This is a genomic window from Streptomyces roseochromogenus subsp. oscitans DS 12.976, from assembly GCF_000497445.1.
Classification (GTDB): Bacteria; Actinomycetota; Actinomycetes; order Streptomycetales; family Streptomycetaceae; genus Streptomyces; species Streptomyces oscitans.
Genome location: NZ_CM002285.1, coordinates 4,858,250 through 4,913,359, shown reverse-complemented (window position 1 = coordinate 4,913,359; position 55,110 = coordinate 4,858,250). Strand labels below are relative to the sequence as shown.

Genomic DNA, 55,110 nt, shown 5'->3' with positions numbered 1-55,110 from the left:
GGCCTGGGCGGCGGGGGCCGCCGGGGTGGCCGCTGCCGGGGCCGGGGCCTGATCGGGCGCCGACGGAGCTGTGGGAGCCACCGGGGCCGTAGGTGCAGGGGCTGCCGGAGCCGGACCACCGCCGACACCGGAACCACCGACACCAGGTCCGCCGGCAGCGGGACCGCCCGCACCCGGACCACCCGCACCCGCACCACTGACATCAGGGGCACCTGCCCCCTGGGCACCGGCCCCTCCCGGGCCGTTGGACGTACGCACGGCCGCCCGAGCTGCCGCCGGGCCGCCGCCGGGGTGGGCCTCGGGGCCGGGGACGTACCCCATGGCCGGGGTGCCGGCGCCGCCCGAGAAGTTGACGCCGCGCTCGAGGCGGTCCAGGCGGGCCATCACCGAGCGCTCGTCGCCGTAGGCGGCGGGGAGCAGCACGCGGGCGCAGATCAGTTCCAGCTGGAGGCGGGGCGAGGTGGCGCCGCGCATCTCCGTCAGGCCCTCGTTGACGAGGTCGGCGGCCCGGCTCAGCTCGGCGGCGCCGAAGGTGGAGGCCTGGGCCTGCATGCGCTCCAGGACGTCGGCCGGGGCGTCGATGAGCCCCTTCTCCACGGCGTCCGGCACGGCGGCGAGGATCACCAGGTCGCGCAGCCGCTCCAGCAGGTCGGCGACGAAGCGGCGCGGGTCGTTTCCCCCCTCGATGATGCGGTCGACCACCTCGAAGGCCGCGGCACCGTCACCGGTGGCGAAGGCCTCGACGACGGAGTCGAGAAGAGAGCCGTCGGTGTAGCCGAGGAGGGCGGTGGCCATGGCATACGTCACACCCTCCGCGCCCGCACCGGCGAGGAGCTGGTCCATGACGGACATGGAGTCACGCACGGAGCCGGCGCCGGCGCGCACGACGAGCGGGAGCACGCCCTCCTCGACCGGGATGTTCTCCCGCCCGCACACCTCGGCGAGGTAGTCCCGCAGGGTGCCCGGTGGCACGAGCCGGAAGGGGTAGTGATGCGTACGCGACCGGATGGTCCCGATGACCTTCTCGGGCTCGGTCGTGGCGAAGATGAACTTGAGGTGCTCCGGCGGCTCCTCGACGACCTTCAGCAGCGCGTTGAAGCCGGCCGACGTGACCATGTGGGCCTCGTCGATGATGTAGATCTTGTACCGGCTGCCTGCGGGACCGAAGAAGGCCTTCTCGCGCAGCTCACGGGCGTCGTCCACGCCACCGTGCGAGGCCGCGTCGATCTCGATGACGTCGATGGACCCCGGGCCGTTCCTGGCCAGGTCCCGGCAGGACTGGCACTCGCCGCACGGGGTCGGAGTGGGACCTTGCTCACAGTTCAGACAGCGGGCGAGGATGCGCGCGCTGGTCGTCTTGCCGCAGCCGCGCGGACCGCTGAACAGGTACGCGTGATTGACCCGGTTGTTCCGCAGCGCCTGCTGCAGCGGGTCGGTGACATGCTCCTGCCCGATGACCTCGGCAAAGGTCTCCGGGCGATAGCGGCGGTACAGCGCGAGAGACGACACGCATACGAGGTTATAGGCGCCCACTGACAACCGGTCCCGGCCACGGACACCAGAAACGCAAGGGCCCCCCACGCACCCGCCAGAGCCGACCTACCCTTGCTGCCTTCCGGCCCTGGGGGAGTTCAGTCAGATAGCGCCGCGTGAGGGGCTGCGCCCCACAGTACCCGATCGCGGCCCTCGGTCAGTACCCGATCACCGGCCACGACCACACCCGATCCGGGCCTGCGGGAACGGGTTCGCGAGCACTCCCCTCGGTCATGTAATGTTTCCGGCGGAGGATTCGCCTAGAGGCCTAGGGCGCACGCTTGGAAAGCGTGTTGGGGGCAACCCCTCACGAGTTCGAATCTCGTATCCTCCGCAGCCGCCTGAACAGGCGAAACGAAGGGCCCCGCTGGTCACCAGCGGGGCCCTTCGGCTTTGTCCTCAGCCCTCGTTGTCCTAGTTTTTGTCCACAGGGGGTGTTTCCGGGGTCCCCAGATGGCATCCACGATCTTCCTGGCCACGTCCTTGAGCATGGCGTCGGGCACGTGGAGGTACCTCGCCCGCATGCTGGCCGAGGTACCCGGTTCCCAGCCCATGATCTGGTCGATGACGCGGGCCGGGACACCGAGCAGCATCATGAGCACGGTGGCGCCGTGTGCCGGGCATCGTGCAGCCGACCGCCCCGAACCTTCGCGTCTTCCAGCAGCCGCTTCCAGTCGTAGTAGTCCGTGTTCGGACTCAGGAGACCACCCAGAAGCTTGGGGAAGACGTAGTCCGACTCTGTCCACAGGTCGCCGCCCGCCTTACGCTCGCGCTCTTGCGTCGCGGCGTGTGCGCGGAGCATGGCGACCAGCGGACCGTGCAGGGTCACGGCGCGCCGGCCAGCTCTCATGGTGTTCTTGGTCTCCCGCCGGACCGGCACCTTGTCCGGGCAGTACCCCGCCTTCGCCCGGCCGCACGGTGAGGCGTCCGTCCACCCATGCTTGCACCTGGGGCGCAGACGGGTCCGGCGCAGTCTCAGGTACTCGTTGTCGAGGTCGACGTCAGACCAGCGCAATCCGAGCGCCAACGCCAGCATCCACGGCGCCGTTCCATCGTTGCGGTTGTCATGGCAGCCCCGCTGATCGCCTTGCAGCACGGCAGGTGTGACTGCTGTCGCCTTGGTTCACGGCCAGGTCCTGACCGGCGGCTCTCGCGTCGGGACGGAGAAGGCGGAGCCGGGTGAGAAGCCTGACCGTTCAGCCGCGCGGGCGGATGCGAATATCCAGCCTGCTCCTCACTGGCATCTGCACCAGCTGTGAAGAACCTGCTGCGCCCCGCCCGTACTCCCACTTCGCCGCCGCGAACCTCTCCCTCGGTACGTCGACCGAGTCGTACACCACGAACGGATCGAGCAGCGTCACGCCGGTGAACCAAAACAGGTCGTGCTGGAGCGGGTGAAGCACATCTGCCAGCCACTCGTGAATGCCACGGGGCTCACCATGCGCAGTCGCTCGGCCGCCAAGCCAACCAGAGAAACGTTGAGCACGGGCTCGGGGTGGGTCATGACGATGTGAGGCAAGTGCTGACGCCCAGGTCATGATATGTCAGGAGATGCCACCCCAAACGCCCGGCACGTCGGCCTGAGTGGAGAGCTCAGCACCCGTCAGGCATACGGCGGTTCCGCGGCTCTAGTCGTCGTCAGGCACTGCCGGCGCAGGTCGTCAGTCACCACCCTAGAACTCAAATCGTCGCGCAAAAATAGTCAAATAAATATCACCATCGATCCCAATTACCAATTAGTTGGTCACTCATGCCTGCAATACAACAATCAGATGCAACTCGAAGAACCACCCCTCTACCATCTCTAGCGAGTGATCGAGACGCAGTCGCGCCACCCTCGACCCCGAAGACGTCGACACAAAGCGAGGAGAAGGCAGAACGTGACCGAGAAAGACAGCGAAAATCCGCGCACATATACCGAGATCACCGAAGTGACGCCCGGCAAGTGTTCGAGTTGGATGGAAAAGAGGACATGTAACCGTGTCCCCTTGAAGCGCTCCAATGTAGACAAGTTTAAGAGCATTCTGCGAAATGGGCAGTTTCGCACTACTCACCAAGGCTTCGCTCTGGACTGGCATGGCTGTCTCATCGACGGACAGCACCGAGCCGCCGCCATTATCGAGACCGGCGTTACAGTGACCGCACAGGTCACGTACAACCTCAGCCCGGACACCTTTGCTGCGATTGACGGCGGTCGCGTCCGTGCAGCCGGCGACTTCGTCGCACAGATCACGGAGATGAGGCAGAGCAACTCCAACGTCTATGCAGCCGCGCTTAAGATCCTCGCAAACCGCGCTGCGGGCCTGCACTGGATGAGGTGGACCAGCGGACGGCTGACCGCCGAACAAGTACAGGATTTGGTCCCAAGATGGCCGGTCGACGAGGAGCGCATCGTCCGCCTGGTCAGCAAGGGAAAGCAATGCCACTCCAGCGCAACGGGATTGATTGTCGCGCGCACGATCATTGCAGAAGTATGGCCTGAGAGTATCGCCGACCTGTTCTTCGACGGCATCGGCGAGACCAGCCGTGAATTTGTCGGGCGAGACCCTCGATCCCTGTACACGAACACCATGATCAATGTGAACCGCGGGGTCGTGAGCAGGGACAGTGTTCAGCAGTCGGCTCAAGCTATCAAAGCATTCAACGCCCTCGTATCGGGTGACTCTATTGGCACCCTGAAGAAAATGAAGGCGGCCGGCGTAAAGATCATCAAGGATCGGCGAACCGGCAAGGAGATTCAGCAGGAGTACCCTCCGGACCGTTATCCGGAAGTCATTCAGCCGGCCATCAACATCAGTGACAAGTGGCTTGGGAATGACGACACAAGGTCAATCGGGTAAAGGAACAGGTCAGGGCTGCCGCCTGAGCAAGCGCATCTAGTCGTGAGGGACAAGGCGCCGAGCCCTACCGGCTTGGGCAGCAAGCGCGAGTGCAGGTCCCTCGATGCCGCGGCGGAGCCGCATGACATCGGCAGCCTTGCCACGTACCGGTGATACGAAGTTGTCGGCGCCCTGGGCTCCTGGCAGCCGAGGTATATGGGGTGAGTGCCAAGGTGTGGCGTCGTTCACCGTCGGCCCCCTTGGCGAGTTCCCGGAGTTTGGTCGGGCTCTGGCGCGGCGCTCGGAACTGGTCACGGACGGCCTGCGTTCGGCTGGCGCGACCTGCGATTCCGGCAAGCAGCGGGATGACATGCTTGAGGCAGCCTCGTCGCACTGCCGGGGGCGCGTGGCGGGAACACCACTCGACCGGTTGCGGTTTCGGTTGTGTTCATCCTGGTCCAGCACAGTCCACAACCGGCCGAGCGAACCACATCGCCGCAGGTGAGGAACGTTTGTGACTATCTCTGAACAGCCAGACGAACATTTGGAAAGCGTGTTGGGGGCAACCCCTCACGAGTTCGAATCTCGTATCCTCCGCCAGTGGCTCACCGGGCACGATGTCGAAGGGCCTCACCGTTCGCGGTGGGGCCCTTCTTCGGTTCCGTTGGCCTCCACCATGACCCGTCTGTCAGCAGCCGGCCTGGACCGCCCGGATCCATCTTTCGTCGCCTTACGCTCCTTCGCGCAGTTGGCAGGCCGCATCGTCACATCTTCGAGCACCGCCTGGCACCAACGACGCTCTGCGTCGACTGCCTTCGCTCGGCAAGCGCGGCAGCCACAAGCTTCTGCACGAGTAGTGCTTCAACAGGTGTGGCGTCAGCCTCGAAGGCCGACTACGTGCCAGCCACGCCCTGGCAGTACGAGCCGTGGAACTCGTCGCCGGTGTTCACCGCAGCGCAGGCAGTGGCCAGCCTTGGGCCCGTAGCGGTCAACTCATCCGTGCGCGAAGCGGGGCAGCAGTCGGTTCAGGTGGACCGAGCCGGTTCTGCCGCCGCAGGTCGAGCGCCACCTGTCGACCGCCGCTACGCAGGCCCCGCATATTGCCGTGCCGCCAAACATAGTTCACTCGATGTGGCTGGATCCCCGCAGAAACCCTCGAAGTGCAACTTCCGAGCCTCATGATTATTCATAGTCTCGATCTGGCGGCGCGAGAGGAAAAACATGCGCGATGTCTTCACCCTCATCACGGAACGAGTTCTGCGGGACAGTGGCGGGGAGCCCATCTGTGCGCATGTCGGCGATGTTCAAGCATGTGCAATCAAGAGCCATCCCATGTATCAGGCATTGCGCGAGAAAGTTCGACTTGGCCGATCAAAATCGGTGGCTAGCTTGCGCCTATGGGAGTCGGTTTGCACTTTGGCAAGAGAAGGCGGCCACCAGCAGCGGGAGAAATGGTTGATGATCCTATTGGATCTACTGACCCCCTACTTTGGCGGATGGTCGAAAGAGTTGGCGAGAAAATGGCATTACGAGGTCTCTGACATCAGGTCTGCGATGGTAGAGAGCGTTCTGGAGGAATGGTTTTCCATGACAGGCGGCATGCCTGCCAAGAAGCTCCTGGACACTATGATGAATCGCGCGTTCGCCAAGGCTCGCTGCCTGGTAGAAGCCGGAAGCTCGGAAACGTGTACGACAAGTACGGAGCATTTGATTTCCGATGCCGCACATGAGGAATATTCTACGCTGGTCGCATCGTCGATCATTGATGCCAGCACGGTGCAGAATCCGGACGCCGACGAGAGGATTCGAGGCGAGCGCATAGGAGCCCTACTACAACGGATGGGAGCCATAGAGTGGGCCAAGACCTATCACGACAAAGTCCGCAATGGTTTCCGCGACGAGGCAGACGCCCCCTCCATTACTCCCACACAGGTGGGGCGATCCTGGGTGGACGGGAGGAATCTTTACTATCGGATTTCCGATCTCCTGCCGCAGTATATTGGTTTCAGTGAGGCAGCCAATGTTGTCTGCCTTTCAGAATCACAAGCATCAAGGATGGCCAAGAAAGGAACCCTCCCCTTTAGGGTACTCTGGATTGGAAATAGCCGGGTCGTGTTGGTCAGGTCGCTTATGCACGTCTTGAGCATCCCGGATTCCATCGTGCATCCCGATGACGTGGAGAATGGAGCCTCTCACGTCGGCAGAGAATAGGAAATCGACGAACTCTTTCGTTGCCGAGGGGACCAGTCCTCTGCTGCTACTTGGCCAGGCTCAACGAACGAGCCAGGGCGGCGCCTGACACAGGAGATCGCGGCTCAGCTTCGTCATGGCAGATCTTCTACTGCCGACTCACTCGTCGGGCACGGCCCAGGGCGGGGCGGGGGATGCTCCGGGATCCGCCTTCGTGGGGCAACCGTAGATCATGGAACTGCACCGGCCCCTGACACGTTCCGTGTCCGGCGGAGCGAACTCGACGATTCCCGCCTGGCACGCGTACTCGCCAATCGGGAGGACGCCGCCTCCTCTCCAGAACCGCGCTCGATGTGGGGAACTGGCGGACCGTCTCCAACACTCAGGGTCCAGTGCGCCTTTCCCGCCACACTTTCCCCTGCCATGGCGGCCCCTGCCGCAGCTCGCCCTGCAGTAGTTCACCTGCAGCGGCCCACTGCACTGCGCGCAGCGGGCTACGGCTCCCATCGCCGAGTCCGCGCCTAGGGGATGGTGTGCATCGTAAAGATCCTGCCGCCCAAGGGCTACAGTCCCTCCCCCGCGAAGGAACGTCGAACGACGCGGCCCACGGACCACCGTCACCCGCGCCGCGGACAAGTCCGCCAACGCCGGCCTTTACGTGCTGGCCGACCGGCTGCTCACAGCCCTGTCTACCGCACCGGAACCCGACCCCTCTTCGGCCGCGGCGTGCCGTTCGCGACGGACGCCGAGGAGGTCGTCGCCGAGTACGCGAGGCATGCGTTGCGCACCGACGTCCACCACATCGCCCACGCCTTCGATACCGGGCCCGGCGGCCAGGCCAAGGTACCCGATGACACCCCACAAGGCACCTCATGAGATATACTTGATCTCACATTTGATATCAGGAGGCGTACATGAGTCGGACGGTTATCGACCTGGACGACGACCTGGTCGCGGACGTGGCCAAAGCGCTCGGAACGAGCACCAAGAAAGAGACGGTCAACACCGCTCTTCGCGAGGTGCTGGAGAGTCGGCGTCGCGCCCTGGCCCTCGCCCGGCTGCGTGCCGCGGCCGGGGACGGCGCATTTGATCTGGAGCTGTTCGAGAACAAAGAGAACTACCGTCGGTGAACGCGGCCCAGTTCCTGATCGACACCAGCGCGCTCGCGCGGTTCATGTACAGGGAAGCGGAGCAGTACGGCTGGGACCAGGCCGCCGCGGCCGGACTCATCGCGACCTGCCCGATCACCGAACTCGAGTTCTTCTACAGCGCACGGTCAGCTGCCGACCGGGCGAGCGGCATCGAGGACCTGCGGCTGATCTTCGGCTGGGTTCCCGTCGACGACCGCGCCTACGACCGCGCCTGGCAGGTCCAGGAAGCCCTCACCAAGCAGGGGAAACACCGAAGTGCCGGAGCTGTCGACTTGGTTGTCGCCGCGACCGCTGAACTGCAGGGGCTCACCCTGCTCCATCGCGATCACGACTTCGAGTGCATCGCCGCAGTGACCGGGCAAGCCCTCCAGTGGTATGGCCCGGAGCACGGCAAGTAGGTCAGGAAGTTACAGTTCTGGTTGCGTTCACCACCGTACGACATCGTTCAGAAGCCCACCCGAGCCGGCTGCGCCGCAGGTCAGAACGCTCCCGCACATCCCCGTATCCCCAGACGAACATTTGGAAAGCGTGTTGGGGGCAACCCCTCACGAGTTCGAATCTCGTATCCTCCGCCAGCTCAGAGGGCCGGACCATGAAAGTGGTCCGGCCCTCTGGCGTTTGTCCGTCTCAGTTTCCGTCTCAGTTGGCTTCCTGGCCCGCTCCGGGCGCCGCCCACAGGGCGTCTCCGACTTGCTGAGCGACTTTGCGGAGCATGACGCCGGTCACATGCATGTAGCGGGCGCGCATCCGTGCCGCTCCCCCAGGCTCCCCTGGCCGCGGAAGCCGAGCATGTGAGCCCAGGCTCGAAGCCGGAGATCCGCCAGCTCGGAGCGTGCGCCGAGGGTCCATGCGGTACGGATCACGCGCCGGGCATGTTCGGTGATCCGGTCCTGGGCCAGCTCGGCGAGGAACCTGATCGGCCGGTCCAGGGTGCCCGTCGCCGTCTCGGCGCCCTTGGTGGCGTACTTGGCGATGTACGCCGCCACGGCCCGCTCGGTCAGCTCCTGGCCGTCGTTGAAGTCGGCGGAACGGATCGGGCGGACGTCGAGCTGACGGCCGAAGACGAAGGTGTGCGACCAGCCGTCGATCTCCGGTCCGTCGATGCGTGCCGCACTGGTAGCCGCACGGATGGCGTCTGTCAGCAGCTCGGTGGTGGCCCAGGCCGTCGAGGCGGATGACCGCGTGGAAGTGGACAGCACCACGCTTCCAGTACTCGGCGACCTTGGCGAACGAGACGCGCGCGTGGTCGCGGAAGGCTCGCTGCGTGAGCCCAGCCCTCTTGGCGACCTCCCGGCGGAGGCAGATCGAGAAGCGCCGCCAGAGGACCCCGGCGTGCGCGTTCATGGCTGAGCATGGCCTCGATCAGCTCGCCCAGTTCGTCCTGCACCTTCACCGGCCGCCGCCCGCCGCCCGCCAACCCGTGGCGTAGATGACGATCAGCGGCGCCGTGGCCAGTCGGAACAGAGCGTTCTCCCCAGGCGGATCAGCTCAACGCCTCTGTCATCGAGCCCGGCAGCCCGGCACGCGGCACTCACCAGACTGATCACTTGATCACGGAAGGGGTCACTTTTCATCGACCGGTAGGGGTCACGGTTCACGGAACGGCGACAGGCCCGATCCGTTTGAGGAATCCAGCACTAGCTGTTCCCTCACGGGAGTGCGTCAGCTGCTCACGCAGGAGCACGACACCGTCTTTACTCCCCGGATTGTTCGACCTTTCCTCATGACGCGCGCGTCGCCGGCTCCTCAGCGGCCCGGGGTATGCCCGGGTTCAGGTCCAAATATCCCGGTATGGAACAGCGGTTCGTTTGGATATGCCGACGGCCTCTTGGGACAGCAGGTCGTTGCCTCAAGACTGGGGCCGCGGGGAGAAGAGGAGGAACCGTGTCTCGACGCCATACGCTGCTCGGTCTGCTGGTAGCGGTCATCTGGGGTGCCAACTTCGTGATCATCGACGCCGGCCTGGACCAGTTTCCTCCGCTGTTGTTCGCGGCCCTCCGCTTCACCTTCGTGGCGTTCCCCGCGGTGTTGTTCATCAAGGGCCCGGGGGCACGGTGGACCCATGTCGCCGCCATCGGTCTGCTTCAGGGCGTCGGGCAGTTCGGACTGCTGTTCACGGGAATGCACCTCGGGGTGCCGCCCGGACTCGCCTCACTGGTGCTTCAGGGGCAGGCGGCGTTCACCGTGCTCTTCGCCTTCCTCTTCCTCCGGGACAGACCGCGTCCGGCGGCTCTCGTGGGGGTCATGCTGGGTGTGCTGGGTCTGGTCATCATCGCCGCGGACGCCGGAAAGGCTCCGCTTGGCGCACTGCTGATCGTGGTGTCCGCCGGGGCCTGCTGGGCCGCGGCGAACGTCGCCACCAGGATCGCCCGGCCGACCAGCGGCTTTCGGCTGACCGTGTGGTCCGCCCTTGCTGCTCCCGTGCCGTTGTTCCTGCTCTCTCTCTTCCTCGAAGGGCCACAACGCGACTGGAAGGCGGTCGCCCATGTCAACGGGACCGGACTCGGCGCGCTGGTGTTCACGGTCGTCCTGTCGAGCCTTGTCGCGTTCGGTATCTGGGCTTCCCTGCTGAAGAGCAATTCAGCCGCGTCCGTCGGCTCCTTTTCCCTTCTGGTCCCGGTCGTGGGCGTCATCACCGCCTGGCTGGTCCGACACGAGGTGCCCAGTACCACCGAGCTGGCCGGCGGCCTGCTCATCCTCGCCGGGGTCACGGTCGTGATCCGGCCCGATCTGCTGCACGGCCTGCGGCGTTCGCCGGGCCGGGCGGGCAGCATCGCAGAACCGTCCGCCGCGCAGGACGACGGTCTTGCGCGCACCTCCTCAGAATCCGCCACATCCCCCGGCATCGACATCTCCACGAAGTAAAGGGTGGGCAATGAACAGCCACATCACACAGGACCGACCGATTGCGCAGGAGCTGCGCGACCTCGGCTACGCCGCCGGGCAGATCGACACGGTCCTGGGCCGGTCACTCACCGCGTCGCCCGAGTGGCAGACCTTCCTGTCGTCCTGGGACCGGCTGGTGCTGGACCCGTTCATGGCGGACGGCGGCGACTACCGGGTACGGCGCTATTCGGAGTTCGACTGCACTGCCGAGTCCGTCGAGTTGCTGCCGCACCGCGCTTATCACCAGACCAAGCGCATCAACCAGCTCAACGGTGGCGTGGAGCGCCTTTTCGAGCCGTTCGAGGACGAGGTCGCACGCGGCCCGGTCGTCCACTCGCTGCTGGCATGGTGCGCCCGGCAACTGGACGAGGCCGAGAAGAGCCCCGGCACCTGGTACGCCCAATGCTTCCAGAACCGCATCTTGGCACGTCCGCAAAGCCAGGGGAAGCCGACCCCTGAGGGCATCCACCGCGACGGTGTGGACTACGTGTTCACCGTGGTCGTGGGCCGCAACGCAGCCGATGGTGGCGCGAGTTCGCTGTACGCCGCAGAACCCGGCGGCGGCCACGGGCGGGAGTTGGTGAGCGTGGTTCTCCAGCCTCCCGGCGACTTCCTGCTCAACGATGACGAGCGGACTTTGCACGGTGTCACGCCCATCGTGTCGACCGTTGAGGGCGGCACCGGCCACCGGGACACGTTCATCGCGGTCCTCACCCGCCGTACCTGACAGGCACGTTCGTCGCAGCCGCGCACGGATACTCCAGCGCGGATGAAACAGGTCGGCCCGGTCCCTCTGCGCAGGGCCGGGCCGCACGCGTGTCGCCGTCCGGCAGGAAACCGCCGCGTCGGCGGCGAGATCACACCTTTGGAGAGGACACGCATGTCTGCCGACCCTTCGGTCAGCAGTAGGATCCAGCGACCGCTCAGCGAGGCGGACAGCACAGCGGCCACCAGGCTCGGCGCGAAGCGGGATGACGGACTGCCCGCGCCTGCCGGGGCCAGGCCGGCCGACGACTTCTACCACGACGGCAGCCGGCAGTTGCAGCGCCGGCTCGGCACCGAGCGCCTGGCCCAGCACATTGCCCGCCATTACGTGCATGACTCTCTCGCTGACGAGCACATCGGCTGGATCAGGAGTGCCGATGCTGTCTTTCTCGCCACGACCGATCCGCACGGGCGGCCCGAGTGCTCCTACAAGGGTGGCCTGCCCGGGTTCGTCCGCGTGCCGGATCCCCGGACCCTGGAGATCCCGAGCTACGACGGCAACGGAATGTTCCGGTCGTTCGGCAACGCACTGGCGTGCCCGAACGTCGGACTGCTGTTCCTCTTCCCCGAACACCGGGCCAAGCTGCGGGTCAACGGCGTGTGTGAGGTGCTCACCGACACTGCCGACGTGGCCGCGCATATCGGAGCGGATGCGGTGCTACGGGTGACAGTCCGCGAAGTGTTCGAAAACTGCCCGCGCTACCTCCACGACCGGTCGACCGGCGAACGCTCGGCGGACTGCCCCAGAACCGACTACATACCGCCCGACCCGGACTGGAAGCTCAAGCCCGAGTACGACGGCATCGTGAGCCGGAGGGAAACATCACTCGTGCGTGACGGAGAGTAACCAACCATTTCCGAGCAGGCCCCGTCCTGATCGCCCCCTCGCTACCGTCGCCTGGGCAACATCCCAGGTCGGAGGGTTGATTCAAGATTGACTGGTGCACCCGGCTGCTACCATCCCGGCTTAACGAAACGTCATAAGCGGGGGCAGCCGTGGTCAGCATGTCGACTCTCCAAACACTGGGCGAGCTGCGTCGCCAGGGCTCTGTGCATGCGGCTGCCAAAGTGATGCACCTGGCGCCCTCCTCCGTCTCCGGGCGGATCAAGGCTCTGTCCGAAGAATGCGGGATGACGCTCTTTGAGCGCCAGGGCCGGGGTGGCCGGCTCACCGAAGAAGGGTTGGCCGCGGCGGAACTCGCCGACAAGATCGTCCTTATGTGGGAGCGCGGCCTGCTCAACATAAGGAGCGGCGCCCGTCCTTCAACCCGCCGCACCATCCGCATCGGCGCCTTCCCGTCCGCACTCGCCGCGTGTGTGCTCCCCGCTGCCGCACGGCTGCGCAGCCAGCAACAGTTTCACGTCGAACTACTGGAAGTGGATCCGCTGGAGGCCGCGAGCCTTGTCGAGCACGCCCAGCTCGACGCCGCGCTGACACTGGGCGAGATCCTGGACGGCGACCTGACCATGGACCCGCGGCTGACACACCGCGTGCTCTGGCGAGAGCCATTTGCCCTGGTCCTGCCCAAGGCGTACGCCGGGAGGGGCTCCTGTCCCACCTCCATACGCGGTTATTCGGGGCTGCCCTGGGTGCTCCCGCGGCGGGGCTCCGCCTGCGACCAGTTGCTGGGACGACATCTGGCGCGGATGGGTGTCCGGCCGCGCACCGTGGCACGCTCCGACGACTGGTCACTCCTGCAACGGATGGCTGACACCCACGATGCGGTGGCGCTGATACCCGTCTCCTGCCTGCAACTGGACAGCAACGGACTGGAGGTCGCCGCGGTCTTGGCGGAGGAACTCCCGCAGCGCACCGTGGTGCTCCTGGAGTCGGTGGAGACCGCCGGCTCGCGCCTGCTACCGGTGGTGCGCAACGAACTCACCCGGGCTGCCGAGGACCTGATGGCCTTGTTGTCCACATACAGGCTGCCGTAGCCGGCTGACCACACGTCCGGACAGGCCGCAGGGCGGCGAGTCAACAAGAAACCTTGATCGTTCGACTATGCCGTTGGATGATCATGCGCACCGCGGCATTCTTCACCTGACGTCCGGTTTGACGGACCCGCCGCGCCGTGTCACCGGCGAACCGCGCTTTGTGTCTGCGGTTCTGCTGAACATGTCTGGTCCTGCCTCTGGACCCGAAACAAAATGGCGAATGCAGTCCTCGCTGCGCCAGGAATGAATCCCTGAGTCTCAGACGGACCTGCCCTCACGACGGAAATATCACCATCGTGATCTCCGTCGCAAAACCAGACGACGGTTCAGGTTTCGATCCCAGAACATCGAATAGGAGTAACCATGGCGCTCACCCCTGCCCATAGCAGCAGCACGATATCGGCTGATGCTCCCTTTGACTCCGAGCTGGCTGCGGCCTTCCCATCGCAGGGCACCTCGGACCGAGCGGTCCGGCTGCGGATGCTACGCCGCCTGCATGCGCACTATGTCAGTTACATGGCAGGTCCGGAAGAATTCCACCGGATACCGAGGCTGAACGCCGATCCCGAGATTCACAAAATCGAGAAGTCCTGGCTGACCTGGGAAGACTCCCAGGTCGACACCGCCAGCCTGCCGACCACAGGTGCCGAGTTCCAGGACTGGTTCCTCGCCACCGCCGAAGCGCACACGCAACCTGAGTTCTGCGCCTACCTGGCCGACCAGGCCTCGCTCAACGAAATCGCACTGTTCTTCATGGCCGAGGAACTCGTCGACAGTAAATTCGACGACCTCATGGCCATGGTGCAGATCGGCACGGCGGGCAAGACTAAGCTCACCATCGCCGAGAATTACTGGGACGAGATGGGTGAGGGTGACCTCAGCCGGGTGCACACCCGAATGTTCGAGCACTCGGCCCAGTACATGCGAAAGCACCTCGACAACAATGGCATCGACTACTCTCAACTCCATTTCGCCGAGGCGTACGAGAACGCCTCTTTGCTGCTGATGTACGGCATCCACCGGCATCTCAACCCGCGGGCACTCGGCGCGATGGGAGTCCTCGAACAGAGTGCGTCCCCTCGTTTCCAGGCCATGGTGGACGGCTGCAACAGGCTCAACGTTCCTGAGGACGTCATCGACTACCAGCGCATACACGTCCATGTCGACGCCGACCACGGGGCCGAGTGGTTCGAGGGTGTCTTCGTGCCGCTGGTGGACCGTTCCCCCGAGTTGCTCCAGGAGATCGCGCTCGGCGTGGCCACCCGCGTCCGGGTGGCCAACGCGTACTACGGCGAGATCTGGAACCAGATGAAAGAGCTCGGCTGAGCCTCCTCAATCGCGCAGGAAGGGAAGCGAATGACGAGCACAGAGGAACGGACAGTACCGACGCTCCTTTACCAGAGAGCCCGCGTCTCCACCCGCGACCAGAGGATCTTCGTCCTCAAGCTGGCGGTCGTGGTCGCACTCATCATCGTGGGAGGCGCGCTCGCGCTCCAGGCGAACTGGCTCGCAATGATCGCCGGGTTCATCGTGCTGGGAGCGGTCTACACCCACGCGGTTGAACTGCAGCACCAGTGTCTTCACCATTCGGCGTTCACCAAGGCGCGACCGCACCGGCCGGTCGGGGTTTTGCTCGGCCTGCCGCTGCTGGTCTCCTACAGCCATTACCGGGTACGCCATCTCCAGCACCACAAGTATCTCGGAAGCCCGCAGGACTCGGAGTTCTTCGGGTTCGACACCAGGCAGCCACTCACCTTCCGGGCCCTCTTCCGCGGGCTCTTCGACTATGGGCGAGTGCTCGTCGTAATCAGGGAGATCATCCGCAGCTACCGCGGCACATGGACGTACGACCTGGGCCAGATCTCCGACCGCAGGCGCCGCGAGATCGTGTCCGAGTACAGGCTGATCGGGGCGGTCATCGCGGTCACCGCGGTGGTCTGCCTTGCCGGTTTCGGCGAGTACGCGGTCAGACTGTGGATCGCCCCGCTGGTCTTCGCGGTGCCGATGCACTTCCTCGTCGAACTGCCGGAACACATCCTGTGCGACTCGGAGACCAGTGATGTCCTTCGCAACACGCGTTCCATAACGGGTAGTTGGATCAGCACGTGGTTCACGAACGGGAACAACCTGCACGTGGAGCACCATGCGGCGATGACCGTGCCGATCAACCGCCTGCGCGAGCGCCACTCCGAGGTGCAGGAACTGGCGACATACGTGGACCACACATACGCCGCCTTCTTCCGCCGGGTACTGGCCGAAGCCCGCCGCAACGCCGGGGCAGCGACGTGAGGGGCGGTGTGCTCCCTCCGCCCGCCACGGACGAGGCGCGCACACAAGGGGTGGCAGCACGTTTCGCCGGTGCTTTGACCAGGGCCTTCCCCGACGCGTTGGCCCTGTCCTGTGAGGCGGACAGGATCGTACTCGATGTCGCGGAAGCCGACTTCCGCATAAGAGTCCGTCCCGCGACCGCTTCCGCAGCCGGACGTATGGACATCAATGCGGTGTTCCGTGCGTCCGGGGCGGTGGAGGGAACCTGGTGGACCCAGTGGACCGTAGAGGCCGGTCACGGACCGTCCGAGGTCTCCGGCGCCGCCGCACTCCTGGTGAAGGAAATCCGGGCGAGCCGCCAGCGGTACGCTCGGATGCTCGCGCACGGCCAGGTGGTCGACTTCTGACCCAGGGCCCGTCATCGCGCGGGCCCTCGCACCCTGGGCCCCGTTGACGTCATTTGATGGCTGACGTCTCTGTCCCCGGTTCGGTCAGCGACGACTGCAGCGGAGGGCATCGGGGCCTGTGACGCACTCGATCACCAACCTGATCGATCGGAGTCGGAGGATAGCTTGCCGAGCGCGGCCCGCATCTCTTCCTCGCTGGCTTCGGCGTAGACCGTCAACCTGGCCATCTCGAACGGTCCTCGCCAGTGAAGGCTCTTGGGGGGTAAGTCAGTGCCTGGCCAGCCCATCCCGCCGGGCCAGGATGGATGGACTGCTAGAGCGACTGGCCGGACGGCAGCCTCACCGATTCCCAATGGCCCACGATTCGCGCTGCCTCCTGGTCGAAGTCAGGGTTTGTCGGCTTCCGGAGCCCATCTACAGGCGCAACCAGATGGCACCTTCGCCCGTCCCTCAGGCTGACTCGGACCTGTCGGCGGGGCTTGAAGCCCGCCAGCCGCACCACCGCGACATCATCGACCTTCTCCCATGGGATCGTTCGCCTCAACCCGGGCCAGCGCTGGCCGATCCCCTTCGGTCCGATGGTCGTTGACGCACACGAACCCCACAGCACAACCAGGCCCCACACGATGAAGGCGACACCCAAACCCACACGGCGACGCGTCGGCGCCTTGATCCGACCAGGCCGGGAGACTTCAGCAACCACAACTCCCGTCGCCGGTCTCCGCAGGTCTCAGAACTCAGAGGAGGTCGCGCCAGAAGGGGACTGTTGCTCTCGGGTCCCAGGCCTCGTCGACGTTGCTTCGTGCCTCGTCGAACTCCTGGTGCATGTAGTCGGCCAGGTCCAGCCCGTAGTAGATGATGTCGGTCTGCCACACCGAGAGCACCGGATGCCCGAAGCTTCCCCGGCCGGCAGGAAGGTACCGGTGGCCGTACACCGGCACAAGCAGCGGCACATCTGAAAGATGGCGCTGCGCAGTGGCCAGGGCAGCCGCGGCATCGGCCGGACGCTCACCCCATGCCTCGTACCAGAATCCGTTGCACTCGACGTCGAAGAGAACGCCCTCGACCGGCCAGCCAAGCTGATCGCGCAACCTCTCCGGATCGCTGCTGCGCCACTCGGGCCAGGGCTTGGACCAGGTCTGCCCCTCCTCGGGAGGAATGTTGACCGGAAGGCCCGCCGCAAGGAACGCGCGGTGATCGTCCGCGAACTCGAACCCGAACTCCTGCTCGATTCGCTCGAACTCGGCATCCGTCAGTCCTGACTCGAACTCATAGAGCCCTGTCTGCGCCAGGCGCCGTGCGGCCTCCGCACCCAGACGTACTCCCTCATCGCTGATCACCGCCGCACGCTAGCCCCGATCGCAGCCCACCGTCACCAGGATTACGCGCGGGTCCGTCTCAGTTTCCGTCTTTTCCGGCATTGCAGAAGCGGGTTTCTGTTGCTGCGGGACGCAGGCGGCCCGCAGCATGCGCCATCCTGGTGTCCTGCCAGGACCGGTTCCGGTCCGGAAGCGAAGCGAACGGTGCTCGTTCTCGTGAGGTGCCCCATCGGTAAGCCCAGCGGATCAACACTGACCACGTGGCTGAGCGGTCTCGAAGTCTCCCGGCTCGAGCGGGTCCTCGCCACACGCGGGGACACCGTGTCGCCGCCGGAGCCACGATCCTTTGGTGAACTGGCGGACCGTCTCCAGCGCCCCGCCTCGGTGGCGCTCGTGCTGCCCGGGCTCGCGCTGCCACACCTGCAGGTGGCGGAGGCGCTGGCGGCGCTGGGGCCGACACCACGTGCCGCTCTCGGGGATCTGCTGGGCGTGTCCGGAACAGAGAGCGCTCGCGGGCTGGACGAGGCCCTCGGAACACTGGCCGATCACGCGCTGGTCTGGCCGGACGGCGAGGGGCTCCTGCGTATGGCGGCACCGCTGCGGCAGGCATGGCAGACGCCGCTGGGACTGGACGCGCCGCTCGCCCGGCTGCTCGCGGACATGACCTCCGAGGAACTGCGCCGCATGCTGGTGGCCCTGGGTGTACGGACAACCGGCAACACCAAACAGCAGCGGCTGACGGCCCTCGTGGATCACCACAGTGATGCTGAGCGGGTCGCCGAGGTGGTGGCCGGGGCGCCTGCGGTCACCCGGGAACTACTTGAGCGGCTGGCGGGTCACGAGACCGAACAACCCGAGTCCCAGACCGAGTTCACCATCCTCGGGGCCCCTGGGGTTCCACTCTCCGACTCCGAGCCGGGTGCGCGCTGGGCGCTGGAGCGGGGGCTGCTTGTCCAGGACCACCGTCGATACGGAGCCACCCGCATGCCGGCCGAGGTAGCACTCGCCCTGCGCGGAGCCGACTGGCACGCCCCCTTCGAGCCCGTCCCGCCCTCTGTTCGTTCGACGCCCGTCACCCCGGCAGAGGCGGACCAGGAAGCGGCGGCCGCGGCCACGGCGTTCGCCGCTCACGCCGCTTCGGTCCTTGCGGTGTGCTCCGCCTCTCCTCCGACCCGGCTGAAGTCCGGCGGGGTCGGGGCACGTGAGATGTCCCGGATCGGCAAGGCAGCGCAGTGCGACGACATCGTCGTACGCCTCGCTCTGGAGACGGCGTACCACGCCGGTCTGCTCGCCCGGGACGGCAGCCAGGTCGCGGCGACGAAGGGCTACGACGCCTGGGCGCAGCGGGAACCGGCGGAGCAGCTCACCGCGCTGCTCCAGGCATGGCGGACACTGCCGCTCACCCCGGCCCAGGCCCGCGACGAAGACGGCAAGGTACTGCCCGCAATCGCCGGATCACCACCCTGCGAGGGCTGCGCGCAGGCCCGGGACGGGCTCCTCACCGCCGCAGCGCACCTCCCGGCCGGCCAGGGAGCGAAGAGCGCGGCGGAACTGGGGCCGCTGGTCGCCTGGTACCGTCCTCTCGCCGATCAACTTCCCCAGGACAGCACGCCCTTCGCCACCCTGGCACGCGAGGCGGAGCTGCTCGGAGTCGTCGGCCGCGGCGCCCTGTCCTGCATCGGTGCCGCGCTGCAGGCCGACGACGTCGAAGCCCTGGCCGCGGCTTGTCAGCGTCTGCTGCCGACGGCCACCAGGGCCGCCCGCTTCGGTGCCGACCTCACCGCCGTCGTGACCGGCACACCGTCCGCCCAGCTCGCCTCGCTCCTGGACACCGTCGCGGACCGGGAGGCCGGCGGCACGGCATCGGTGTGGCGGTTCAGTCCGGGCAGCGTCCGCCGCGCCCTGGACGCGGGCCGTACACCCGAAGCCATCGCGGCCGACCTGGCCGCCGTCGCCGTCGGCGCCCTCCCGCAGCCGCTGACGTACCTGATCAACGACACCGCGCGCAGCCACGGCCGTATGCGCGTCACCTCCGCGGCCAGCGTGATCCACGGCGAAGAACCCGCCCTCCTCGCCGAACTCGCCGCCCACCGAAAGCTCGCCGGCCTCGGCCTGCGGCTGCTGGCACCGACCGTGCTGGTCAGCCGGATCCCGCTCGACAAGACCGTCGCCGCGCTCCGAGCGGCGGGCTACGCACCAGTCGCCGAGAGCGCCGACGGGACCGTACGCGTGGAACAGAACCGGCACCGCCGCGCCGCCACCCCGGTACCGCACCCACGTGCGCCCGGCGGCACGTCAAGCCGCCAGGGCACGAGCGCCCGTACAAAGGGGTCCCTGGCCGCCGTCGACGTGGGTGCCCTGGCCGCCAAACTGCAGGCTGCCCCACCCGTCGCACCGGAACCCGATCCGGCGAGCGGAATCCCCTTCGGCACCGACACCGAGGAAATCGTCGCCGGCCACGCGCGCCTGCTGTCCCTCACCGACGTCCGTCAACTGGCCCATGCCATCGACAAAGGCCAGGATGTCACCATCGAATACGTGGCCGCCTCGGGCAGCCGCACCGTACGCACTCTCAGCGAACTCGATCTCGACCCGCCCTACCTGTACGCCTGGTGCCACCTGCGCGACGACGAACGCGTCTTCACCCTCTCCCGCATTCACGGTGTCATGCCCGCGTAGCCAAGGCACCGCGTATGTCCATCGGCCCGGGACTCCGGCGTCACGGCCTGACACTGTCAACTGCCCGGACAGCGAAGGACGGCTGGATCGGTGCCTCCCGCCTACCGCGTCACCCGCACCGGCGCCGAAACCGTCACCTGGTCCAGGTCCGACACCCGTACCGTCGCCTTCATCGTCCAGGTTCCCGGGAGGGGGAGGTCGAAGGAGTCGGTGGCCCAGTAGCCGCCGCGGTCGGTGACCTTGGTGTCGAGGGGGCCGATTCGCTGGGCGGCGAGGGTGAGGGTGACGCGGAGTTCGGGGACCGTGGAAAGGCCGCCGTCGGGGCCGTAGACGACCGCCTGGACGGAGGTCCGGCCCACCCGGCCCGGGTCCAGGGTGACCTGGACCTTGCCGTGGCCGCCGGGGGTGCCGAGGTCGAAGGGGATCGTGGTGACCGAGGCCGTCGGGATGCCGGCCGTCGGGGTCCCGGTCTGCGCCTCCTCGGTGGCCGTGCGGCCCGGCACCGTGCTCGTCAGGAGAGTGGACAGGGCCAGGACCACCACGGAGACGGCCGCCTCCGCCAGCACCGAGCGGCGCAGGAGGGAGTGGGGCGGGTGTGGGGGCGGGGCGGGGGGTTCCGGGGGGAGCGGGGGGCCCGTCGCCGGTTCGGGGATGCGGGTGGGGGCGGTCGCCGCCGTCGCCCGGGACCGCATCGCGCGGGTCGTCCAGGTGCGGGAGCAGGCAGCCGCCAGCAGGAGCGCGGTGACCGCCGCCAGTTTGGCCAGCAGGGTGCGGCCGTACGTCGTGTCCGTGAGCGCCTGCCAGGAACCGAGGCCCCGCCAGGACTGGTAGACGCCGGTCAGGACCAGAACCGTCACCGAGGCGGAGGCCAGCCGGGAGAAACGGGCCGGGACCGAGAGCGGGAGCGCTGCAGGGTCGGATGCCGTGCGCAGCAGGGCCGCCAGGCCGCCCAGCCAGGCCGCCATGGCCAGCAGATGGAGGGTCGCGGAGGTGATCGCCAGGGGGACCTGGATGCCCGCCGAAGCGTGTTCGGCCGCCGTCCAGGTCAGGGCGAGGGGGAGGGAGACGGCCGCGGCCACCATGAGCGTCGTACGGCGCGGGAGTCTTCTGCGGCGGGACCGCAGCAGCGCCACGGCGGCTGCCGCGACGAGGAGCAGTGCCAGGCGGGCGAGCAGGAGTGCGCCGGGGCGGGTCGTGGCCGCGTGGGTGAGGGAGCGCACGGAGAGCGTGGGTGAGGTGCCCTCCTCGTACGGGGTGCGCAGGACGAACAGGGCAGTTGTCGCGGCGAGGAGGGTCCAGGCAGCGGCCAGGGCGGGGGTGCGCAGCGGGGCCGTCTTCGGTGGACGGCAGTACGCCACGAACGCCGCCGTGCCCAGCAGCACGGCCACGGAGAGGTACGCGAGCCAGCGGGCGATGTTGTACAGGGCCGCGGTGGCCGGGTTCTCCGCGTTGTCGGGGGCCGGGGCCGCCGTCGTCGCCGTGCGCCGGCCGACCGAGAAGGTGAGCGCGCCGGACACCGGGTGGCTGTCCGCCGACACCACCCGCCAGGCGACCGTGTAGGTGCCGTCCGCGAGCTGGGCGGGCAGGGGGACACGGGCGGTGTCCGAGCCGCTGGGGGCGTGCTCGGTGGGGCCCGTGCGCAGGCGGTGGTTGTGGGGGTCGTAGACGCGGAAGGAGTCGGTGAGCAGGCCGACCGACTCGGTGAAGGTGAGGGTGAGCTGCCGGGGGGCCGTGCGCAGCACGGTGCCGTCGGCGGGGTCGGTCCCGCGCAGGGCCGCGTGGGCCGACGCGGGCGCCGCCGTGCCGAGCAGGAGGAGGAACAGGCCCGCGCAGAGCAGGGTCAGCCGTCGTGTCCGGCGGTGTCGGTCGCGCAGCACCTCGTCCCCTCCCTGTGCCTTCGTCAGGCCTCCGTGTACGGGCCTCCCTGTAGGTACGGAGAGATCGGCCGCGTTGCTCACCAGGTCGGGCGGGCCGAGATACCGCCGTCCACGGTCAGGTCGTGGCCGGTGATCCAGCGCGCGAGCGGCGAGGCCAGGAAGACACAGGCGTCGGCCACGTCCTCGGGGCGGCCCAGGCGGCCGGTGGGGGCGGCGGCCAGCCAGCGGCGTACGCCGTCCGGCCAGGCCTCGGCGAGGCCCTCCCGGTCGATCAGGCCGGGCGAGACGGTGTTGACGCGGATGCCGTCGGGCCCGTACTCCAGGGCGGCCGCGCGGGCGTGCATGACCACCGCGGCCTTGGCCGCGCTGTAGTGGGCGTGGCCGGGGGCGGGGTGAGCGGCCTCGATGGAGGCGATGTGGGTGACGGTGCCGCCGCCGTGTGCGCGCATGTGCGCCGCCGCGGCCTGGGTGCACGCGAAGACACTGGTGAGATCGGTGTCCACGACCGTCCGCCACGCGTCCGCCGTCATGCCGGGCAGGGGCTGGACCGGCTGGACGGCCGCGTTGTTGACGAGGGCGGTGAGCCGGCCTCCGGACCAGTCCGTCACCTCCCGGACCAGGCGGTGACAGGCGTCGTCGTCCGTCAGATCCGCCTGGAGTACGACGGCCTCGCCGCCGGACTCCCGGATTCCTGACGCCACTTCACCGGCCGATTCCACCGCCGTACGGCAGTGGAGGGCGACCGCCGCGCCCTGCTCGGCGAAGCGCAGGGCGATGGCGCGTCCGATGCCGCCGCCCGCGCCGGTCACCAGGGCGGTCTGTCCGTGGAGCAGCTCGGGGAGGTTCATGGGCGGCACAGTTCCGTGATCCGGGCGGCTTCCGATGGGTAACGCGCCGTCAGTTCGGCCGCGTCTCCGTGTTCGTAGTCCGCGTCGGTGAATCCGGGGGCCATCGTGGTGCCGAAGAGCGTCCAGGCGCCGCCCGGGGCGACCCGCGCGCCCATCCAGGTGTGGGCGGGCACGGTGAACTGCACGTGCTGGCCGGACAGCGGGGCGGGCCCGAGGACGGTGGTGCGGGTGGTGCCGTCGGGGGCGAGCAGCAGGAGGTGCAGCGGGTCGCCGAGGTAGAAGTGCCAGATCTCGTCGGTGGGCAGGCGGTGCAGCGCGGAGAAGTCGTCGGCGGTGAGCAGGACGACGATGGCGGAGCCCTCGGGACGGCCGTCCGGGCGTACGGGCCCCGCCCAGGTACGCCGGTACAGACCGCCTTCCCGGGGGAGCGGTTCGAGTCGGTAGTGGGCGATCAGCTCTTCGGGCGACGTGGTCACCTGGGGAAGGCTAGTCGCCGGGAAGGGCCACGGCCCGTTCCAGGAAGGCGAGTTGGGCGTGCTTCTCCGGCAGGTACACGTCGGGGATGTCCACCTCGGGCAGGACGACCGCCGGGCCGCGCACGAAGCCCTGGCGTTCGAAGCGGGCGATCGCCCTGGTGTTGCGCACGTCCGGGTCGACCACGAGCCGGCGCCGGTCCAGGGTCCGCAGTGCGTACGTCGTCAACGCGGTCAGCAGCGCGGACGTCCAGCCGGGGCGCGGGCCGTCGGGGCCGGCGGGAGCGAGGAGGACGTGGATGCCGAGATCGCCGGGGCGTACGTCGTAGCACTCGCCGACCCGGTCGGCGGCGGGCTCGTACGTCTGGAACAGGGCGGCGGGTGCGCCGTCCACGGTGACCAGGTGGGCGTGGTGGGTGTCGAGGCCGGCCATGTGGGCGTAGATCTCGGCGACCTGGTCCCGGGTGAGGCCGTTCATGCCCCAGAAGACGGCGCGCTCCTCGCCGACCCAGCGGTGGACCACGTCCGCGTCGGACGCCGGGTCGAGGGGGTGGACGCGGACGGTGCCGAAGTCGGGGATGTGCTGAGCGAAGAGGTGGGTGCGGTGGTCGGTCATCGGGGTTCCTCGGTGTGTTCCAGCGGGGTCAGCGGGGTCAGCAGGTTCCAGTCGGTGATGACGGGGGCCAGTTCTCCCTTGTGCCACAAGGGGAGTTGGTCGTGGTGGTGGGGCGCGCCGGGGACGCCGTCGGCGCCGAAGGGGACCACCCAGCGGCTGCCCGCGCGGTCGGCGAGGTCCCAGACGTAACGAGCGGCCGGGCCGCGGGCCGCGCGGTCGGTGAGGCCGGGGACGGCGGAGGTGCACAGCACGCAGTCGTGGTCACCGGCGAGCCCGGGTTCGTCGTACGACTCCCCCGGCAGCGCGCGCCAGGCGGCGAGGCGGTGGGTGTCGGACCAGGTGCCGGAGGGCCGGGCGGAGGCGATCTCCTCAAGGGCCGCTCGTACGACGGCAGGGCGGTCGATGCCGTACAACTCCTCGGCGCGCAGCAGGTGTTCGAGGGCATACCCGATGCGCGGTACGAGGGCCAGCCAGGGTTGCAGGACCTCGGGGTAGGCCGGGGGTTCGGCGAGCGGGGCGAACACCGGGTGCGCGGCGAGCCGGCGTACGACCGCGCCGCGCACCGCCGCGTAGGCGGCCGCGTCGGTGCTGTCGGCGTCCATGCGGCGGTTCCAGGCGAGCAGGCGGTCACGGAGGCGGGCCGCCTCGGGGGTGAGGGCGTCGAGGGCGGCGAGGCGGTCGAGGAGGGGCGCGGCGGAGGCGAGGTGGGTGTCGGTGTGGATCGCCGGCATGGCGTCGGCGGTCCAGGTGCGGTGGGCGTCGAGGAGGGTACGGATGCGGTCGGCGCGGTGCGGTGGGGCGAACTCGACGCCGAGCGGGGTGGCGAGGCCGCGCTGGTTGGCCATCACGGCGATGCCGTCGTGCACGGGTGCGTACGGCGTCTTGTGCCAGCCGTGCCAGTCGTGGCCGGGGTGCCAGGCGGGGACGGGGTGGAGGCGGTTGGCGTGGGCGCGGACCGGGACGCGGCCGGCGACGCGGTGGAGGGTGGCGCCGGTGGTGTCGGCGGCCTGTACGACGTTGACGGGCTCGGCCCAGTGGTCCAGGGCACGGTCGATGTCGGCGACCGTGCGGGCGCGCAGGAGGGGGAGGAGGGCGCTGAAGCCGAGGTCTTCTGTGACGCGGGGTGGGTAACGCAGGGCCAGGGCAGCGGGTGGCCCCAGTGTGGCGTCCTCGACGCCGGCGGCCTGCGGGTCGTGGTCGGCGGCACCCGGCTCCGGGTCCCGATCCCTTTCGGTTTCGGTTCCGACCACCCCGGCCACCAGCCCCTCCGGTCCCCCTGCGATCACCGGCCCTCTCTCCGTCTCGATCACCTCGATCTCCAGAGGCGGCTCTCCCGCGATGTCCACGGTCTCCGTGTGGCGGGCGGCCCGGTGCCAGAGGCCGTCCGGGCCGAGGGACTCGATGCCCGCGCCTGTGCGGCGCAGGCGTTCGCGGTAGAGGTCCTGGTAGTCGGCCATGGCGTTGGTGATGGCCCAGGCGACCGTGCCGGTGTGGCCGAAGTGGGCGATGCCGGGGACGCCGGGTACGGCGAGGCCGACGACGTCGAACTCGGGGCAGGAGAGGCGGATCTGCTGGTAGACGCCGGGGTCCTCGATGAAGCGGTGCGGGTCGCCGGCGATCAGGGCGTGCCCGGTGGCGGTGCGGGCGCCGGACACGAGCCAGCCGTTGCTGCCGGCGGTGCCGGGGCCGTCGGTGGCGAACAGGCCCACCGCTTCGGGGCCGAGGTGCCGTATCGCCTGTTCCCGCCAGAGCTTGGCGGGGAATCCGGCGAACAGGATGTGCGTGGCGAGCCAGACGCCGAGCGGGGTCCAGGGCTGCCACCGGCCGGGGGTGAGGGCCTGTGTCACATCCCCGGTCGGACCAGTGCGCGGCATCTGGTGAGTGCGGGTGCCCCCTCTGGGGGAGTGCGTGCCAGGCGTCGCGTGCCCGGCCGGGGAAGTGACACAGGCTCCGAGGCCGGTGCGGGCGAATTCGGGCGCCCGGCGGGCACCGGCCGGCAGGCCCTCGTTGACACCGTCGACGTACGCGCGGACCCAGTCGGCCGTCTCGGGGTCCCGGCGTTCCAGCGCGGCGAAGCAGCGGCGGGCGGTGTCGTCGAGGCGGGCCCGGCGGGCGAGGACGTCCCAGGAGAGGGCGTCCGCGCCGAGGAAGGAGGCCGAGGTGCCCTGGGAGCGGTGGCGCTCTACCTCCAGCTGCCAGGCACGGTCCAGGGCGGTCACCCGGCCCTGCGCGCGGGCCAGTTCGAGGACGCTGGAGGCCCGTAGATGGGGGATGCCCCAGGCGTCACGGTAGGTCTCGATGGTCACCCGGAACCCCTCTGCCACTTTAGGTTAGCCTTGCCTAACTTTCCTGTGAAGGGATCGTACGCGAGAGGCGGAGGGGACAGAACAGGGGCGGGGTAGCCCGGCTGCGCCGGGCGCGCGGCCGGGCGATCATCGACACATGGACGTCACCCTGCATCTCTCCCAGGACCCCGAGGCCGACGCGCTGCTCGGGCGCTCGCCGCTCGCCGCGCTGGTGGGCATGCTGCTCGACCAGCAGGTCCCGATGGAGTGGGCGTTCCAGGGGCCCCGGACCATCGCCGACCGGCTCGGCGCGGACGCCGCCGGGGACCTCGACGCGCACGACATCGCCGCGATGGACCCGGAGGCCTTCGCCGCGCTGCTCTCCGAGAAGCCGGCCGTGCACCGCTACCCGGGCTCCATGGCCAAGCGCATCCAGCAGCTGTGCCAGTACCTCGTGGAGCACTACGACGGGGAGGCGGAGGAGGTCTGGCGGAGCGTGGGCAGCGGCGCCGAGCTGCTGAAGCGGCTGGAGGACCTGCCCGGGTTCGGCAAGCAGAAGGCCCAGATCTTCCTCGCGCTGCTCGGCAAGCAGCTCGGCGTCACACCCCAGGGCTGGCGCGAGGCCGCGGGCGCCTACGGCGAGCCGCAGTCCTTCCGCTCCGTCGCCGACATCACCGGGCCCGAGTCACTGGCCAAGGTGCGGGCACACAAGCAGGAGATGAAGGCGAAGGCCTCCGGCAAGTCGGGCCGATAACCGCGCGGGTGGGTGCGGTGTGCTGTCTGCGGCGGGTGCGTTGCGGCTTGTCGCTCCCCCACTCTCGACTGCGCTCGAGCGGGGGACCCCCATCGCGGCGGAGCCGCACATCGATGCAGTCCCGCACCCCTGGGTATGCGAAGTCGCCCCCGGCACAAAGGCGCCCCCGGGACTTCACCCGAACAGGCTTCCCCGATGGCACCGCAGACCCCCGCGGTCACAGCATGAACCATGACCGAGGCACCGAACAGCGGTCCGGACTGGGGCCGCGAGTATGACGACCGGAAAGTCCACTCGACGCCGCCGCCGGGTGAACGGCACGAGCCCGAGCCGCCGTTCGAAGGGCCCCTGCACGCCCTGTCCAAGGCCGCCTGGCAGGTGGTCCTGGTCACCGGGATCGCCTCGCTGATCCTCGGCGTCCTGGTGCTCGTCTGGCCCGGCGCCTCCCTGCTCGCCGCCGGTGTCCTCTTCGGCCTCTACCTCGTCATCAGCGGCATCTTCCAGCTGGCCTCCGCCTTCGGCACGCACATGGCGACCTCGCTGCGCGTGCTGGCCTTCATCAGCGGCGCCCTGTCGATCGTGCTCGGGCTGTTCTGCTTCCGCGGGCCCATGCAGTCGATCCTGCTGCTCGCCCTGTGGATCGGTATCGGCTGGTTGATCCGCGGGATCACCCAGACCCTGGCCGCGCTACACGACTCCCGGATGCCCGGCCGGGGCTGGCAGGTCTTCCTCGGGGTCATCACCTTCATCGCCGGGATCGTGCTCATCGACTCGCCGTTCCGGTCGGTCGCCGTGCTGACCCTCGTCGCCGGCATCTGGCTGGTCGTCGTGGGCATCACCGAGATCGTCACCGCGTTCAGCATCCGCAGCCGGGCCAAGGCTGTCCCCCGGACGCTGTGAACACCCACGTCAACCCCATGCCTCGCGCGTACGCCGCGCGGGCGGATATCGCGCCCCGCATGCTGCACTCCCCGCCCGTCCCGGGGATACCCCTGCCGTGAGCGGGATCGTGGGCCTCACCCGCAGCCGGACCTGGCTGCGGGTGCTCGCGCTGCTCCTCGCCCTGTGGGTGCCCTGCATCCACGCCCAGGCCCAGGCGGCCCCCGCGCTGGGCCTGTCCGCCGAGACCTTCGAGCACGAGGACCTCGACTCGCTCGTACGGCCGCCCGACAGCGCCCTCCACCAGGCCGACGCACCCGAGCGCCCCGCGCCCCTCCCCGACCCGGCACCGGCCGGGCCGACGGCCCGGCTGTGCGCCGGCACGCTCCGGGCGCCGTACGCCCCGCCCCTACTCCGCACGGTGGTCCTGCGCTGCTGACAGACCCGCGCCCCCGCGAAAGGGCACCGCGCAAGGTCAGTCAGACGCAAGGAGCACAGCCATGCCCATGGATCCGTATGCCGTCCTGCGCGCCCTGGTGCGCGCGGAGGCCAGGCGTGCCACGGCACCCAGGCCGGAACAGAAGGAAGAACCGCAGCGGACGCCCGAGGAGCGAAACCGCTGAACCGGCACCGGCGGGGGCGGCCCATCGCCCCCGCCGGGCCGTGCCGGACAGGGAGCGGGAGAGGCCGCGCCCGCGGAGCCGCCACCGGCTGCCGCGACCGGGCGTCCGGCTTCCCGTACGCCGGCTCACGGTCCACAGCCTGTGCACAACGGCCGCAGAGCGCCTGCGCGGTCGGCCGTACGGAGGAAATCCGCCGTGTCGAACTCCGGCTCCCCGAACCTCCCGGAGGCGCTCTTCCCCGCCCCGGCGGGGAGCGCGGCGGCGCTCTGCGGGGTGGCGGACGGGACGGTCTCACTGTCACTCATCCCGGCGCCCTGCCCCCGATAGAGGCCTATTTGCTCCTTTTGGCGCATCTTTTCAAGCGTCACACTCCGCCGCCATGGCTGCGCCCGGAACGTCTTGACCGGTAGGCTTTCCGTGTGATCTTCAAGCGCATCGGAAACGGCCGGCCGTACCCCGACCACGGCCGGGAAAGCACCCGGCAGTGGGCGGACGTCGCGCCGCGCCCGGTCCGCCTCGATCAGCTCGTGACGACCAAGGGGCAACTCGATCTGGAGACCCTGCTGGCCGAGGACTCGACGTTCTACGGCGACCTCTTCGCCCACGTCGTGAAGTGGCAGGGTGACCTCTATCTGGAGGACGGGCTGCACCGCGCGGTCCGCGCCGCCCTCCAGCAGCGCCAGGTGCTGCACGCACGCGTGCTCGAACTCGACTGACCCGGCGCGACACGGCCGTTGGCCCTTGACCCTTTCGGGTTCCGCTGAGCGGCATCGACTGATCATCTAATAGGCATCGTCGCTCGGGCGCACTACGCTGCGCCCATGAGCATGCTGACTCCCCCCGGCATGGGCGGCCAGTACCGGATCACGGGGGACAAATACCCTCGGATGCGTCCGCCGCGCCGACGCGGCAGGCTCGTGGCCGCCGTGGTGGCGTCCGTCGCCGTGCTCGGCCTGATCGGCTGGGGCGCCCTGCAGCTCATCGACGTCTTCACAGGCGGCACCGAGAAGACGACCGCCGCCGGCACCAAGGAGGACTGCCGGACCAGGGCCGCGACGGCGCCCAGGGGCACGGCCCTGCCCAAGCCGGGCGAGATCACCGTGAACGTCTACAACGCCACGGGCCGCACCGGCCTCGCCAAGGACACCGCGGACGCGCTCAAGAAACGCGGCTTCAAGATCGGCGACGTGGGCAACGCGAGCAAAGACTTCGACAAGAAGGTGAAGAACGCCGGGCTCCTGCTCGGCCCGCCCTCGGCCCAGAACACCTCACTGGCGGTCCTGGGCACCCAGCTGGCCGGCGCCCAACAGCGCACCGACGCCACCCGCAAGGGCCCTGACCTCGACCTCATCCTCGGCGACACCTTCAAGGGCCTGACCCAGCCGACAGCCGCCAACCAGGCCCTGACAGCCTTGACCGCCGCGAAGCCGACGGCTCCTCCGCAGAAGAGCTGCTGACCAGCACCCCAAGAGGCGCGGGGCGAAAAGCCCGCACCCCGGCAGGCGCAAAGCTCTATTCAGCCGCCCCGTAGAGGCGATCCCCCGCATCCCCCAGCCCCGGCACGATGTATCCGTGCTCATTGAGGTGGTCGTCCACCGCGGCCGTCACCACCGTCACCGGCGTCCCCGCCAGCTCCCGCTCCATGACCTCGACGCCCTCGGGCGCGGCCAGGAGCACCACCGCGGTCACGTCGTCGGCCCCCCGCTTGATCAGCTCCTGGATCGCCGCGACCAGCGTGCCCCCCGTGGCCAGCATCGGGTCCAGGACGTACACCTGGCGGCCCGAGAGGTCCTCCGGCATACGCGAGGCGTACGTGGAGGCCTGCAGCGTCTCCTCGTTGCGGACCATGCCCAGGAAGCCGACCTCGGCGGTCGGCAGCAGCCGGACCATGCCGTCCAGCATGCCGAGGCCGGCGCGCAGGATCGGCACGACCAGCGGACGGGGGCGGGCGAGCTTGACGCCGGTCGTCCGCGCGACCGGGGTCTGGATGTCGACGGCCTCGGTGCGCACGTCCCGCGTGGCCTCATAGGCGAGCAGGGTGACCAGTTCGTCGGCGAGCCGCCGGAAGGTCGCGGAGTCGGTGCGCTGGTCGCGCAGCGTGGTGAGCTTGTGGGCGACCAGGGGGTGGTCGACGACGTGGAGACGCATGCCCATAACGGTACCTGCGCTCAGGACCCCCTGGTGCTGGCGTCAAACCGCCCATCCGAGGGAAAGTGGGAGGACGGACTGGGGTGGTGTGACGTGCCTGACCTGCCTGACCTTCCGGAGCACTCGCCCGGGGACGCCGAAGACGCCGCGGCCACCGGCGAGCCCGCGATACGCGGGGCCGGCGAACCCGAGACGGATGCCGAGCGACGGCGACGGCGCGCCCAGTTCCTGCGTGACCTCGCCGAGGCCCGTGAGCTGCGCGCGCGGGTCCAGCCGCGGCGCGCCAAGGCCGCCCGGCTGCGGCACGCGATGCGCATGCGGACGTTCCGCTGGTAGGCCGCCTGAAGGGGGAAAGCGCTTGGGCAAGGCCCGGTAAGAAAAGTTCTGGGTGAGGAAGATCCACGCCCGTAGCGGAGTTTGCGTGGTGGGCGTGCGTGAGTGAGTGGCAAATCCGCGTACGATCCGCAGGTGGCGGGAACGAGCGGTTGGTTGCGTCGATGACAGATCCACGATCGAAACAGCCAGACACAGGGAGCCGAAGACGTCCCCTGTGAGCCTTGTTTCTGCCACGATTCCGAGTGGGCGGGGCTCGGAGCCCAGCTCTCTCCGCCCAAGTACCTCCGCCGGGGGGACCTCCAACCGGCACGCCTATGACCAGTGGGAGAGTCACGGTGTACTTCGCCGCACTGCTCGCGCGCACCGAAGACGGGTGGGAAGCGAGCGACACAGAGCTCGACGATGTGGAAACCCTGTCGGATCTGGCCGACCTGGCCCGGGAAGCCTCTCCCGAAGAGGACACGGTGCTCGTCCTGATCGAGCAGGAGGACGCCTGGTTCGGTGTCGTCCGCGTGGACGGCGAGGACGACCCTCGCATCTACGTCTCGGACGCGGCCGCAGCCCAGCGCAGCGCGTACGGCGAGCTGCTGCTCACCGACGAACTGCTCGGCCGGGAGCCGGGCGCCGACGACGTCGACGACCTGGACTCCCTGGACCTCGACGGCACGGAGGACGGCGAGTCCGAGTCCGACGAGGACGACGAGGAGAGCGCCGCCGCCGACGCGGTCCCGCACAGCCCGGTGGGCGACAGCCAGATCCTCGACGACCTGGGCATCAGCGAGAAGGAGCTGCGCGCCCTGGACGCCGACGACGCGCTGAGCTCGATCGCCGAGGCTCTGGGCGCCTCGGAGGTGCTGGAGACCGTCCGCTGACCACCGACGACACGGCTGCCGCGGCGGACCCGGTACGCGACCGCTGGCGAGCCGCGATGCGACTCGCCCTGGACGAGGCCGAACGGGCCGTCCTGGGCGGAGACGTCCCCGTCGGCGCCGTCGTGCTGTCCCCGGACGGTACGACGGTGCTCGCCGCCGGGCACAACGAACGCGAGGCCACCGGCGATCCCACGGCCCACGCGGAGATCCTCGCGATCCGGCGGGCCGCGGCCGCGCTCGGGGAGTGGCGGCTGTCCGGCTGCACGCTCGTGGTCACCCTGGAGCCGTGCACGATGTGCGCGGGCGCGATCGTCCAGTCCCGTGTCGACCGGGTCGTCTACGGCGCCCGGGACGAGAAGGCGGGCGCGGCGGGCTCGCTGTGGGACGTGATCCGCGACCGTCGGCTCAATCACCGTCCGGAGGTCGTCGAGGGCGTACTCGCGACGGAGTGCGCCCGGCTTCTCACCGATTTCTTCCGGGGCCGGTGACAGGACCGAGCACGGAACCGATCACTGAACCGATCACAAGACCGAAGCCAGGTCCGATCACGGGACCGCCTAATTCCGATTTCGAACCATGCCCCACCTTGCTGTAAGGTCTCCCTCGGTAGCGTGTCCGAGCGGCCGAAGGAGCTCGCCTCGAAAGCGAGTGTGGCGCAAGTCACCGAGGGTTCAAATCCCTCCGCTACCGCTCGAAGAAGGGCCCCGTCGGAAGACGGGGCCCTTCTTACGTCCTGAGGAAGGGACGCGGGGGACCGGACCCTCAAGTGCGCGCCGCCGTCGGGGGGATGCGCGGCCCGCACCCCGCAGTCGGGGTCCCGTCCCCGCCCCGCGGATTCCTGCCGGACCCGCCGGGCTCTCCCCATCATGCGCCGCGCGACGGCCGGCCGGACCCGGCAAAAGACCTCGGACGGCGGGCCGTTGGTCCCTAAATGGGGCGTGAAGGTTACACTCGCCGCCGGCAGCAGGGCGCCCGCAGGGCATACACCACAGGGGAGGCCGCGGTGGCGGTGAACGCCAAGAAGATCGCCATATACGTGCTCGTGGTCTTCTGTCTGTACGTGATCATCACGGACCCGCCCAAGGCGGCCCACTACGTCCAGATAGTCTTCGAGGGCATATCGGACGCCGCCAAGGCCGTGGGCAACTTCATGACCTGGGTCGCCAACGGAGGAAAGAGCTGAGGTACATCCCATGATCCGCCATCTGGTCCTCTTCAAGCTCAACGAGGGCGTCGAACGCGACGATCCGCGGGTCGTGGCGGGGGTGGAGGCCTTCCAGGCCCTCGGCGGCCAGATCGAGGAGCTGCGCTTCTGGGAGTGCGGCTGGAACGTCAGCGACCGGCCCATCGCCTACGACTTCGCGATCAACTCGGCGGTCGAGGACACCGACGCCCTCAAGCGCTACCTGGAGCACCCGGCTCATCAGGCGGGGGTCGCGCAGTGGCGCGAGTTCGCCACGTGGGTGATCGCCGACTACGAATTCTGAGCCTCTCAGAACCCCTTAGGAACCCCTTCGGACACCCTTCGCGGGACACAGCCCTCCGCCGGAACGGCGGGGGGCTTTCGTGCGTCTTACGCCCCAACTTCTCGATGTTTGAAAACAACACGGCGTTATCTGGTGCTTGCACACAGTGCGCATCTCTTGTGATGCTATGACCACTTTTGACGGATGGTTGATCGATGAAGAGGTGGCGTTGACCGTGTCGGCCAGTACTGCGCCGCCCCAGGAGGAGGCGACCGCTCCTGCCCCCGCACCCGCTCCCACGGCCCCCGAGAAGCGGCGCGGCGCCGACACCCGAGCCCTCACCCAGGTGCTCTTCGCCGAGCTGAAGGACCTGACCCCGGGCACGCCGGAGCACCACCGGGTGCGCGGAGCACTGATCGAGGCGAACCTCCCGCTCGTGCGCTACGCGGCCGCCCGCTTCCGCTCCCGCAACGAGCCCATGGAGGACGTCGTCCAGGTCGGCACCATCGGCCTGATCAACGCCATCGACCGGTTCGACCCGGACCGGGGCGTGCAGTTCCCGACCTTCGCGATGCCGACCGTGGTCGGCGAGATCAAACGGTACTTCCGGGACAACGTCCGCACGGTCCACGTACCGCGCCGGCTGCACGAGCTGTGGGTGCAGGTCAACAGCGCGACCGAGGACCTGACCACGCTCTACGGCCGCACCCCGTCCACCGCCGAGATCGCCGAGCGCCTCCGGATCGGCGAGGACGAGGTGCTGAGCTGTATCGAGGCGGGACGGTCGTACCACGCCACCTCGCTGGAGGCCGCACAGGAGGGCGACGGACTGCCCGGCCTGCTCGACCGCATCGGCTACGAGGACCCGGCGCTGGACGGCGTGGAACACCGCGACCTGATCCGGCATCTGCTCGTCCAACTCCCCGAGCGCGAACAGAGAATCCTTCTCCTTCGCTACTACAGCAATCTCACCCAGTCTCAGATCAGCGCGGAACTCGGCGTCTCCCAGATGCATGTCTCCCGGCTCCTCGCCCGCAGCTTCCAGCGACTCCGCTCCGCGAATCGCATCGACGCATAGAGGCCATCAGAGGCCGTAGAAGCCCTCAAGGCGGAGCACGGCAGGCGCACGGAAGCACGCACCGGAACACCCCCTGCATCGCAAACCCGATCGATGCCTCACCGTCGCGGGCGAATCGCTCACCAGCACAGATGCCGACAGTTCAGAACCGAAAAGGCGTCAGACCCCTTCTTTCCAGGGCCGATTCGCATCTCGCATGTCGACATGTCACTACAGCGTGTTGCCGACATGTGACATTCTGCGGGAGACGCGTTTGCCGGGCCTTCCGCTCCGGTATTCAGGTGAAGGCTGCGTTGCTCGAAAGGCGGCGCCGCCCCGACCGTCCCGCGACCCAAAGGGGGTGGCATGTCCGCAGACCAGGGCAGCTCGAAGGTGCTGACGCCCGCGAAGAGCGAGGCAGCGCCCAAGGAGCTCGACGCACTCGACGTCCTCGACGGCATCGAGGGCGTCACGGCCCTCGACGCCGTGCCGGCCCCGCCCACCGCGGCGGCCGCCGACATCCCGGCTCCGCCGGCCTCAGGGGACATCGACACCCGCACCCTGTCCCGCTCCCTCTTCCTGCGGCTCGCCGCCCTCGACGAGGACAGCCCGGAGCGGGCCTACGTCCGGGACACCCTGATCGAGCTGAATCTGCCGCTGGTCCGCTACGCGGCCGCGCGCTTCCGCTCCCGCAACGAACCCATGGAGGACATCGTCCAGGTCGGCACCATCGGCCTGATCAAGGCGATCGACCGCTTCGACTGCGAACGGGGCGTGGAGTTCCCGACGTTCGCCATGCCGACGGTGGTCGGCGAGATCAAGCGCTTCTTCCGGGACACCTCCTGGTCGGTGCGCGTCCCGCGCCGGCTGCAGGAGCTGCGCCTGGCGCTGACCAAGGCGAGCGACGAGCTGTCCCAGAAGCTGGACCGGTCCCCGACGGTGACGGAGCTGGCCGCGGTGCTCGGCGTCTCCGAGGAGGACGTGGTCGACGGCCTCGCGGTCGGCAATGCCTACACCGCCTCCTCGCTGGACTCCCCGGCCCCCGAGGACGACGGCGGCGAGGGCTCCCTGGCCGACCGGCTCGGCTACGAGGACACCGCCCTGGAGGGCGTGGAGTACCGCGAGTCCCTGAAGCCCCTGCTGGCCAAACTCCCGCCCCGGGAGCGCCGGATCATCATGCTCCGCTTCTTCGCCAACATGACCCAGTCCCAGATCGGTGAGGAGGTCGGCATCTCCCAGATGCACGTCTCGCGCCTGCTGACCCGGACGCTGGCCCAGCTCCGGGAAGGCCTGATCTCGGACTGAGGCCGATCTCTCACCGAGGCTTCAATTCTGACGGTTCGTCAGCGACACTGGCCCGATGCTGCGAGCGACAGGGCCGGACGACACCGCTCGAACGACACGTGCGACACATGTGACACATGCGGCATGGACGCGTGGCCGCCGAGGCGCCGTTACGGCAGCGTCGGCGGCCGTCGTCTGTCTGGGCGGGGTGCTGGGAGCGTGCGCCGCTTCGAGCGGCCCGGGCGGCGGCTATGTCGCGGTCGGCGCGGCGGGCGGCCCGGAGAGCGGGCGTACGCCGGCGTCCACACCGACCGGCTCGGTGTCGCTGGTACCGCTGGACGGCGGGAGTACGCCGAGCGGCGCCTCGGGACAGAGCAACTCCCCGGCCCGAACACCCGGTTCAGGGCAGCCGGGCGGCTCGTCCGGCACCGGCGACCCCGGCGACCCCGAGCAGACCGCACCCTCCCCGGACACACCCAGCCCTTCCGGCGGTACGGGCGACACGTCCGGTCGTACGACACCCGCGCCGCCCGCATCCGGCTCGCCCGCCCCAACTCCCAGCGGCAGCACGCCCGCCGGCCCCGCCGCTCTCTCCTGGGGCGAGCCCACGACGAAGCCGGCGGATCAGCGCTGGTGCCAGAAGGTCACCGTCGCCTTCCGCAACTCCGGTGGCACGGCGGTGCGTTCCGGCTCGGTGACGTTCGGGACGCACATCATCGGCCTGCTCGGTATCGACTGGGGAACGGTCGACTCGACCGCCGGCCTGCCGGTGCCGATCGCTCCGGGCGCGCGGATGAACCCCACCTGGACGGTGTGCGTCGACGCCTGGCAGGTGCCGCTCGGCATGCACATCGAGACGCGGGACGTGTCCGTCCGGTGGAAGTAGGCGGTGGAAGCAGGAGGCGGAAGCAGGAGGCGGAAGCAGGAGGCGGAAGGAGGAGAAGGGGCGCCGAGAGCGCCGTACTCCTTACTTGAGCGCCAGCCAGGCCACGCCCGCCACCACGGCGATGGCCACGATGACACCGATGATCAAGCCGATGCGGGGACCGGAGGAGGCGGAGGTGGCGGCCGCCTGCGCCTGGCGCCCCTGGGGAGCCTCGTCGACGAACGCGCGGAACATCTGGGTGCTGCCGGCGGGGTCGTAGTTGCCCTGGGGGCCCTGGGTGTTAGCCATGGCCCGAGACACTAGCGAATCCAGGTGACCGGCCCAAGTGCGGGGCCACCGGGACAGAGGGGGGCACCTCACCCGCACCGACCTGCACATTTACGTTCGCAATACTTGCCATTGCCAAGTTTTTACATCCATGGACCCCCGGTTTGTTTGCCTGCAGCAACCAAACACCGTTATGGTTGCCCCAAGCAACGAATAAGGGAGGTGTGATGGCCGAGCAGACGCAATTCGAAGAGCTGGCGCGTCAGCTCAGTGCCGTCGGAGCCGTGAAACGGGACATGGGACGGATCCTGCCGCCCGACTGCCCGGCCGGTTCGGCCGCCGTGCTGACACTGCTCGGCCGGCACGGAGACATGCGCATGAGCAAGCTCGCGGAGCTGCTCGCCGTGGACATGTCGGTCACCAGCCGGCATGTCGCGCACGTCGCCGCGCGCGGCTGGATCGAGCGGCACCCGGACCCGGCGGACAAGCGCTCGCGCATCCTGCGCCTGACGCCCGCAGGTCTGGAGCAGCTCGACGAGCTGTCCCGGCGGACCACGCATCTGCTGGCCGAGCGGCTCGCCGACTGGACCGACGACGAGGTCAACCAGCTGATCCGGCTGATGACCCGGCTGCGCGACTCCTTCGGCGACTGCCGGTCCGCGCCGCTCCGGCACACCTCCCTGGTCGCACCCGTATTCGAAGAGACCACCCGTACACCCGCAAGCACGTAAGAGAAGGAAGCCCATGGCAACGACCACACCAGCCGGTGTGCGGGCTCATGCCAAGCACGGGGGAGGCTCCGCCGAGCACGCCCCCATGACGCACCGGCAGATCATGGAGGCCCTCTCCGGCCTCCTCCTCGGCATGTTCGTGGCGATCCTGTCGTCCACGATCGTCTCCAACGCCCTGCCGCACATCATCGGAGACCTCGGCGGCGGCCAGTCCGCCTACACCTGGGTGGTCACCGCCGCCCTGCTGTCGATGACCGCGGCCACTCCGCTGTGGGGCAAGCTCGCCGACCTGTACAGCAAGAAGGCTCTCGTCCAGATAGCCCTCGTCATCTACGTGGTCGCCTCGATGGCGGCCGGTCTGTCGCAGAACCCGGGCATGCTGATCACCTTCCGGGTGTTCCAGGGCATCGGTGTCGGCGGTCTGTCGGCCCTCGCCCAGATCGTCATGGCGGCGATGATCTCCCCGCGTGAGCGCGGCCGCTACTCCGGCTACCTGGGCGCGACCTTCGCCGTCGCCACCGTCGGCGGCCCGCTGCTCGGCGGTGTCATCACCGACACCTCCTGGCTGGGCTGGCGCTGGTGCTTCTACGTCGGTGTCCCGTTCGCGATCATCGCGCTGATCGTGCTGCAGAAGACCCTGCACCTGCCCGTGGTCAAGCGGGAGGTCAAGGTCGACTGGGGCGGCGCGTTCTTCATCTCGGCCGCTGTCTCGCTGCTGCTGGTCTGGGTCACTTTCGCCGGTGACAAGTACGACTGGCTGTCCTGGCAGACGTACACCATGGTCGGCGGTTCGATCGTCCTCGGCGCGCTGTTCGTGCTCGTGGAGTCCAGGGTGAGCGAGCCGATCATCCCGCTGCGCCTGTTCCGTAACCGCACCATCACGCTGGCCTCGCTGGCCTCGCTGTTCGTCGGTGTCGCGATGTTCACCGGCACGGTGTTCTTCAGCCAGTACTTCCAGCTGGCCCGGGACAAGTCCCCGACGATGTCCGGCGTCATGACCATCCCGATGATCGGCGGCCTGTTCATCTCCTCCACCGTCTCGGGTCAGTTCATCACCCGCACCGGCCGCTGGAAGGCGTGGCTGGTCAGCGGTGGCGTCCTGGTGACGGCCGGCCTGTGCCTGCTCGGCTCCATCCGGTACGACACCGCGTACTGGAAGATGGCGATCTTCATGGCGCTGCTGGGTCTCGGCATCGGCATGATGATGCAGAACCTGGTGCTCGCCACGCAGAACCAGGTCGCCCCGTCCGACCTCGGCTCGGCCAGCTCCACGGTCACCTTCTTCCGCTCCCTCGGCGGTGCGGTCGGCGTCTCCGCGCTCGGCGCGGTGATGTCCCACCGGATCACGCACTACGTCCAGGACGGCATCTCCGCCCTGAGCCCGAAGTACCAGGCGGCCCTGGCGGGCTCCAGCTCCACCGACAGCATCCCGGACATGAGCAAGCTGCCGGCGCCGCTGCGGACGCTGCTGGAGAGCGCCTACGGCCACGGCATCGCCGACGTCTTCTTCATCGCCGGCTGCCTCGCCGCCCTCGCCTTCCTGATCACCCTGTTCATCAAGGAGGTCCCGCTGAAGACCAAGGGTGCGCTCGCCCAGGCCGCCGAGGCCGACGCCCCGGCCGCCGCGCCCGTCGAGAACGTGGAGAACCTGAAGAACCTGAAGAACGTGGAGAACGTGGAGAACTCCGTGCGGGAGCCCGTACAGCAGAAGGTGCCCAGCTGGGCCGAGCCCGTCGTCCCGGCGGCCGGCTCCCCCGAGGCACCGGCCATGGCCACCGCCGCCGCGCCGGTGGCGACCGCCGTCGCCACGCTCGCCGAGCCCGGCTGGGGCGGTCACGGCGGCACCCCGGTGCACGGCTTCGTCCGCGGCGCCGAGAGCGCCCCGGTCCCGCAGGCCGCGGTCACCCTGATCTCGCTGGCCGGCCGCCAGCTGGGCCGCGCGGTCGCGCAGGGAGACGGCTCCTACTCCGTCGACGCCCCCGGCACCGGGTCGTACGTCCTGATCGCCTCCGCCGACGGCTACCAGCCGCAGGCTTCCACCATCGTGGTGGGCGAGGAACCGCTGCCGTACGACATCCTGCTCAGCGGCACCAGTGGACTGACCGGTGTGGTCCGGGCCGCCGGGAGTGCGCTGCCGGTCAAGGACGCCATGGTGATCGTCACCGACGTCCGCGGTGACCTGCTGGCCACCGCCGCCACCGGCGAGCAGGGCCAGTTCGCCTTCGCCGACCTGGTGCCCGGCACGGTCACCATGGCCGTCAACGCGAGCGGCTTCCGGCCGCGTGCGCTGCCGGTCGAGATCGGCGCCGCCGGGGTCACCCGGATCGAGATCGACCTGGACGCCGGCGCCCGCCTCCAGGGTGTCGTCAAGGCCCCGCACGGACCGCTGGCCGACGCCCGCGTGACGCTCGTCGACCAGGCGGGCAACGTGGTCGGCACGGCCACCACCGGCACGGACGGCGCGTACGCCTTCACCGACCTGGACAGCGGCGAGTACACCGTCATCGCGACGGGCTACCCGCCGGCGGCGACGGCCCTGACCGTGGCCGGCACCGGAGTCGACGGCCACGACATCCAGCTCGCCCACCCCGGCGAGTAGTTCCACCCGGCCCGTGGCGGGGCACGCTCCGACCGGAGAGGCCCCGCCACGGGCCGGCTGCTCATACGACTTGCTTGTACGACCGGTTTGTAAGGCTTTGCAGGGAGAAAACGGGATGGGACTGACCGCGAAGATCCGTACGCGGGACGGGTGGGCCGTGTCGCACGCGGTCGTCACGGTGACCGACATGACCGGTACGCAGGTGCTGCGCGCCGAGACCGATGCCGAGGGAGCCGTACGGGACACGACCGAGCTGACGCCAGGGGCGTACACGGTGATCGTGACGGCCATCGGCTACGCCCCCGCGGCCTCCTCCGCCATCGTCACCGCGAGCGGCCGGGCCGAGGTCGGCACGGTCACGCTGGCCCGGCAGGGCGGCACCGAGCTGCCGCCGCCCGGACCCTGGACCATCGACCCGGTGCACTCGTCCGTCGCCGCGGTCGCCCAGCACCTGGGGATCTCCAGCGTGCACGGCCGGTTCACGGAGTTCGGCGGCACCATCGAGATCGCGCCGGACGACGTCACCAAGTCCCGTGTGGAGGCGGTCATCAGGGCCGCGTCCATCGACACGGGCAACGGCATGCGCGACGGGCACCTGAAGTCCGGGGACTTCCTGGACGTGGACACCCACCCGGAGATCACCTACCGCTCCACAGGTCTGACTCAGTCGGGCTCCGACCGCTGGACGGTCCACGGCGAACTGTCCATGCACGGCGTGATCCGCCCGGTCGACCTGGACCTGGCCTACCTCGGCACCGGCGCGGACCCCTGGGGCGGCACCCGCGCCGCGTTCCGCGCGACGGCCGAACTGCACCGCGAGGACTTCGCGATGAACTACAACCAGGTGCTGCAGGCCGGGATCGCCGCCATCGGTACGACGCTGAGGGTGGAGCTGGACATCCAGGCGGTGCAGGGCGACTCGCTGCCGCAGGCGTAGGCACAGCAGGGTCAGCCTGCTGGTACTGAGTGACGAGTGGAACGGCCCCTGGGTCCAGATCGCCGGCACGGCCGAGGTCATCGACACTCCCGACTGCGTGGAACCGCCGGTCGAGTACTACCGCAACATCGCCGGTGCCGGGGGCTTTCCGGCGCGGCTGGCCACAGACCGGTGGTCAGCCGCGTTCGACCATCGCCTCGATGCCGGCGATCAGCAGGTCCAGGGCGAAGGCGAAGTCGCGGTCCAGCATCTCCTGGACCGTGTCCCCGCCGCGGGCCGCCATGATGTCCTTGGACTCCCGGATGACCTCGGCGGTCTCCGGCGTCTCGTTCACCGCGTCCATGGCCAGGCGGAAGTACTCGTCCGGGGTCATACCTGCGGCCGCGACCCGGGCGGCGAAGTGGCTCTCGATCGTGCCGTAGCCGTAGACGAACTGGAAGACGGCCGAGATGGCACCGGTGATGCCGTGCGCCGGCAGCCCCGCCTGGCGGACCACCCGCTGGACCACGCGGGAGAAGGCGAGCGAGTTGGGGCCGATGTTGAGGTAGCGCCCCGCCAGCGGCGACAGCCAGGGGTGGCGCGCCAGCACGGCCCGGTACTCGGCGGCCAGCCCCCGCAGCTGCTCGCGCCAGTCCTCGCCCGCGGCCTCGGGGCCGGGCAGCCGCAGCTCGCCGAAGGCGGCGTCCAGGGCGAGTTCGAGCAGGTCGTCCTTGGTGTCGACGTACCAGTACAGGGACATCGCGGTGACGTTCAGTTCCGCGGCCAGCCGCCGCATGGAGAACTTCGCCAGCCCCTCGGCATCGAGCAGCCGCATGGACGCGCCGGTGATCCGGTCCCGGTCCAGTCCGGAGGGCTGACCACCGCTACGACCACCCCTGCGGGCCTTCTCCTCCAGCCACACACTGGCTCGCACCGACCGCGCACCCTGGTTCACCATCGGCGCATCCTCCTGAAATTCCGGCCAAGTGGTCCAACCTTAGGGGCGCGGGGCCGTGTCTGATCATGCGGCTCCGCCGCGTGGGCAGCATCAGACACAACGCACCCGCAGCCGCACGATTACCCACTGCCACGAGCTCTTAGGCGACCGCCCGCTCCGCCCGTCGAAGCAACCCCGCCGCCAGGAATCCTCCGGCCAGCACGGCAACGGCCCCCACCAACTGACCGGCGCCCAGACCGGCCGACAGCGACTTCCCCGACGCCACGGAAGAGCTGAGCACAGCGCCCAGAACGGCGACACCAAGACCGTTCCCGAATTCAGCAAGGGTGCCATTGATACCGGCTCCAACCCCCGCCTTCTCCGGAGGAATCGCGCTCATGATGGCGTGGGCCATCGCCGGGTTGGCGATCGCGCACCCCGCACCGATCAGCAGCAGACCGAGCAGCGTCCCGGCGTATCCCCCGGATTCCAGCTCCGCTATGGCCAGCAGTCCGCAGGACATCAGCACCATCCCGAGCGCGATGGAAACCGGCGTACCCAGTCGCCCGGACCACTTGGCCGACAGTCCGCTGAAGTTGAGCAGCACCACCGTCAACGCCAGCGGAGCGGTCCGCAGCCCCGCCTCCAAAGGCCCGTATCCGAGCACGAACTGCAGATGCTGGGTCAGCAGGAACAGCGCCCCTCCCATGCCGAAGGTGATGAGCACGGCCCCGGACACCGCGCCGATGAACCGCTGGTTGCGGAAGAAATGGACGTCGAGCATCGGATCGGCGACGCGGCTCTCCCACCAGGCGAAGGCACCGAGCAGCAGCGCCGCCACCGGGACCGAGACGAGGACGTGCGCCGACGTCCAGCCGTACCGCGGCCCGGAGATGATCGCGTAGACGAGCGAGGCCATGCCGATCGTCGACAGCACCGCGCCGAGCAGGTCGGGCCGGTCGCCCCGGCCGGGGGGTCCGGGGGTCGTCCCCCGGGAAGACGCAGCCTTGGACTCCGGTACGAGGGCCACCACCGCGACCAGGCCCAGCACCGCGACCGGGATGTTGATCAGGAAGATCGCACCCCACCAGAAGTGGTTCAGCACGACCCCTCCGATGAGCGGACCCGCGGCGAAACCGAGCGCGGCGACCGCGCTCCAGATCCCGATCGCCTTCGGCTGCTCCTCGGGCGTGAAGATCTGCATGGCCACGGCGAGCGTGGTGGTGAGCAGCAGCGCGCCGCCGATGCCCATGCCGGCCCGCGCGGCGATCAACTGGCCGGTGGATCCGGCGAGTCCGGCCACGAGCGAGCCGATGCCGAACAGGGCGAGCCCCGCGACGAGCATCTTCTTGCGGCCGTAGCGGTCGGCGGCGCTGCCCGCGGTGAGCAGCAGCCCGGACTGCACCAGGGAGTAGGCGTTGATCATCCACTGGATGTCGGAGGTGGCCGCGTGCAGCTCGCGGGTGAGCGAGGGGATGGCCACGTTCAGGACGGTGTTGTCGAGCAGCACGGTGAGCTGCGCGAGACAGATGACGCCGAGGATCAGCCAGCGCTGGGGGTGACCTCGATGGCTTGGGGAAGCAGACATGTCGTACACCGTATAGCAGTTCCTATACGGTGTACGACTCGTTTTCCGCCGACTGGTTTTCCCCTGGTCAGCCGCTCTTCTTCTGGGTGAGGTCGTAGAAGGTGGCCGAACCGACCGTGACCTTCTTGAAGGTGCTCTCGATCCACGAGCTGATCTGGGAGCCCGTACCGCTGCTGCTGCCGCCGCCCGCGCCGAAGCCGCCGCCTGAGATGAAGTAGTGGATCTTTCCGTCTTCCACGTACTTCTTGAACTGCGCCAGCGTCGGGGACGGGTCGGTGCCGTTGAAGCCGCCGATCGCCATCACCGGGTCACCGGTGGCGAGCTGGTAGCTGGCCGCGTTCTGGGAGCCGATGGACGCGGCGACCCAGGTGTACCGGGACGCGTTCTCCGCCAGCAGCCTCTTCGCGGCGGAGGAGACGTTCGCGCCGTTCAGCAGGCCGCCGGCACCCATGCCGCCGCCCCTACCGCCCTCTCCCATACGGCCGCCGCCGGGGAAGCCGTTGCCGTTCTGCCGGCCCTGAGTGCCGCCGTTCTGGCCCGGCACGCCCCCGCCCGGGAAGCCGCCGGTACCGCCGCCCGGGAAACCGTTGCCGTCCCGGCCCTGAGCGTTCCCGTTGCCGTTCTGTCCTTGGCCCTGGCCCTGGCCCTGGCCCTGCTGGCCCGGCATGCCGCCACCGAAACCGCCGCGCAGGCCACCGCCCTTGCCACCGCCCATCCGGCCGCCGCCGAAGCCCATCATGCTCGCGCCCGCCGGACCCGCCGTCGGGATGGAGCCGGTGTGCGCGGAGTCCACCGTGCTGAGGGTGTACGCCGTCGGACCGGCGAGCGCGGCCACCAGACCGACCGCCGCCGCCCCGAGGGCCAGCTGCCGGGAGATCCGGCCGGCGAAGACCAGGCCCAGCGCGGCCGCCAGACCGCCGATCAGCACCAGCCACTTCAGCCAGGGGAGATAGGTGGAGGTGCGGCTGAGCAGGACGTATCCCCAGGCGGCCGCCGCCACGACGGACGCGGCGAGGGTGATCGACGCCCAGATCTCCGTGCGCCGCTCCCACAGCAGCCCGGCGCCCATGCCGATGACGGCCGCCAGGTAGGGAGCGAGCGCCACCGTGTAGTACTGGTGGAAGATGCCCGCCATGTAGCTGAAGACCACCATGGTGGTCAGCAGCGAGCCGCCCCACACCAGGAACGAGGCCCGGGTGACGGACGTACGGCGCGCCTTCCCGGTCGCCCACAGGCCCGCGATCAGCAGGATCAGCGCGGCCGGGAGCAGCCAGGAGATCTGGCTGCCGATCTCGGAGCTGAACATCCGGTCCCAGCCGGTCGCGCCCCAACGGCCCGAGCCGCCCGCGCCGCCACCGCCGCCGACGCTGCCGGTCTCGTCGCCGCTGATGCGGCCGAGGCCGTTGTAGCCGAAGGTCAGCTCCAGGAAGCTGTTGTTCTGCGAACCACCGATGTAGGGGCGTGAGGAGGCCGGCCACAGCTCCACTATCGCGACCCACCAGCCGCCGGAGACGACCAACGCACCCGTGGCGAGGGCCAGTTGACCGAGCCGCTTCTTCAGCGGCACCGGGGCGCAGACGGCGTAGACGATCGCCAGCGGCGGCAGGATCAGGAACGCCTGCAGGGTCTTGGCGAGGAAGGCCGAGCCGATCGCGGCCCCGGCCCACACCAGCCACTTCGTCCGGCCGTCCTCCACCGCCCGTACGACGAAGTAGCAGGCCAGCGCCATCAGCAGGGCCAGCATCGCATCGGGGTTGTTGAACCGGAACATCAGCGCCGCGACCGGGGTGAGCGCGAGCACCCCGCCCGCGACCAGACCGGCAACCGGGCTGAACCGGCGCCGTACCGCCGCGTACACGACCGCCACCGTGCCGACGCCCATCAGGACCTCAGGGGTGAGGATCGCCCAGGAGTTCAGGCCGAAGATCCGCACCGACAGCTCCATCGGCCACAGGAAGGCCGACGGCTTGTCCACGGTGATCGCGTTGCCCGCGTCCAGCGAACCGAAGAAGAACGCCTTCCAGGACTTGCTTCCCGCCTGAACGGCCGCCGAGTAGAAGGAGTTGGCGTAGCCGGAGGCGCTGAGGTCGTACAGGTAGAGCAGGAGGGTGGCGGCCAGCAGACCGAGGAAGGCCGGGCGCGCCCAGCGCGGGTCCTCGGGGCGGCCGCGCCACAGTCTGCGGACGAACGGCTGCTCGGGCTCACCGGCCCGGTGCGAGGGCGGCGCTGCGGTCGGCGGCGGGCTCCAGGCGGCGGGGCTGCCCGCCGGCGTCAACTGGTCGTAGTGGGTGGTCATCGGGGATCCCCCGGATCGGTGTCGTGAGGGCGCACCGGCTGCAGTCGCATGGTGGCGTCCCTCCAGCTGCCGTCCGCGGCTTCACCGGCGCGGACCTGGGTGGTCTGGTGCGGTTGCTCGTACGACTGCTCGTACGGCTGCCCGTACGACTGCCCGTACGACTGCTGGTGCGGCACCGGCCGCTGCGGCAGCGGTGCGTAAGGGGCCGTAGGGGCCGCCGTCGTGCTGTAGGTCGGGGAGGACGGAGTGTGGGCGGCGACCACCGTCGAGCCGGTGCGGGACTCGCCGCGGTCCGGGAAGACCCAGGCGCGGAAGAGCAGGAAGCGCAGCACGGTCGCGGCGAGGTTGGCGGCGATGAGCACCGCCAGCTCGGTGGAGTGCGCCGGGTTGTCGCTGGCCGCGTTCAGGGCGGCCAGGGAGCCACTGGTCAGCACGAGACCGATGCCGAAGACGACCAGGCCCTGCGCCTGGTGCCGTACGGCGCCGCCCCGGCCGCGCACCCCGAAGGTCAGCCGGCGGTTGGCGGCGGTGTTGGCGACCGCCGAGACCAGCAGCGCGAGCGCGTTGGCGACCTGGGAGCCGGAGAACTGCCGGAAGAGGCTGTAGAGCACCAGGTAGAACAGGGTCGACAGGCCGCCGATCACGCAGAACCCGACCAGCTGGCGGGCAAGTCCCGTGGGGACGTTGGTCAGTTCGCGGTCGCGCGGATCGTCGCCGAAGGGCCGGGTGAGGCGGTCCAGCGGGAGTGAACCGGTGGCCAGCGCCTTGCCGACCCGCCACACACCCTTCAGGTCGTCCGTCGCCGTCTTCACGATGTGCACGGTGGAGTCGGGGTCGTCGACCCAGTCGACCGGCACCTCGTGGATCCGGAGCCCCGCGCGCTCGGCGAGCACCAGCATCTCGGTGTCGAAGAACCAGCCGGTGTCCTCCACCAGCGGCAGCAGCACCTGCGCCACATCCCGCCGGATCGCCTTGAAGCCGCACTGCGCGTCGGAGAAGCGAGCCTGGAGCGAACCGCGCAGGATCAGGTTGTAGGCCCGGCTGATGAACTCCCGCTTGGGGCCGCGCACGACCCGGGAGGCGCGGGCGAGCCGGGAGCCGATCGCGAGGTCCGAGTGACCGGAGATCAGCGGCGCCACCAGCGGCAGCAGGGCGTTGAGGTCGGTGGACAGATCGACGTCCATGTAGGCGAGGATCGGGGCGTTCGACGCCGACCACACGGTCCGCAGTGCCCGTCCCCGGCCCTTCTGCTCCAGGCGGAAGTTGGTGACCTCGGGGATCTCCGCCTCCAGCCGCGCGGCCACCTGCGGGGTGCTGTCCGTGGACGCGTTGTCCGCGATCGTGATGCGGAACGCGTACGGGAAGGTGTGTTTGAGGTGCTCATGCAGTCTGAGCACACAAGGCTGGAGGTCCTTCTCCTCGTTGTAGACGGGGATCACTACGTCCAGGACAGGCGTACCGGCGTCGCCGGCCGGGAGGTGCTCCCGCGCCGGCAGAGTGCCGGGAGAAGAGTCGGTTCGCATGGACCGACTCTCGTCAAGCCCCCTGTTGCACCCATGTGGTGGCACTGTGCTGTGCCTGTGAGTGCGACTGCCAGTCGGTTGCGGGAGCCGGCCGGACAGCGGCCGGGGCAAGCGCGGGCAGATGCACCGTGAACACGGTCCGGCCCGGAACGCTGTCCACCGTCACGGCACCGCCGTGCGCGGTCGCGACGGCCTGCACGATGGCGAGCCCGAGCCCGGTGGACCCGGTGGCCCGCGACCGCGCGGAGTCGCCGCGCGCGAACCGCTCGAAGACGTGCGGCAGCAGATCGGGCGGAATGCCCTGCCCGTTGTCCTCGACATCGACACACATCCACGACCCGCGCCGCTGCACGCGCGCGGTGACGGTCGTACCGGGCGGGGTGTGCTTGCGGGCGTTGCCGAGCAGGTTGACGAGCACCTGCTGGATCCGCGCCGCGTCCGCCGACACGAGCGCCGGCTCATCGGGCAGGTCGAGCCGCCAGTTGTGATCCATGCCGGCCGCGCGGGAGTCGCTGATGGTGTCCACGACCAGCGGGATGAGATCGGTCTGCTCGAACTGCAGCGGCCGCCCCGCGTCGAGGCGGGCGAGGAGGAGGAGATCCTCGACGAGGAGGGTCATCCGGCCCGCCTCGGACTCGATACGGCCGAGGGCATGCCGCGTATCGGGACCCACCTGCTCCCGCCCGCGCCGGGTCAGCTCGGCGTACCCGCGAATGGAGGCGAGGGGCGTGCGCAGCTCATGACTGGCGTCGGCGACGAACTGCCGTACCCGCATCTCGCTCTGCTGCCGGGCGTGCAGCGCACCATGCACATGATCGAGCATGCGATTGAGTGCGGCCCCGACCTGCCCGACCTCGGTGTGCGGATCGCACTCGGACTCCGGAACCCGCTCGCTGAGATTCACCTCGCCGGTGTGCAGCGGCAGTTCGGAGACCCGGGTGGCGGTGTGGGCGACCTTGCGCAGGGGGCGGGTGGCTACGCCGACGATGACGGTACCGGCGAGGGTGGCGGCGATGAGACCGGCGGCGGTGACGCTGATCTCTACGAGGATCAGGGTGTTGATGTTGCCGTCGACGTCACTGGTCGGGACGGCGGCGTAGAAGCTGCCGTTGGGCCCGGTCTTGAATTCGACGCGGAACGAGCCCAGGTCCGGCAGATCGACGGTCCGCACGGTCCGGTCGATCTGAGGCACAGAGGACAGCGCGGCGAGCTGGGCCCCGGTCAGCGGCTTGGCGCTCATCTGGAAGTTGGACCGGGACTTCTGGCCGCGTCGTGAGTCGGTGATCCGGCCGTTCTCGACCTTGGCCACGACTGTCGTACCGCTCGGCTGGGGCCCCCTGGTGACGAAGTCCGTCAGATCGACCGTCTTCGGGCGGTCCCGTCCGTCGAGCCCGTCCCTGCCCGGCTGGCCCGGCGGCCCGAACTGGCCCGACGCCCGGGCCGCGACCTCGTTCAGCTGGCCGTCGAGCTGGCCGTACAGATGAGACCGCAGCGCCAGCGTCGTCACCGTCCCGATCACCGCACACACGACGGCGATCAGCGCCACGGACGCGACGACGAGCCGCGCCCGCAGGGTGCGCGGCTGTCCCGCTCGTCGCTTCCGCGGACCCGGCCGTCGTCGCCGGCTCATGACGCGGCGGGCTTGATCAGGTAACCGGCACCGCGCCGGGTGTGGATCATCGGCTCGCGGCCCGCGTCGATCTTCCGCCGCAGATACGAGATGTACAGCTCGACGACATTGGCCTGCCCGCCGAAGTCGTACGACCAGACCCGGTCCAGGATCTGCGCCTTGCTGAGCACACGCCGTGGATTGCGCATGAGAAAGCGCAGCAGCTCGAACTCGGTGGCGGTGAGATGGATCGACTCCCCGGCCCGCGACACCTCGTGACTGTCCTCGTCCAGGGTCAGATCCCCCACGACGAGCACGGAGTCGGAGCGCCGATCGGCAGCGCCGGACCTCCGAATGAGCCCCCGCAGCCGCGCCACGACCTCCTCCAGACTGAACGGCTTGGTGACATAGTCGTCCCCGCCGGCGGTGAGCCCGGCGATACGGTCCTCGACGGCGTCCTTGGCGGTCAGGAACAGCACGGGCACGTCGGGCAGTTCGCGCCGCAGCCGCCCGAGGACGGCCAGCCCGTCCATGTCGGGCAGCATCATGTCGAGCACGACGGCGTCGGGCCGGAACTCACGGGCGGTCTGGATGGCACCCTGCCCATCCCCCGCACTCCTGATCTGCCAGCCCTCGTAACGAAGGGCCATGCTCAGCAGTTCGGTGATCGACAACTCGTCGTCCACCACAAGCACCCGGACGGGGCTCCCGTCCGGCCTCAGCAGTTCGGTGCGCCCCTGGGGCGAGGTCGTGGTCATGGTGGACACCTTGTCGCCGTCCTCTGAGAGGAGGCTTTCCCGGATCTGTGATTTCCCTGAGAAACACACAGGTACCTCTCAGGCGGCCCCTGGGAAGCGGAAGGGGTCAGACCCGGTGGCCGAGGGTCTGCCTTCGGCGGCTGAGGGCCGGACTTCAGCGGCTGAAGACGTGACTGTGCTCGACCCGGGAGATGTGCATCGCGTACCGCTCGTACCACCGTCCACGCCCGTGCCGCTCGGCCGCGAGGTGCGCAGCTGTCTGCTCCACCTCAGAACAGGCCCTCTTGCTCCTGTGTGAACTCCCGCACCGGGAAGGTGAGTCCATCCACGCCCGAAGCAGCCGGCGGCACCAGCTCCCACCCCGCGATCAGCCGCGTGTCGAGTACGACGACCCCGCGCTCCCCGACCGCCAGATGCAGATCGGGCCCGGCGGCCGAGACCAGCTCACCGCTCACGGCTCCGCCCGGGGCCAGCTCCACGACCTCACCGAACGCGGCCGTCGCCCGGTCGAGCCCGAAAACCCTGAAGTGATCGGTCACTTCACAGGGCTCCGGCCGCAGGGACTCCGGCCACCCGGTGAGCGCCACGGCCCGCGCGTGCAGCTCCCGCACCTCGGCGGCACGCTCGTCCGCGGTCCCCGGCAGGGCCGCCCGCACGGCCCGCTTCTCGGCGTACGCGATCCGGTCCGGCACCCGGAGCGTGGCCCGCAGCAGCTCTTCGGTGCGCCGGGCGGCCATCAGCGGACCGGCACCGAGCCAGCTGAAACAGACGGCACCCTGTTCGAGCAGCCGCGCGCTGCCCCGCTCGACGGCGGTGATCCCGACCTTGACCATCCCGGGCCCGAACCACGCCAGATACACCCGGTACGGCCGAGGGTCGTCGGCGATCGTGTCGGCGGCCACGGAATGCGAACGCTCCAGCCGCGCACACTCCTCGCACCGGGCCCCCGTACTCCGCCCCGGTACCAGGGCCCGCACCGGGCACACATGCCCCCGCGCCCCCGCACACGTCCGCACACCCCCTTCCGGCACCGCGAAACCGACCCGCTTCCCCCAGGGCAGCCCACTGCGCCGCCCGCCGTCCCACGCCAGCACTGGCCCATCGGACGACCAGCGCAGTCCGGTGCACTTCCATACCTGTCCCATCACTCCTGAGGGTAGGCGGTGGGTCTGACAACGGGCTGCGGGCGGCAGGCGGCCCTGTTTCCGCCCTCCACCCGGAAGCCAGGGACGGACGGCGATCACCAACTGCCGTTCCCTGACATCGGATTCATTCGACTGGTGACAGAGGCATCGATTCGGCGCCCTTCGTCACGGGCGCCACGGCGGTCCGGCGCTCCCGCCCCGCCAGCCGGCAGCTGACGCATGTGACGTGCCCCTCCCGGACCTGCGCATCCCGGACCCGCATGCCCCACTGCTCTCGCGGACGTACACCCGGCGGCTTGCCCCAGCCGGTCAGATGCAGGACCCATGTCACCACCACGCTCACGGCCGCGACGGCGAGCCCGCCCACGACCACCGGCAGCGAGGCCTCGCACACCCCCAGCCCGACCACACCGCTTCCCACCGTCGCGATGCCGAAGCCGGTCCAGCCGGCGATCGTGTGACCCTCGTCGTACAGACTCATACAGCGCCTCCGAGGACGAGATTCCCTCACGAGCCAAGACATTTACTCATCGAATATCTCACGAGCTAAGGGATTCCGAAAGATGCACGGCACGCCGCGACCGCCCGCCACCCCGGCCCAGGCGCTGTCGGCGATGGACCACCTCATCGCCGCCCACGTGATCGGACAGCAGGAGCTGGCCCGGCGGCTGGGTCTGAACGTCACCGACCTGACCTGTTTCGCCTTCGTCCTGGAGGCCGGCGACGACCTGCTGACGGCCGGCGACCTCGCCGCCCGCGCCCATGTCACCACCGGCGCGGTGACCGGCATCCTCAACCGCCTCGAACGCGCCGAATATGTCACCCGCCGCCCCGACCCCACGGACCGCCGCCGGGTCCGTGTGGCAGCCGTACCGGCCGCCGTCACCCGCGTCGAGGCGGTGTACGCCGGCCACTACAAACGCCTGACGGCCCTGTTCTCCGACTACTCCCCCGAAGAACTGGCGATCATCACCGACTGGTTCACCCGCGCCACGGACTTGGCGCACGAGTACCTCGAGAAACTGAACCGGAACGACCCCGACGAGGAGTGCTGACGCGCACCCGCGTCGGAGCCGGCGCGGACGGCGCCGCTGATCGCGATCCCGAGGGCGCGCCCGGTGGCCGCGTCCGGTACGGACCTGGCCGTCCCGGCGGGTCGTCCAGGCGGCCCATGCTGCCCTGCGGGCCGCACTCACTCACGCCGTGACCGAGGAGGAGATCAGCAAGAACGTTGCCTCCCTGGTCAGGGTTCCAAAACCTCGGCGCCGCCGGATCAAGCCCTGGTCCGTGGCCGAGGCGGGGCGCTTGAAACGCCGAAGGCCCCGGATATCTCCGGGGCCTTCGACCTGTGTGCACTCGGCAGGATTCGAACCTGCAACCTTCTGATCCGTAGTCAGATGCTCTATCCGTTAAGCTACGAGTGCTTGTTCTTTTGTCTTGCCCCCGGCTCCCGGTCCTTTCGGCCCGCTCGCGGCGACAGGAAGAACATTACATGACTGCCGCCGCCATGTGAAATCCGTTCCGCATACCCCTTGTGACCTGCGGAAACGCCGAAAGAGGGTCCGGCAGAGGGCGTCGGGCGAGCCGCGGGGTGGGAACGCCGAAGCCCCGGTCCTGGGGACCGGGGCTTCGGGATCGGGGCGGAGGCGGAGGGATTTGAACCCTCGATGGGCTTTAAGGCCCAAACCGCATTAGCAGTGCGGCGCCATAGACCGGACTAGGCGACGCCTCCAGCACAACCGCTCACGCGAGCGCGCGAATGGTGCGTGCAGATGATGACACAGCCGCGCGGCCCGTCACCAATCGCCCCCCACGGTACTAGGCAGTCGGGCCGCAGGGCAAAGGGCTTCCGCCCGGCGAGGCGCGGACGCAACATCCGGCGGGCCGGGGCGTTGGGCAGGGCATGGTCATTCGTCTTCAGCAGGGCCCCGTGCGCGGCGGCGGTGTGTCGGTCCTCGCCGTCGTTTCGGGTCTTCTCGCCCTCTCCGCCGTACCCGCCGTCGCCGTATCCGCCGCGCCGCCGCCCGTGCGGCCCGAGGACCAGGCCGGTGATCACCTCACCGTGGTCGTGCGGCATGCCGGACCCGAGCGGGACGGGGCACACGAGCTGTTCTGTCATCCGGCCGGCGGGAGCCACCCGGACGCGGCGCAGGCCTGCCGGACGCTGGACGAGCGCACGCGGTGGGGGCAGGACCTCTTCGCCCCGGTGGCGCCCGGCACCACCTGCACCATGCTCTACGGCGGACCGGCCACCGCCCATGTGACCGGCACCTGGGCCGGACGCAGCGTCGACGCCACCTACGACCGCAGCAACGGATGCGAGATCGGGCGGTGGGACCGGATGGTGCCGCTGCTGCCGGAGCTGGGCCTGGCTGGATCACCGGTCACGTAAAGGTCCCGCGAAAGTCTCGCGGAGCGGCTCTGGTGGCCGGAGGCCGTGGTCCGGGTGTCGTCGGGGTGTGGGCACGCGTTCGGTGTCACTTCGTCGTGGGACCTCCCTCTCATCCGGCGTCGCGAGCGCAATGTGTGCGCTTAGACTCCCTCGCGTGACACGTCGCGGGCCCCTTGGCAAGATGGCCCGAGCGGTCGGCAAGGTGCGGTAACAGGGAGGAAGGCGTCTCGTGAGCAGCAGGCCATCCCGAGGCGCTGCTCGCCTCGCAGCCATACTCGACGCGCTGCCGGACGCGTTGGTCCTGGTCAACGCCAACGGAACCGTCGTCAACGCGAACACCATCGCGCTGGAGGCCTTCGAGGCACCGGGCACGGCGCTCGTCGGGCGCGGGCTGCTCGATCTGCTGCCCGAGTTCGACTCGCGGCTCATCCCCGGGTCGATGCGCCGGCCCGCTCACATGGATCCACGGGGGCGGACCAAGCCGACCCGGATGATCGCCCGGCGGACCGACGGGAGCGAGTTCCCGGTCGAGGTCACGAGCGCGAATCTGGAGAACGGGCAGCAGGCGTACGACGGTTACGGCTACACCGGCGACGAGCTGCTGATGATCGTCGTACGGGACCTGTCCGGGACCGTCGACACCGAGGCTGAGCTGGCACGCTCGCAGCGGCAGACCGAGATGATTCTGAGGGCCGCGGCTGAAGGCGTCGTGGGGACCGACACCGACGGGCGGATCGTGCTCGTCAATCCGGCCGCCGCTCAGATACTGGGGTACCGGGCCGGTGAGCTGGGCGGCAAGGAGCTGCACGCCCTGGTGCTGCACTCGCGCGCCGACGGCTCCCCCTTCCCGTACGAGGAGTCCCCGCTCGCCGACACCCTGCGCTCCGGGCGCAAGCACCGGGTGCGCGGGCAGGTGCTGTGGTCCAAGGGCGACCAGAAGGTGTCCGTCGACCTGACCACCGCTCCGGTGCGCGACGGGGACCAGCTCGTCGGTGCCGTGATGACCTTCACCGACCGGCGGCCGTACGAGGCCCTGGCCGAGGAGAAAGCCGCGCAGGAGAAGGCGTACGCGGAGGAGGTCGAGCGGCTCTCCGAGGAGCACGCCTCCGATCTGACCGCGCTGCGGCAGTCGCACGTCACCGAGGTCGAGGAGCTGCGCGAGCAGCACGCCGAGGAGCTGGCGGCCGGCGAGGAGCGGTACGCCGCGCTCGCCGAGCGGGAGAAGGACCGGTACGAGGCACTCGCCGGCCGGCACGAGCAGCTGCTGACCCTGCTCGCGCAGTCGCTGCGCGGGCCGCTCGACGAGCTGCGCCGCGAGCTGGCCGCCCTGGCCGCCGACGACGCCGGGCAGCTGTGGCCCGAGGCCAACCAAGTGCTGCACCATCTGTCGGCCGGGTACTCCCGCATCACCACCCTCATCGACAACGTCCTCGGCTACCAGCGGCTGGACGCGGGTACCGAGGACATCAGCCGTACGAAGGTGATGCTGGACGCCGTCGTCGCCGCCGGTGTGGACGGGGCCGTCGAGCTGATCGGTCCGGGCCGGGTGCAGTTCGCCGTGCACGCGCCGCCCATCGAGGCCGAGGTCGACCCGCAGCGGCTCGCCACCGCGCTCGCCCACCTCGTGGCGGACGTGGCCGGTGTCGACGCGACCGGCAACTCGCCCGTCTCCGCGGGCGGTTACCTGGACAACACGGTCGTGGTCGCGGCCGCGCAGCGCGGCGAGGTGGCGCGGATCGAGGTGCGCGGGCCGTACGCCGGGGGAGACGCGGTGCACGAGCCGATCGTGCGCGGAATCGTCCGGGCCCACGGCGGCGTGCTGCAGACGCATGAGGTGCCGGGCATGAGCGGCAGCGCGTATGTGCTGGAAGTGCCGCTCGGCGGTGGCGGCGGAGCGGTCGCCGGGGCGATCGGCGGTCAGCTGCCCGCCGCGCTTCCCGCCGCGCAGGAGCCGACCGGGCAGGACGCGACCGGGCAGGTCTCCGGCGCCGGT

The 55,110-nt window shown here is 69.3% G+C and carries 51 protein-coding genes, 5 tRNA genes, 1 other RNA gene and 4 pseudogenes; 38 read left to right on the top strand and 23 right to left on the bottom strand.

The genetic code is table 11. From position 1 onward, the window contains the following. Together M878_RS70830 and ffs are read right to left on the bottom strand one after the other, a co-directional pair. The coding region (locus M878_RS70830) for a DNA polymerase III subunit gamma and tau (protein WP_023548906.1) at nucleotides 1-1,509 on the bottom strand (1,509 nt) is incomplete at its 3' end. A 57-nt stretch (nucleotides 1,510-1,566) separates the two neighbouring features. Next, nucleotides 1,567-1,661, bottom strand: an RNA gene (ffs, locus tag M878_RS92955) — signal recognition particle sRNA small type. Nucleotides 1,662-1,782: 121 nt separating this feature from the next. On the opposite strand from ffs, the gene M878_RS70825 reads away from it, so the two are divergent. After that, nucleotides 1,783-1,867 (top strand) — tRNA-Ser (locus tag M878_RS70825). An 80-nt stretch (nucleotides 1,868-1,947) separates the two neighbouring features. On the opposite strand, the pseudogene M878_RS70820 reads toward M878_RS70825, so the two are convergent. Beyond that, nucleotides 1,948-2,578, bottom strand: a pseudogene (locus M878_RS70820) (tyrosine-type recombinase/integrase); the annotation flags it as partial. A gap of 151 nt (nucleotides 2,579-2,729) precedes the next feature. Next, nucleotides 2,730-2,936, bottom strand: coding sequence for a hypothetical protein (locus tag M878_RS70815; RefSeq protein WP_023548900.1), 207 nt, complete (start codon nucleotides 2,934-2,936; stop codon nucleotides 2,730-2,732). Between the two features lie 477 nt (nucleotides 2,937-3,413). Here M878_RS70815 and M878_RS48420 point away from each other — a divergent pair, with 477 nt between their 5' ends. The 6 genes from M878_RS48420 (at nucleotide 3,414) to M878_RS70805 (ending at nucleotide 8,091) form a co-directional block, all read left to right on the top strand. Continuing rightward, complete coding sequence (locus tag M878_RS48420; protein WP_245238164.1) at nucleotides 3,414-4,373, top strand: hypothetical protein; 960 nt, start codon at nucleotides 3,414-3,416, stop codon at nucleotides 4,371-4,373. 482 nt (nucleotides 4,374-4,855) lie between these two features. Next, a tRNA-OTHER gene (locus M878_RS97635) sits at nucleotides 4,856-4,952 on the top strand. Nucleotides 4,953-5,573: 621 nt separating this feature from the next. Next, the gene (locus tag M878_RS97630) at nucleotides 5,574-6,563 is read left to right on the top strand and encodes a hypothetical protein (protein WP_158692724.1); all 990 of its coding nucleotides are present in this window, start codon (nucleotides 5,574-5,576) and stop codon (nucleotides 6,561-6,563) included. Nucleotides 6,564-7,268: 705 nt separating this feature from the next. After that, nucleotides 7,269-7,418, top strand: coding sequence for a hypothetical protein (locus M878_RS97625; RefSeq protein ID WP_023548895.1), 150 nt, complete (start codon nucleotides 7,269-7,271; stop codon nucleotides 7,416-7,418). A gap of 38 nt (nucleotides 7,419-7,456) precedes the next feature. Continuing rightward, nucleotides 7,457-7,672, top strand: coding sequence for a type II toxin-antitoxin system VapB family antitoxin (locus M878_RS70810; RefSeq protein ID WP_023548893.1), 216 nt, complete (start codon nucleotides 7,457-7,459; stop codon nucleotides 7,670-7,672). Further along, nucleotides 7,669-8,091 (top strand): PIN domain nuclease, encoded by a 423-nt coding sequence (locus M878_RS70805; RefSeq protein WP_023548891.1) that lies wholly within the window; start codon nucleotides 7,669-7,671, stop codon nucleotides 8,089-8,091. Before M878_RS70810 ends, M878_RS70805 begins: the two co-directional genes overlap by 4 nt. Nucleotides 8,092-8,415: 324 nt before the next feature. Here M878_RS70805 and M878_RS70800 read toward each other — a convergent pair. Further along, a pseudogene (locus tag M878_RS70800) lies at nucleotides 8,416-9,037 on the bottom strand (replication initiator). 540 nt (nucleotides 9,038-9,577) lie between these two features. Here M878_RS70800 and M878_RS70795 point away from each other — a divergent pair. The 7 genes from M878_RS70795 (at nucleotide 9,578) to M878_RS70765 (ending at nucleotide 15,954) form a co-directional block, all read left to right on the top strand. Further along, complete coding sequence (locus M878_RS70795) at nucleotides 9,578-10,558, top strand: EamA family transporter (protein WP_023548884.1); 981 nt, start codon at nucleotides 9,578-9,580, stop codon at nucleotides 10,556-10,558. Between the two features lie 10 nt (nucleotides 10,559-10,568). Then, entirely contained in the window at nucleotides 10,569-11,306 is a 738-nt protein-coding gene (locus M878_RS70790) for a 2OG-Fe dioxygenase family protein (protein ID WP_023548883.1), read from the top strand. Between the two features lie 153 nt (nucleotides 11,307-11,459). Continuing rightward, nucleotides 11,460-12,191, top strand: a complete 732-nt coding sequence (locus tag M878_RS70785; RefSeq protein ID WP_023548881.1) for a pyridoxamine 5'-phosphate oxidase family protein — start codon at nucleotides 11,460-11,462, stop codon at nucleotides 12,189-12,191. 158 nt (nucleotides 12,192-12,349) lie between these two features. Further along, nucleotides 12,350-13,279 (top strand): LysR family transcriptional regulator, encoded by a 930-nt coding sequence (locus M878_RS70780; protein ID WP_245238407.1) that lies wholly within the window; start codon nucleotides 12,350-12,352, stop codon nucleotides 13,277-13,279. Between the two features lie 363 nt (nucleotides 13,280-13,642). Next, a complete protein-coding gene (locus M878_RS70775; RefSeq protein WP_051430106.1) occupies nucleotides 13,643-14,605 on the top strand; it encodes an iron-containing redox enzyme family protein in 963 nt (320 codons plus the stop codon). A gap of 30 nt (nucleotides 14,606-14,635) precedes the next feature. Then, the gene (locus tag M878_RS70770; protein ID WP_023548875.1) at nucleotides 14,636-15,568 is read left to right on the top strand and encodes a fatty acid desaturase family protein; all 933 of its coding nucleotides are present in this window, start codon (nucleotides 14,636-14,638) and stop codon (nucleotides 15,566-15,568) included. Nucleotides 15,569-15,765: 197 nt separating this feature from the next. Continuing rightward, nucleotides 15,766-15,954 (top strand): hypothetical protein, encoded by a 189-nt coding sequence (locus tag M878_RS70765; RefSeq protein ID WP_023548873.1) that lies wholly within the window; start codon nucleotides 15,766-15,768, stop codon nucleotides 15,952-15,954. A gap of 737 nt (nucleotides 15,955-16,691) precedes the next feature. Here the strand turns inward: M878_RS70765 and M878_RS70760 are convergent. After that, nucleotides 16,692-17,294, bottom strand: a complete 603-nt coding sequence (locus M878_RS70760) for a hypothetical protein (RefSeq protein ID WP_023548871.1) — start codon at nucleotides 17,292-17,294, stop codon at nucleotides 16,692-16,694. A 195-nt stretch (nucleotides 17,295-17,489) separates the two neighbouring features. Between M878_RS70760 and M878_RS70755 the strand changes: the two genes are divergently transcribed. After that, nucleotides 17,490-19,952, top strand: coding sequence for a WYL domain-containing protein (locus tag M878_RS70755; RefSeq protein ID WP_245238162.1), 2,463 nt, complete (start codon nucleotides 17,490-17,492; stop codon nucleotides 19,950-19,952). A gap of 101 nt (nucleotides 19,953-20,053) precedes the next feature. Here the strand turns inward: M878_RS70755 and M878_RS70750 are convergent, their stop codons facing one another. The 5 genes from M878_RS70750 to M878_RS70730 form a co-directional block, all read right to left on the bottom strand. Continuing rightward, nucleotides 20,054-21,829 carry a copper resistance CopC/CopD family protein gene (locus M878_RS70750; protein WP_023548867.1) on the bottom strand — a complete coding sequence of 592 codons (1,776 nt, stop codon included), beginning with the start codon at nucleotides 21,827-21,829 and terminating at the stop codon, nucleotides 20,054-20,056. 77 nt (nucleotides 21,830-21,906) lie between these two features. Next, entirely contained in the window at nucleotides 21,907-22,677 is a 771-nt protein-coding gene (locus M878_RS70745) for an SDR family NAD(P)-dependent oxidoreductase (protein WP_023548865.1), read from the bottom strand. After that, nucleotides 22,674-23,153 carry a cupin domain-containing protein gene (locus M878_RS70740; RefSeq protein WP_023548863.1) on the bottom strand — a complete coding sequence of 160 codons (480 nt, stop codon included), beginning with the start codon at nucleotides 23,151-23,153 and terminating at the stop codon, nucleotides 22,674-22,676. The genes M878_RS70745 and M878_RS70740 overlap by 4 nt, the downstream gene beginning before the upstream one ends. 10 nt (nucleotides 23,154-23,163) lie before the next feature. Further along, nucleotides 23,164-23,766 carry a GNAT family N-acetyltransferase gene (locus M878_RS70735; protein WP_023548861.1) on the bottom strand — a complete coding sequence of 201 codons (603 nt, stop codon included), beginning with the start codon at nucleotides 23,764-23,766 and terminating at the stop codon, nucleotides 23,164-23,166. Continuing rightward, on the bottom strand, nucleotides 23,763-26,072 hold the full coding sequence (locus M878_RS70730) for a penicillin acylase family protein (RefSeq protein WP_037730763.1): 2,310 nt from the start codon (nucleotides 26,070-26,072) through the stop codon (nucleotides 23,763-23,765). Before M878_RS70730 ends, M878_RS70735 begins: the two co-directional genes overlap by 4 nt. A gap of 136 nt (nucleotides 26,073-26,208) precedes the next feature. Between M878_RS70730 and M878_RS70725 the strand changes: the two genes are divergently transcribed. The 6 genes from M878_RS70725 (at nucleotide 26,209) to M878_RS70700 (ending at nucleotide 29,764) form a co-directional block, all read left to right on the top strand. Next, complete coding sequence (locus M878_RS70725; RefSeq protein WP_023548856.1) at nucleotides 26,209-26,805, top strand: HhH-GPD-type base excision DNA repair protein; 597 nt, start codon at nucleotides 26,209-26,211, stop codon at nucleotides 26,803-26,805. Between the two features lie 231 nt (nucleotides 26,806-27,036). Next, nucleotides 27,037-27,705 (top strand): HdeD family acid-resistance protein, encoded by a 669-nt coding sequence (locus M878_RS70720; RefSeq protein ID WP_023548854.1) that lies wholly within the window; start codon nucleotides 27,037-27,039, stop codon nucleotides 27,703-27,705. A gap of 97 nt (nucleotides 27,706-27,802) precedes the next feature. Then, a complete protein-coding gene (locus tag M878_RS70715; RefSeq protein ID WP_063750624.1) occupies nucleotides 27,803-28,123 on the top strand; it encodes a hypothetical protein in 321 nt (106 codons plus the stop codon). 61 nt (nucleotides 28,124-28,184) lie between these two features. Beyond that, entirely contained in the window at nucleotides 28,185-28,307 is a 123-nt protein-coding gene (locus M878_RS000000101055) for a hypothetical protein (protein WP_023548850.1), read from the top strand. A 419-nt stretch (nucleotides 28,308-28,726) separates the two neighbouring features. Beyond that, nucleotides 28,727-29,023 (top strand): type II toxin-antitoxin system VapB family antitoxin, encoded by a 297-nt coding sequence (locus tag M878_RS70705; protein ID WP_003999914.1) that lies wholly within the window; start codon nucleotides 28,727-28,729, stop codon nucleotides 29,021-29,023. Nucleotides 29,024-29,128: 105 nt separating this feature from the next. Then, the gene (locus M878_RS70700) at nucleotides 29,129-29,764 is read left to right on the top strand and encodes a LytR C-terminal domain-containing protein (protein ID WP_031225403.1); all 636 of its coding nucleotides are present in this window, start codon (nucleotides 29,129-29,131) and stop codon (nucleotides 29,762-29,764) included. A 55-nt stretch (nucleotides 29,765-29,819) separates the two neighbouring features. On the opposite strand, the gene upp is transcribed toward M878_RS70700, so the two are convergent. Beyond that, a complete protein-coding gene (upp, locus tag M878_RS70695; protein WP_031225402.1) occupies nucleotides 29,820-30,455 on the bottom strand; it encodes a uracil phosphoribosyltransferase in 636 nt (211 codons plus the stop codon). Between the two features lie 93 nt (nucleotides 30,456-30,548). Here upp and M878_RS70690 point away from each other — a divergent pair, with 93 nt between their 5' ends. The 9 genes from M878_RS70690 (at nucleotide 30,549) to M878_RS70650 (ending at nucleotide 36,356) form a co-directional block, all read left to right on the top strand. Further along, nucleotides 30,549-30,791, top strand: a complete 243-nt coding sequence (locus tag M878_RS70690; RefSeq protein ID WP_023548841.1) for a hypothetical protein — start codon at nucleotides 30,549-30,551, stop codon at nucleotides 30,789-30,791. Between the two features lie 335 nt (nucleotides 30,792-31,126). Beyond that, complete coding sequence (locus M878_RS70685; protein ID WP_023548839.1) at nucleotides 31,127-31,663, top strand: tRNA adenosine deaminase-associated protein; 537 nt, start codon at nucleotides 31,127-31,129, stop codon at nucleotides 31,661-31,663. Nucleotides 31,664-31,719: 56 nt separating this feature from the next. After that, nucleotides 31,720-32,151: a tRNA adenosine(34) deaminase TadA gene (tadA, locus tag M878_RS70680; protein ID WP_023548837.1), complete on the top strand. Its 432-nt coding sequence runs from the start codon at nucleotides 31,720-31,722 to the stop codon at nucleotides 32,149-32,151. Between the two features lie 117 nt (nucleotides 32,152-32,268). Further along, a tRNA-Ser gene (locus tag M878_RS70675) sits at nucleotides 32,269-32,353 on the top strand. A 313-nt stretch (nucleotides 32,354-32,666) separates the two neighbouring features. Next, on the top strand, nucleotides 32,667-32,846 hold the full coding sequence (locus M878_RS70670) for a hypothetical protein (RefSeq protein WP_023548835.1): 180 nt from the start codon (nucleotides 32,667-32,669) through the stop codon (nucleotides 32,844-32,846). Between the two features lie 10 nt (nucleotides 32,847-32,856). Continuing rightward, on the top strand, nucleotides 32,857-33,150 hold the full coding sequence (locus M878_RS70665; protein WP_023548833.1) for a Dabb family protein: 294 nt from the start codon (nucleotides 32,857-32,859) through the stop codon (nucleotides 33,148-33,150). Between the two features lie 166 nt (nucleotides 33,151-33,316). Continuing rightward, a complete protein-coding gene (locus M878_RS70660; protein ID WP_051430104.1) occupies nucleotides 33,317-34,207 on the top strand; it encodes an RNA polymerase sigma factor SigF in 891 nt (296 codons plus the stop codon). Between the two features lie 345 nt (nucleotides 34,208-34,552). Beyond that, nucleotides 34,553-35,491 (top strand): RNA polymerase sigma factor SigF, encoded by a 939-nt coding sequence (locus M878_RS70655; protein ID WP_023548829.1) that lies wholly within the window; start codon nucleotides 34,553-34,555, stop codon nucleotides 35,489-35,491. Nucleotides 35,492-35,678: 187 nt separating this feature from the next. Continuing rightward, nucleotides 35,679-36,356 carry a hypothetical protein gene (locus M878_RS70650; RefSeq protein ID WP_023548828.1) on the top strand — a complete coding sequence of 226 codons (678 nt, stop codon included), beginning with the start codon at nucleotides 35,679-35,681 and terminating at the stop codon, nucleotides 36,354-36,356. Nucleotides 36,357-36,437: 81 nt separating this feature from the next. Here M878_RS70650 and M878_RS70645 read toward each other — a convergent pair whose 3' ends face one another. Next, nucleotides 36,438-36,644 (bottom strand): hypothetical protein, encoded by a 207-nt coding sequence (locus M878_RS70645; protein WP_023548826.1) that lies wholly within the window; start codon nucleotides 36,642-36,644, stop codon nucleotides 36,438-36,440. Between the two features lie 206 nt (nucleotides 36,645-36,850). On the opposite strand from M878_RS70645, the gene M878_RS70640 reads away from it, so the two are divergent. The 4 genes and pseudogenes from M878_RS70640 to M878_RS000000100055 all read left to right on the top strand — a co-directional run. Continuing rightward, nucleotides 36,851-37,354, top strand: coding sequence for a MarR family winged helix-turn-helix transcriptional regulator (locus tag M878_RS70640; RefSeq protein ID WP_023548824.1), 504 nt, complete (start codon nucleotides 36,851-36,853; stop codon nucleotides 37,352-37,354). An 85-nt stretch (nucleotides 37,355-37,439) separates the two neighbouring features. Further along, the gene (locus M878_RS70635; protein ID WP_023548823.1) at nucleotides 37,440-39,953 is read left to right on the top strand and encodes an MFS transporter; all 2,514 of its coding nucleotides are present in this window, start codon (nucleotides 37,440-37,442) and stop codon (nucleotides 39,951-39,953) included. A gap of 115 nt (nucleotides 39,954-40,068) precedes the next feature. Further along, on the top strand, nucleotides 40,069-40,890 hold the full coding sequence (locus tag M878_RS70630) for a YceI family protein (protein WP_023548821.1): 822 nt from the start codon (nucleotides 40,069-40,071) through the stop codon (nucleotides 40,888-40,890). Continuing rightward, nucleotides 40,886-41,026: pseudogene (locus tag M878_RS000000100055) on the top strand (pyridoxamine 5'-phosphate oxidase family protein); the annotation flags it as partial. The gene M878_RS70630 and the pseudogene M878_RS000000100055, both read left to right, overlap by 5 nt. Nucleotides 41,027-41,065: 39 nt before the next feature. Here the strand turns inward: M878_RS000000100055 and M878_RS70625 are convergent. From M878_RS70625 to M878_RS70590, 8 genes are all read right to left on the bottom strand, one after another. Further along, nucleotides 41,066-41,827 carry a TetR/AcrR family transcriptional regulator gene (locus M878_RS70625; RefSeq protein ID WP_023548819.1) on the bottom strand — a complete coding sequence of 254 codons (762 nt, stop codon included), beginning with the start codon at nucleotides 41,825-41,827 and terminating at the stop codon, nucleotides 41,066-41,068. A gap of 139 nt (nucleotides 41,828-41,966) precedes the next feature. After that, nucleotides 41,967-43,394, bottom strand: coding sequence for an MFS transporter (locus M878_RS70620; protein ID WP_209445548.1), 1,428 nt, complete (start codon nucleotides 43,392-43,394; stop codon nucleotides 41,967-41,969). 67 nt (nucleotides 43,395-43,461) lie between these two features. Next, a complete protein-coding gene (locus M878_RS70615; RefSeq protein ID WP_023548815.1) occupies nucleotides 43,462-45,690 on the bottom strand; it encodes a glycosyltransferase family 39 protein in 2,229 nt (742 codons plus the stop codon). After that, entirely contained in the window at nucleotides 45,687-47,213 is a 1,527-nt protein-coding gene (locus M878_RS70610) for a bifunctional glycosyltransferase family 2/GtrA family protein (protein ID WP_023548813.1), read from the bottom strand. The genes M878_RS70615 and M878_RS70610 overlap by 4 nt, the downstream gene beginning before the upstream one ends. Nucleotides 47,214-47,226: 13 nt before the next feature. Then, nucleotides 47,227-48,843: a sensor histidine kinase gene (locus M878_RS70605; protein WP_023548811.1), complete on the bottom strand. Its 1,617-nt coding sequence runs from the start codon at nucleotides 48,841-48,843 to the stop codon at nucleotides 47,227-47,229. Next, on the bottom strand, nucleotides 48,840-49,580 hold the full coding sequence (locus M878_RS70600; protein ID WP_031225397.1) for a response regulator transcription factor: 741 nt from the start codon (nucleotides 49,578-49,580) through the stop codon (nucleotides 48,840-48,842). Before M878_RS70600 ends, M878_RS70605 begins: the two co-directional genes overlap by 4 nt. A gap of 269 nt (nucleotides 49,581-49,849) precedes the next feature. Then, nucleotides 49,850-50,725 carry a DUF2797 domain-containing protein gene (locus tag M878_RS70595; protein ID WP_078630334.1) on the bottom strand — a complete coding sequence of 292 codons (876 nt, stop codon included), beginning with the start codon at nucleotides 50,723-50,725 and terminating at the stop codon, nucleotides 49,850-49,852. 124 nt (nucleotides 50,726-50,849) lie between these two features. Further along, nucleotides 50,850-51,206, bottom strand: a complete 357-nt coding sequence (locus tag M878_RS70590) for an HGxxPAAW family protein (RefSeq protein WP_023548804.1) — start codon at nucleotides 51,204-51,206, stop codon at nucleotides 50,850-50,852. 82 nt (nucleotides 51,207-51,288) lie between these two features. Between M878_RS70590 and M878_RS70585 the strand changes: the two genes are divergently transcribed. Together M878_RS70585 and M878_RS000000100050 are read left to right on the top strand one after the other, a co-directional pair. Next, a complete protein-coding gene (locus tag M878_RS70585) occupies nucleotides 51,289-51,780 on the top strand; it encodes a MarR family transcriptional regulator (protein ID WP_023548802.1) in 492 nt (163 codons plus the stop codon). Nucleotides 51,781-51,862: 82 nt separating this feature from the next. Then, nucleotides 51,863-52,030 (top strand): annotated as a pseudogene (locus M878_RS000000100050) (site-specific integrase); the annotation flags it as partial. A 46-nt stretch (nucleotides 52,031-52,076) separates the two neighbouring features. Here the strand turns inward: M878_RS000000100050 and M878_RS70580 are convergent. Beyond that, nucleotides 52,077-52,149: transfer RNA gene (locus M878_RS70580), tRNA-Arg, on the bottom strand. A gap of 217 nt (nucleotides 52,150-52,366) precedes the next feature. After that, nucleotides 52,367-52,457, bottom strand: a tRNA-Ser gene (locus tag M878_RS70575). A gap of 171 nt (nucleotides 52,458-52,628) precedes the next feature. Between M878_RS70575 and M878_RS70570 the strand changes: the two genes are divergently transcribed. Beyond that, nucleotides 52,629-53,117 (top strand): SSI family serine proteinase inhibitor, encoded by a 489-nt coding sequence (locus M878_RS70570; protein WP_051430103.1) that lies wholly within the window; start codon nucleotides 52,629-52,631, stop codon nucleotides 53,115-53,117. Nucleotides 53,118-53,346: 229 nt separating this feature from the next. Beyond that, nucleotides 53,347-55,110: PAS domain-containing protein (locus M878_RS70565; protein ID WP_245238160.1), on the top strand; the 1,764-nt coding region annotated here is incomplete at its 3' end.

Excerpts from the sequence above, each read along its gene's own strand:
- M878_RS97630 (WP_158692724.1), top strand. The coding sequence starts at position 5,574 with ATGCGCGATGTCTTCACCCTCATCACGGAACGAGTTCTGCGGGACAGT.
- M878_RS70810 (WP_023548893.1), top strand. The coding sequence starts at position 7,457 with ATGAGTCGGACGGTTATCGACCTGGACGACGACCTGGTCGCGGACGTG.
- M878_RS70790 (WP_023548883.1), top strand. The coding sequence starts at position 10,569 with ATGAACAGCCACATCACACAGGACCGACCGATTGCGCAGGAGCTGCGC.
- M878_RS70785 (WP_023548881.1), top strand. The coding sequence starts at position 11,460 with ATGTCTGCCGACCCTTCGGTCAGCAGTAGGATCCAGCGACCGCTCAGC.
- M878_RS70780 (WP_245238407.1), top strand. The coding sequence starts at position 12,350 with ATGTCGACTCTCCAAACACTGGGCGAGCTGCGTCGCCAGGGCTCTGTG.
- M878_RS70775 (WP_051430106.1), top strand. The coding sequence starts at position 13,643 with ATGGCGCTCACCCCTGCCCATAGCAGCAGCACGATATCGGCTGATGCT.
- M878_RS70770 (WP_023548875.1), top strand. The coding sequence starts at position 14,636 with ATGACGAGCACAGAGGAACGGACAGTACCGACGCTCCTTTACCAGAGA.
- M878_RS70765 (WP_023548873.1), top strand. The coding sequence starts at position 15,766 with ATGGACATCAATGCGGTGTTCCGTGCGTCCGGGGCGGTGGAGGGAACC.
- M878_RS70745 (WP_023548865.1), bottom strand. The coding sequence starts at position 22,677 with ATGAACCTCCCCGAGCTGCTCCACGGACAGACCGCCCTGGTGACCGGC.
- M878_RS70735 (WP_023548861.1), bottom strand. The coding sequence starts at position 23,766 with ATGACCGACCACCGCACCCACCTCTTCGCTCAGCACATCCCCGACTTC.
- M878_RS70725 (WP_023548856.1), top strand. The coding sequence starts at position 26,209 with ATGGACGTCACCCTGCATCTCTCCCAGGACCCCGAGGCCGACGCGCTG.
- M878_RS70720 (WP_023548854.1), top strand. The coding sequence starts at position 27,037 with ATGACCGAGGCACCGAACAGCGGTCCGGACTGGGGCCGCGAGTATGAC.
- M878_RS000000101055 (WP_023548850.1), top strand. The coding sequence starts at position 28,185 with ATGCCCATGGATCCGTATGCCGTCCTGCGCGCCCTGGTGCGCGCGGAG.
- M878_RS70700 (WP_031225403.1), top strand. The coding sequence starts at position 29,129 with ATGAGCATGCTGACTCCCCCCGGCATGGGCGGCCAGTACCGGATCACG.
- upp (WP_031225402.1), bottom strand. The coding sequence starts at position 30,455 with ATGCGTCTCCACGTCGTCGACCACCCCCTGGTCGCCCACAAGCTCACC.
- tadA (WP_023548837.1), top strand. The coding sequence starts at position 31,720 with ATGCGACTCGCCCTGGACGAGGCCGAACGGGCCGTCCTGGGCGGAGAC.
- M878_RS70665 (WP_023548833.1), top strand. The coding sequence starts at position 32,857 with ATGATCCGCCATCTGGTCCTCTTCAAGCTCAACGAGGGCGTCGAACGC.
- M878_RS70660 (WP_051430104.1), top strand. The coding sequence starts at position 33,317 with ATGACCACTTTTGACGGATGGTTGATCGATGAAGAGGTGGCGTTGACC.
- M878_RS70655 (WP_023548829.1), top strand. The coding sequence starts at position 34,553 with ATGTCCGCAGACCAGGGCAGCTCGAAGGTGCTGACGCCCGCGAAGAGC.
- M878_RS70645 (WP_023548826.1), bottom strand. The coding sequence starts at position 36,644 with ATGGCTAACACCCAGGGCCCCCAGGGCAACTACGACCCCGCCGGCAGC.
- M878_RS70640 (WP_023548824.1), top strand. The coding sequence starts at position 36,851 with ATGGCCGAGCAGACGCAATTCGAAGAGCTGGCGCGTCAGCTCAGTGCC.
- M878_RS70635 (WP_023548823.1), top strand. The coding sequence starts at position 37,440 with ATGACGCACCGGCAGATCATGGAGGCCCTCTCCGGCCTCCTCCTCGGC.
- M878_RS70630 (WP_023548821.1), top strand. The coding sequence starts at position 40,069 with ATGGGACTGACCGCGAAGATCCGTACGCGGGACGGGTGGGCCGTGTCG.
- M878_RS70625 (WP_023548819.1), bottom strand. The coding sequence starts at position 41,827 with ATGGTGAACCAGGGTGCGCGGTCGGTGCGAGCCAGTGTGTGGCTGGAG.
- M878_RS70620 (WP_209445548.1), bottom strand. The coding sequence starts at position 43,394 with ATGTCTGCTTCCCCAAGCCATCGAGGTCACCCCCAGCGCTGGCTGATC.
- M878_RS70615 (WP_023548815.1), bottom strand. The coding sequence starts at position 45,690 with ATGACCACCCACTACGACCAGTTGACGCCGGCGGGCAGCCCCGCCGCC.
- M878_RS70610 (WP_023548813.1), bottom strand. The coding sequence starts at position 47,213 with ATGCGAACCGACTCTTCTCCCGGCACTCTGCCGGCGCGGGAGCACCTC.
- M878_RS70605 (WP_023548811.1), bottom strand. The coding sequence starts at position 48,843 with ATGAGCCGGCGACGACGGCCGGGTCCGCGGAAGCGACGAGCGGGACAG.
- M878_RS70600 (WP_031225397.1), bottom strand. The coding sequence starts at position 49,580 with ATGACCACGACCTCGCCCCAGGGGCGCACCGAACTGCTGAGGCCGGAC.
- M878_RS70595 (WP_078630334.1), bottom strand. The coding sequence starts at position 50,725 with ATGGGACAGGTATGGAAGTGCACCGGACTGCGCTGGTCGTCCGATGGG.
- M878_RS70590 (WP_023548804.1), bottom strand. The coding sequence starts at position 51,206 with ATGAGTCTGTACGACGAGGGTCACACGATCGCCGGCTGGACCGGCTTC.
- M878_RS70585 (WP_023548802.1), top strand. The coding sequence starts at position 51,289 with ATGCACGGCACGCCGCGACCGCCCGCCACCCCGGCCCAGGCGCTGTCG.
- M878_RS70570 (WP_051430103.1), top strand. The coding sequence starts at position 52,629 with ATGGTCATTCGTCTTCAGCAGGGCCCCGTGCGCGGCGGCGGTGTGTCG.